This is a genomic window from Sphingobacterium siyangense (genome assembly GCF_023277505.1).
GTDB classification, from domain to species: domain Bacteria; phylum Bacteroidota; class Bacteroidia; order Sphingobacteriales; family Sphingobacteriaceae; genus Sphingobacterium; species Sphingobacterium siyangense.
On record NZ_CP080574.1, the window covers coordinates 749549 to 807219 of the forward strand.

The 57671-nt window shown below is 41.8% G+C and carries 43 protein-coding genes, 2 tRNA genes and 3 rRNA genes (2 of these 48 running past the window's edge); 22 read left to right on the top strand and 26 right to left on the bottom strand.

What is annotated here, in order from left to right; all coding sequences use genetic code 11:
- The 3 genes from hemC to K2F45_RS03105 form a co-directional block, all read right to left on the bottom strand.
- Positions 1 to 1033 carry the 5' portion of a hydroxymethylbilane synthase gene (gene hemC, locus K2F45_RS03095; protein ID WP_075990920.1) on the bottom strand. Its footprint begins 554 nt before the window's first position, so only the first 1033 of its 1587 coding nucleotides appear in the window; its start codon is at positions 1031 to 1033; the stop codon falls past the left edge of the window.
- Positions 1034 to 1391: 358 nt separating this feature from the next.
- On the bottom strand, positions 1392 to 2633 hold the full coding sequence (gene hemA, locus K2F45_RS03100; protein WP_248932992.1) for a glutamyl-tRNA reductase: 1242 nt from the start codon (positions 2631 to 2633) through the stop codon (positions 1392 to 1394).
- Positions 2634 to 2852: 219 nt separating this feature from the next.
- Positions 2853 to 3692: a flagellar basal body-associated FliL family protein gene (locus tag K2F45_RS03105; RefSeq protein ID WP_248932993.1), complete on the bottom strand. Its 840-nt coding sequence runs from the start codon at positions 3690 to 3692 to the stop codon at positions 2853 to 2855.
- 220 nt (positions 3693 to 3912) lie between these two features.
- On the opposite strand from K2F45_RS03105, the gene K2F45_RS03110 reads away from it, so the two are divergent.
- Positions 3913 to 4311 (top strand): hypothetical protein, encoded by a 399-nt coding sequence (locus tag K2F45_RS03110; protein WP_075990923.1) that lies wholly within the window; start codon positions 3913 to 3915, stop codon positions 4309 to 4311.
- A gap of 137 nt (positions 4312 to 4448) precedes the next feature.
- On the opposite strand, the gene K2F45_RS03115 is transcribed toward K2F45_RS03110, so the two are convergent.
- Genes K2F45_RS03115 through rbfA form a run of 4 tightly spaced genes read right to left on the bottom strand, consistent with a single transcriptional unit; the run spans position 4449 to position 7231 of the window.
- Complete coding sequence (locus tag K2F45_RS03115) at positions 4449 to 5099, bottom strand: hypothetical protein (RefSeq protein ID WP_075990924.1); 651 nt, start codon at positions 5097 to 5099, stop codon at positions 4449 to 4451.
- A gap of 2 nt (positions 5100 to 5101) precedes the next feature.
- Positions 5102 to 6190, bottom strand: a complete 1089-nt coding sequence (locus K2F45_RS03120; RefSeq protein WP_075990925.1) for an aminotransferase class V-fold PLP-dependent enzyme — start codon at positions 6188 to 6190, stop codon at positions 5102 to 5104.
- Positions 6183 to 6830 carry a leucyl/phenylalanyl-tRNA--protein transferase gene (gene aat / locus K2F45_RS03125; protein WP_075990926.1) on the bottom strand — a complete coding sequence of 216 codons (648 nt, stop codon included), beginning with the start codon at positions 6828 to 6830 and terminating at the stop codon, positions 6183 to 6185. The genes K2F45_RS03120 and aat overlap by 8 nt, the downstream gene beginning before the upstream one ends.
- A 29-nt stretch (positions 6831 to 6859) precedes the next feature.
- Positions 6860 to 7231, bottom strand: a complete 372-nt coding sequence (gene rbfA, locus K2F45_RS03130) for a 30S ribosome-binding factor RbfA (protein ID WP_075990927.1) — start codon at positions 7229 to 7231, stop codon at positions 6860 to 6862.
- A gap of 672 nt (positions 7232 to 7903) precedes the next feature.
- Between rbfA and argH the strand changes: the two genes are divergently transcribed.
- Positions 7904 to 9235: an argininosuccinate lyase gene (argH, locus tag K2F45_RS03135; protein ID WP_075990928.1), complete on the top strand. Its 1332-nt coding sequence runs from the start codon at positions 7904 to 7906 to the stop codon at positions 9233 to 9235.
- Positions 9236 to 9319: 84 nt separating this feature from the next.
- Here the strand turns inward: argH and K2F45_RS03140 are convergent, their stop codons facing one another.
- Entirely contained in the window at positions 9320 to 10378 is a 1059-nt protein-coding gene (locus tag K2F45_RS03140) for an aldose epimerase family protein (protein WP_075990929.1), read from the bottom strand.
- Between the two features lie 250 nt (positions 10379 to 10628).
- On the opposite strand from K2F45_RS03140, the gene K2F45_RS03145 reads away from it, so the two are divergent.
- Together K2F45_RS03145 and K2F45_RS03150 are read left to right on the top strand one after the other, a co-directional pair.
- On the top strand, positions 10629 to 11987 hold the full coding sequence (locus K2F45_RS03145) for a deoxyguanosinetriphosphate triphosphohydrolase (RefSeq protein ID WP_075990930.1): 1359 nt from the start codon (positions 10629 to 10631) through the stop codon (positions 11985 to 11987).
- Between the two features lie 110 nt (positions 11988 to 12097).
- Positions 12098 to 14209, top strand: coding sequence for a type IA DNA topoisomerase (locus K2F45_RS03150; protein WP_075990931.1), 2112 nt, complete (start codon positions 12098 to 12100; stop codon positions 14207 to 14209).
- Between the two features lie 32 nt (positions 14210 to 14241).
- On the opposite strand, the gene K2F45_RS03155 is transcribed toward K2F45_RS03150, so the two are convergent.
- Genes K2F45_RS03155 through K2F45_RS03170 form a run of 4 tightly spaced genes read right to left on the bottom strand, consistent with a single transcriptional unit; the run spans position 14242 to position 16418 of the window.
- On the bottom strand, positions 14242 to 15132 hold the full coding sequence (locus K2F45_RS03155) for a TIGR01777 family oxidoreductase (protein WP_075990932.1): 891 nt from the start codon (positions 15130 to 15132) through the stop codon (positions 14242 to 14244).
- Positions 15133 to 15159: 27 nt separating this feature from the next.
- A complete protein-coding gene (locus K2F45_RS03160) occupies positions 15160 to 15540 on the bottom strand; it encodes a hypothetical protein (protein ID WP_075990933.1) in 381 nt (126 codons plus the stop codon).
- Positions 15541 to 15544: 4 nt separating this feature from the next.
- Positions 15545 to 15907 (bottom strand): hypothetical protein, encoded by a 363-nt coding sequence (locus K2F45_RS03165; RefSeq protein ID WP_075990934.1) that lies wholly within the window; start codon positions 15905 to 15907, stop codon positions 15545 to 15547.
- 4 nt (positions 15908 to 15911) lie between these two features.
- Positions 15912 to 16418: a GbsR/MarR family transcriptional regulator gene (locus K2F45_RS03170; RefSeq protein ID WP_075990935.1), complete on the bottom strand. Its 507-nt coding sequence runs from the start codon at positions 16416 to 16418 to the stop codon at positions 15912 to 15914.
- Positions 16419 to 16640: 222 nt separating this feature from the next.
- Between K2F45_RS03170 and K2F45_RS03175 the strand changes: the two genes are divergently transcribed.
- The 3 genes from K2F45_RS03175 (at position 16641) to K2F45_RS03185 (ending at position 18990) form a co-directional block, all read left to right on the top strand.
- Complete coding sequence (locus K2F45_RS03175) at positions 16641 to 17624, top strand: hypothetical protein (protein ID WP_248932994.1); 984 nt, start codon at positions 16641 to 16643, stop codon at positions 17622 to 17624.
- Between the two features lie 115 nt (positions 17625 to 17739).
- The gene (locus K2F45_RS03180) at positions 17740 to 18144 is read left to right on the top strand and encodes an energy transducer TonB (RefSeq protein ID WP_075990938.1); all 405 of its coding nucleotides are present in this window, start codon (positions 17740 to 17742) and stop codon (positions 18142 to 18144) included.
- A 78-nt stretch (positions 18145 to 18222) separates the two neighbouring features.
- Entirely contained in the window at positions 18223 to 18990 is a 768-nt protein-coding gene (locus K2F45_RS03185; protein ID WP_216640431.1) for a suppressor of fused domain protein, read from the top strand.
- 61 nt (positions 18991 to 19051) lie between these two features.
- On the opposite strand, the gene lat is transcribed toward K2F45_RS03185, so the two are convergent.
- Positions 19052 to 20341 (bottom strand): L-lysine 6-transaminase, encoded by a 1290-nt coding sequence (gene lat, locus K2F45_RS03190; RefSeq protein WP_075990940.1) that lies wholly within the window; start codon positions 20339 to 20341, stop codon positions 19052 to 19054.
- 19 nt (positions 20342 to 20360) lie between these two features.
- Positions 20361 to 21890 carry an L-piperidine-6-carboxylate dehydrogenase gene (amaB, locus tag K2F45_RS03195; RefSeq protein WP_075990941.1) on the bottom strand — a complete coding sequence of 510 codons (1530 nt, stop codon included), beginning with the start codon at positions 21888 to 21890 and terminating at the stop codon, positions 20361 to 20363.
- A gap of 125 nt (positions 21891 to 22015) precedes the next feature.
- Here amaB and K2F45_RS03200 point away from each other — a divergent pair, with 125 nt between their 5' ends.
- The 8 genes from K2F45_RS03200 (at position 22016) to K2F45_RS03235 (ending at position 32989) form a co-directional block, all read left to right on the top strand.
- Complete coding sequence (locus tag K2F45_RS03200) at positions 22016 to 23188, top strand: acyl-CoA dehydrogenase family protein (protein WP_075990942.1); 1173 nt, start codon at positions 22016 to 22018, stop codon at positions 23186 to 23188.
- 1311 nt (positions 23189 to 24499) lie between these two features.
- A 16S ribosomal RNA gene (locus K2F45_RS03205) occupies positions 24500 to 26028 on the top strand.
- Positions 26029 to 26149: 121 nt separating this feature from the next.
- Positions 26150 to 26223: transfer RNA gene (locus K2F45_RS03210), tRNA-Ile, on the top strand.
- Between the two features lie 11 nt (positions 26224 to 26234).
- Positions 26235 to 26308: transfer RNA gene (locus K2F45_RS03215), tRNA-Ala, on the top strand.
- 227 nt (positions 26309 to 26535) lie between these two features.
- Positions 26536 to 29417, top strand: a 23S ribosomal RNA gene (locus tag K2F45_RS03220).
- A 125-nt stretch (positions 29418 to 29542) separates the two neighbouring features.
- A 5S ribosomal RNA gene (gene rrf, locus K2F45_RS03225) occupies positions 29543 to 29654 on the top strand.
- Together the 16S, 23S and 5S rRNA genes with 2 tRNA genes alongside form the textbook arrangement of a ribosomal RNA operon.
- A gap of 821 nt (positions 29655 to 30475) precedes the next feature.
- Positions 30476 to 31882 (top strand): Gfo/Idh/MocA family protein, encoded by a 1407-nt coding sequence (locus K2F45_RS03230; protein WP_236590176.1) that lies wholly within the window; start codon positions 30476 to 30478, stop codon positions 31880 to 31882.
- Positions 31883 to 32098: 216 nt separating this feature from the next.
- Positions 32099 to 32989, top strand: a complete 891-nt coding sequence (locus tag K2F45_RS03235) for a formylglycine-generating enzyme family protein (RefSeq protein ID WP_237241952.1) — start codon at positions 32099 to 32101, stop codon at positions 32987 to 32989.
- 44 nt (positions 32990 to 33033) lie between these two features.
- Here the strand turns inward: K2F45_RS03235 and carB are convergent, their stop codons facing one another.
- Positions 33034 to 35853 carry a carbamoyl-phosphate synthase large subunit gene (gene carB, locus K2F45_RS03240; RefSeq protein ID WP_075990945.1) on the bottom strand — a complete coding sequence of 940 codons (2820 nt, stop codon included), beginning with the start codon at positions 35851 to 35853 and terminating at the stop codon, positions 33034 to 33036.
- A 261-nt stretch (positions 35854 to 36114) separates the two neighbouring features.
- Positions 36115 to 38349, bottom strand: a complete 2235-nt coding sequence (locus K2F45_RS03245) for a beta-N-acetylhexosaminidase (RefSeq protein WP_248932995.1) — start codon at positions 38347 to 38349, stop codon at positions 36115 to 36117.
- A gap of 173 nt (positions 38350 to 38522) precedes the next feature.
- Between K2F45_RS03245 and lipA the strand changes: the two genes are divergently transcribed.
- Positions 38523 to 39404, top strand: a complete 882-nt coding sequence (gene lipA / locus K2F45_RS03250; RefSeq protein ID WP_075990947.1) for a lipoyl synthase — start codon at positions 38523 to 38525, stop codon at positions 39402 to 39404.
- Between the two features lie 134 nt (positions 39405 to 39538).
- Here the strand turns inward: lipA and K2F45_RS03255 are convergent, their stop codons facing one another.
- The 8 genes from K2F45_RS03255 to upp all read right to left on the bottom strand — a co-directional run bounded on the left by K2F45_RS03255 (position 39539) and on the right by upp (position 48224).
- Positions 39539 to 42199 carry a peptidase associated/transthyretin-like domain-containing protein gene (locus K2F45_RS03255; protein WP_075990948.1) on the bottom strand — a complete coding sequence of 887 codons (2661 nt, stop codon included), beginning with the start codon at positions 42197 to 42199 and terminating at the stop codon, positions 39539 to 39541.
- Positions 42199 to 43104, bottom strand: a complete 906-nt coding sequence (locus tag K2F45_RS03260) for a GLPGLI family protein (protein WP_248932996.1) — start codon at positions 43102 to 43104, stop codon at positions 42199 to 42201. Before K2F45_RS03260 ends, K2F45_RS03255 begins: the two co-directional genes overlap by 1 nt.
- 195 nt (positions 43105 to 43299) lie before the next feature.
- Positions 43300 to 44865: an amidohydrolase gene (locus K2F45_RS03265; protein ID WP_248932998.1), complete on the bottom strand. Its 1566-nt coding sequence runs from the start codon at positions 44863 to 44865 to the stop codon at positions 43300 to 43302.
- Between the two features lie 359 nt (positions 44866 to 45224).
- The gene (locus K2F45_RS03270) at positions 45225 to 45635 is read right to left on the bottom strand and encodes a BrxA/BrxB family bacilliredoxin (protein ID WP_070563263.1); all 411 of its coding nucleotides are present in this window, start codon (positions 45633 to 45635) and stop codon (positions 45225 to 45227) included.
- A 151-nt stretch (positions 45636 to 45786) separates the two neighbouring features.
- The gene (locus tag K2F45_RS03275) at positions 45787 to 46320 is read right to left on the bottom strand and encodes an AAA family ATPase (RefSeq protein ID WP_075994623.1); all 534 of its coding nucleotides are present in this window, start codon (positions 46318 to 46320) and stop codon (positions 45787 to 45789) included.
- A 23-nt stretch (positions 46321 to 46343) separates the two neighbouring features.
- Entirely contained in the window at positions 46344 to 46946 is a 603-nt protein-coding gene (gene pnuC, locus K2F45_RS03280; protein WP_075990952.1) for a nicotinamide riboside transporter PnuC, read from the bottom strand.
- A gap of 52 nt (positions 46947 to 46998) precedes the next feature.
- Positions 46999 to 47472 (bottom strand): ribonuclease H-like YkuK family protein, encoded by a 474-nt coding sequence (locus K2F45_RS03285; RefSeq protein WP_046672303.1) that lies wholly within the window; start codon positions 47470 to 47472, stop codon positions 46999 to 47001.
- Between the two features lie 104 nt (positions 47473 to 47576).
- On the bottom strand, positions 47577 to 48224 hold the full coding sequence (upp, locus tag K2F45_RS03290) for a uracil phosphoribosyltransferase (protein WP_075990953.1): 648 nt from the start codon (positions 48222 to 48224) through the stop codon (positions 47577 to 47579).
- 284 nt (positions 48225 to 48508) lie between these two features.
- On the opposite strand from upp, the gene uvrB reads away from it, so the two are divergent.
- The 5 genes from uvrB to K2F45_RS03315 all read left to right on the top strand — a co-directional run bounded on the left by uvrB (position 48509) and on the right by K2F45_RS03315 (position 54322).
- The gene (uvrB, locus tag K2F45_RS03295; RefSeq protein ID WP_075990954.1) at positions 48509 to 50542 is read left to right on the top strand and encodes an excinuclease ABC subunit UvrB; all 2034 of its coding nucleotides are present in this window, start codon (positions 48509 to 48511) and stop codon (positions 50540 to 50542) included.
- A 131-nt stretch (positions 50543 to 50673) separates the two neighbouring features.
- The gene (locus tag K2F45_RS03300; protein WP_075990955.1) at positions 50674 to 51279 is read left to right on the top strand and encodes a porin family protein; all 606 of its coding nucleotides are present in this window, start codon (positions 50674 to 50676) and stop codon (positions 51277 to 51279) included.
- Between the two features lie 350 nt (positions 51280 to 51629).
- A complete protein-coding gene (gene proB / locus K2F45_RS03305) occupies positions 51630 to 52661 on the top strand; it encodes a glutamate 5-kinase (RefSeq protein WP_046672306.1) in 1032 nt (343 codons plus the stop codon).
- On the top strand, positions 52658 to 53908 hold the full coding sequence (locus K2F45_RS03310) for a glutamate-5-semialdehyde dehydrogenase (protein ID WP_075990956.1): 1251 nt from the start codon (positions 52658 to 52660) through the stop codon (positions 53906 to 53908). The genes proB and K2F45_RS03310 overlap by 4 nt, the downstream gene beginning before the upstream one ends.
- Before the next feature lie 9 nt (positions 53909 to 53917).
- A complete protein-coding gene (locus K2F45_RS03315) occupies positions 53918 to 54322 on the top strand; it encodes a hypothetical protein (protein WP_248932999.1) in 405 nt (134 codons plus the stop codon).
- 73 nt (positions 54323 to 54395) lie between these two features.
- Here K2F45_RS03315 and K2F45_RS03320 read toward each other — a convergent pair whose 3' ends face one another.
- Complete coding sequence (locus tag K2F45_RS03320; RefSeq protein WP_145331039.1) at positions 54396 to 55532, bottom strand: acyl-CoA dehydrogenase; 1137 nt, start codon at positions 55530 to 55532, stop codon at positions 54396 to 54398.
- A 348-nt stretch (positions 55533 to 55880) separates the two neighbouring features.
- Here K2F45_RS03320 and K2F45_RS03325 point away from each other — a divergent pair, with 348 nt between their 5' ends.
- Complete coding sequence (locus K2F45_RS03325) at positions 55881 to 56516, top strand: peroxiredoxin (protein ID WP_248933000.1); 636 nt, start codon at positions 55881 to 55883, stop codon at positions 56514 to 56516.
- Between the two features lie 78 nt (positions 56517 to 56594).
- Here K2F45_RS03325 and K2F45_RS03330 read toward each other — a convergent pair whose 3' ends face one another.
- On the bottom strand, positions 56595 to 57671 hold the 3' portion of the coding sequence (locus K2F45_RS03330; protein WP_075990960.1) for a S1 family peptidase. The gene runs 39 nt beyond the window's last position; the window shows 1077 of its 1116 coding nt (coding positions 40–1116); its start codon lies beyond the right edge, outside the window — the gene reads right to left on this strand; its stop codon occupies positions 56595 to 56597.

Consider the following 57671-nt stretch of genomic DNA (forward strand, 5'->3'; position numbering starts at 1 on the left):
GATCCAGTTTATTGATAATAGGGAATATTTTGATCAAAGAGCGGCCCTCAATAGTAATATTGTGCTTGGCCATTGCTCTTGCGAAATAGGAATTTTCGTCTACCTCCCGGGAGATAAATACAGATTGTGGCAGCTTTCTATCCTTTGCATACTTATTGAAAATGCGCTCCGCTAAACGTGTCGCATCGGTATCTCTAAGGTAAACACGATCAGGGAAATCTTCACTTGTTTCAGCAATAGAGGCCCAAGCTTCGTATTCGTCACCGCTTTTGCGGCAATAACAGCCAAGTGGCGCATGACATCCTGCATCAAATTTATTTAATACCAAACGTTCTACGGAGATTGTTTGTGCTACTTCTTCATTGTTCAAGGGCTGTAAAGCTTCAAAAAGTTCCCTGTCAACCTCACGGATCTGAATAGCAAGTACCCCTTGCGCTGGTGCCGGAATAATTTCAACGGGAGGAATCTCCTCCACATGAAAATCTGTAATATCCATTTCAATACGGCTAATACCTGCTTTTGCAAGTACTATGGCATCATATTGCTCATCACGTAGTTTTTGGATTCTTGTCTGCAAATTACCACGGAGATCGTCAAATTCTAGATCAGGACGTAGTGCCGAGATCTGCGCTTTTCTACGGTTAGATGATGTTCCAACTGTCGCATTGTGCTTTAATGAGAGACGTTTTTTGATATCCACACAATCTTTGTGGATAATCAATAATTCAGCTGGATCTTCGCGCTCAGAAACCGCTGCAATGATCAATCCTGGAGGATTGACCGTAGGTAAATCTTTGTGTGAGTGTACAGCTAAATCAATGGTCCCGCTCAAAAGCTCCTCTTCAAGCTCTTTAGTGAAAAATCCTTTGCCTTCTAATTTATCCAAACGAAGGTGTTGAATAATATCACCCTGTGTTTTAATGACTTTTAATTCTGCTTCAATTCCGATTTCTGCCAATCGATCTTTTACAAAATTTGCCTGCCACATGGCAAGAACGCTTCCCCGGGTACCAATAATTAGTTTTCTATTCACGTTAATTTTACTTTACCTATTAAAACAATCACAACGATGTTCCACCGATAGCTACGTATTCAACTAGCACAGAATGTGTTTTAATTCAATTGAGCCCCGGAAAATGAACAATTTCGGAAAAATGTGTTTAATACCATTTATCAGAGCAAAAATAAATAAATGAAAGGAATATGTTGACACGTTACTGTCATTATATGTCAGGAAATAATTGATAAACCGAAATTTATGGGAAACAGTCAAAGGGTAGCTTCATGGGATGTGAGCAGAGCACATTCAGCGAGCAGAATAACCTTAGTACAAAACCTAGGGTAATAATTAAAAGTAAAAGGAAATCACTGCTCCAAGAGCAAGTTTAATGTTAGTTTTTTTCCGTTTCTGGAGTTTTAACCAAAATTTCTTTCGCCATAACCATTGGAACCTTGATGTATTTCTTTTCCATATAGTTGATGACTTTTTCCAAGACTTCTCTCGCTTCGGGGGTTAGGGCTTGAACCTCTTGGGCAAAAACCTCATTTAGAGCGAATGATTTAATTTCTTTAATCTTTTCAGGAACCTCACGCATAGCAACTTCTACGCGTCGCTGTTTGATTAAAGGTAAAAATTCTTGGATATTGTCCTGGATAATCTTTTCGGCACTCTCCAATTCATTATAACGCTCTTGGATGTTTTTCTCCGCAATAGCTTGTAAGCTGCTCACTTCAATATAATGAATCGGATTATTTTGGAGAACTTCAGCATCGATATCATTCGGAACGGCTAAGTCAATGATGATTTTCTTATCAGTTTCTCCGTTTAACAAGGATTGATAAAGTGTGTTGTCAATAATGGAAGTCGGTGCACCTGTACAGGTAATCAGAATATCAAAACCTCCTTTGTACTGATCAATATCGGCCAAGGGGTAAGCTTCAGCATTTAATTCTTCGGCTAGGGCCTTTGCATTCTCCACTGTGCGGTTGAAAATAACGAACTTAGCTTTTTGGTTCTTCTGGAAATATTTTGCTAAATTCTGATTGGTTTCTCCAGAACCAATGATGACGATTCTAGGGTTTTCAACCAGTTTTAATTCGCGCAATTTGCGATAGGCAAGAGAGACAACTGAAATTGGGTTTCTGGAAATTTTAGTATAAGTGTATACTTCTTTAGCAGTTTTTACGAGACGATCCATCATCAGACGTAGAAAATCTCCAGTAAAACCAGCTTCTCTACAACGATCATATGCCCGACGTACCTGTGCCAAAATTTCTTTTTCACCAACAACAAGACTTTCAAGTGAACATGACATCCGAAGCAGGTGATTTAAAGCATCCATACCCTCGTATTTGTTGACCTGTCCCAAGTAACATTGTAGTCTTTCCTGAGGTACACAGAAGTTTAATTTTCCCATAAAATCAGCAATGAATTCATGGGTCAATTCGTGAGCACCATAAAATACAAACTCTACTCGGTTACAAGTACCAATATAAAAGATCTCTGGAATGTCTAGGCTATGCTTTAGATTGATGAGGCGACTTTCTAAATCCTCATTGCAGATCACTAGATTACCTAGATCTTTTAGTTCGACATGTTTATGAGTAAACGCTAATACTTTAAGATTTTTCAAAGCTCTAATCCCTCGCTTATATTTAACGGTACAAATGTAGCTTAAAAGCTTTGTGCTTGTGTCAAAAATCTGTCAAAGGGATTAATTTAGAAAGATTTTAAATAGCTGTTTTTTCTATTTAATAATCTGTTTTATAATTACTTATGTTATGGCTTGGTGCTAAATGATTTTCGTCACGATAGATCGTGACGAAAATTTTAAGCGATAGAATACGATAAACTATTCTTTAATACCCGTATTTGTGCTTGCAGAGTCGATGGTAACATCTTCCAATTCTTCCACATAAGGTTCTTCTTCAGAAGTAGTAGCTTCTTGAATTTCACTATCACTATATTGATAATAGCTGTCGAAGGTCTTGCTGCTTTTATTGTAAATTAATGCGTACTTGGAGTTTTTGTTCTTGACAATAATTCCATCGGCAGGAGCAGGTACTAACTTCATCTCATCCATAAAAATTTTCTGTCCCTTTTTGAAGCTGTTGATGAGTGGCAGTTCGCTTGAATATTCCTTCCAGAATAAAATATCGCCTTTTGCCGATATGATCCAGATGGCACTACTCTGGTAGTCGTTCTTTTCTACTAGGAAAGCCATTTCTTTATTCCAACTGTCTGCATCGTTGCGATCTGTAAAGTTCCCATAGCAGAAAACAGATTTAGCCCGATCTTTTATCCGAGTAAACTTGTATATAGGTTTATCATCTACGGGCTCTAGGTAGCTATTGCCCATAAATATCTTTGTAATCCCCCTTCTGTAGCGTAATGGAATGTTGTCGTATTCCGGAAGAGTGAAGATAGCATTATTCCAATGTTGATAGTCTTCTAATGAACTCCATCCATCAGCATCTTCCAGGTCTTTGGGATCGGCATTGTCAAATCCGACAACAGCTGTCGCGGTACTATCTACTTGCAAGCCGTCGAAAGCTTGTCGCTGCCTATAATTGTAATATCCGCCACCCGCTAGGATAACCAATAGGACGACGCCAATAATGATATATATCCTTTTCTTTTTATTTGGCTGTGCGGGTTGTTCTGCAGCGATTTCTTCAACTTCTCTTTTCATGTTTATTATTCGGCTTAATGCTAAAAATTATACTCATCTCTTTTAAACAAGTGAAAACAAGATCTAAATGATTGTTGGTCTTTTGATTAGCCTTGTTTTTTATTTGTTCTAAGCGTTAATTGCGCTTAAAAATAGAATAATTTTTCAAAAAGTGAAATACAAGTTATATATGTGTCAATATTCAACTTATATTCGTAGCAGTTTTAAAGGAATTTGAATCATGATTATTATCAAAAAATACGTTGCCATCGTTGGACTAGTCATTTCTTTTTTGTCCAGCATGACGCCGTTCTTAAAAGTGCCTATTAAAGGAAATTGGAATTTATATCAGGTAGATGCCTATTTATTCTTTATTACATTACTTATTCTGGGGGTGACGGCCCTTTTATTTTTTGTTCGTGCAGTTCGAGCTTATCAATGGATGACTCGATTAGCCGCCTGCTGGTACCTGTTGAGTATAACAGCGGTCTGGTTTAAGATCAATAACTATTTCGGTTGGGGATTTGCCGATAAATTGCTTTCTAAATCCTTGCACATGCGCTGGGGCTGGGTTGTCTATTTGATTGGAATCTTACTGTTATTGTTGAGTACCAAGAAGGTTTCTGCGACAACTGAATAAAATAAAGCCGTTTGTCCAAATAAAACTTTCATGACTTCGCAGACACCAACAGCAATCAAAGCGGACTGGAGGTTCTTTCTGGCCAATAAAATCAAGCAGTTTCAGAAAAAAAATAAGCTAGATGAAATTCATCTAGCTTATTTTTTGTTTGGACGATGCGGTACGAAATGACTTTTCAGCTTGTCCAATCCTAAATCCTCTTCAATCTTATCCAGTTCGTAAGACCATATCTTTTCATCCAAAATTTCGTTAAGGACTTTTGGATTAGTAAGATCTACAGGACGAACACGTTGTTCTCTGTTGATTGGTGAGGTCAGTTCCTGCAAACTGCCGCTATGACGTATGATCTGAAAACGGAAGGTAGGCCATTTACCAACATTTGCAAAGTTGCCTGTGTAAAACTGCATAGCGTCATGCGGTGGTATCTTATTACTGAAAATACCTTTCACTTTATTCGCTGTCGCTTCAGATACAGATACCAGGAGTTCAAAGCTCGTTTCATTGATGATGTGTAATTTGGCAAGTCCATCTTTGTGATCTCCCGAGATTGCCAAAAGTATTCCTTTTTCGATAAATCGATGTGGTGTCAGTGGTGTCGCATGCCGGTCAAGTTCATCATCTGCGCGACGCATATTACCGAAGACAAGGGTGATTTTATCCATTGGCACCGGAATCTCAAAACCAGTGTCGTCTGTAACGCCTACAATATCGTTGGGCTGCATGGATGTGATATGCCCTTCAATGGGTTCATCGACAAACCGTACTAAGTCGCCTATTCTAAATTTCATGTTTACTTTACTTTTGTGTCAATAATATATAGTAGCTTCTCAAGGTCCGCGTGATCATTGTATAAATGAAATCCGACACGGATTCCCGAACCTCGGGGAAAGCATTTTATGCCCTCATCCAGGAGTGTTTGATAATTGTCTGGGTTGATCTGAATATTGAAAATATTACTCTGTGGACGTCTATTGATGATGCTGTCCAATAACAGTTTTCTGTCGGCAAGTTCTGTGCGGGCATCTTCGATCAATTTTTGGGTATAGGCCACAGTTTCGGCAAAGCCCCATTCCTCCAATTGAAGAAGAGACTGCTGTAGCGTTCCGTGCGATAGGGTGTCCAAATGCCCTGGTTCAAAACAGAGTTGTACCACAGATTTATTCATCCATTGCTTGTTGAGGAAGCTGTAATTTTTTTGGATATCCGCATAAAGCATCGCTTTGAGTCTTTCGCTTAAGAGCACAAAACCATTACCAAAACCTGCCATAAGCCATTTGTATCCACTTGATAATACGGCGTCAAAGCCAGAAAGTGCGAAATCAAAAAGATCCGTCCCTAAATATTGGGTGCCGTCGCCTACAATCAACAACTCGGGATGCTGATGCTTTAATTCCTGTATGAAGGATAGATCTATTTTTAACCCCGAAATATATTGAACAATGGAAAGGATGAGAACATCTGGTTTGAATGTTGCTATTGTGTCCAATAAATTCGTTTCCAATTGTTCGTCCATCGTGACAAATTGGTGTTCAAAACCACTTAATATCGTCGGAAAATTAACGGAAGGATAATCATTATTCAGTAATAAAACCTTAGCTTGTTTTGGTAAACCTGCCAATAGCGCATTGAAGGCAAAGGAAAAACAACTTGATAAGAAGACATTTTGGGAAGGGCAATTGAAAAATTTACCGAGTGTATCCCGACAGGCATCTAAAGTTGCGCCTTGCTGTTCGCGTAAGGTGCTGTTCGCGTCGAAGAAATCTTGATCTCTTTTAGCGCGCCAGGCCTTTGTTTCACGTGAAAGTAAGCCGGATCCTGGTGTGGTGAGGTAAGTTACCGCTGAAGCGATGTCAAAATGTTTACGATAGGGACTACTCATGTCTTTGGTCTTTTGTTAGTATTGCTAAATAATCTGTCAAGGAGAGGTATTCTCCGCCCATGCTTTCCAAATGATCTGTGTGAAATTGGCAATCAATTAAACAAAGTTCAATTTCTTGGGCGAGATAAATCAGAGCCGCTTTCGAAGCGTTGGCGACTTTTGAAAACATGCTTTCGCCACAAAAGACACCATTGATTAACACACCATAAAGCCCCCCAACCAGTATACTATCTTGCCAAACTTCCACCGAATGTGCATAACCCAGCTCCGCAAGTTTACTATATGCTTCGATCATGTCCTGTGTTATCCAGGTTCCAGTCTGATCTTTTCTATTCATAGTTGCGCAAAGCTGAATGACTTCTTTAAAGCTGCGGTCTATCGATAAGGAAAATGTTTTTTTCCGGAGAACACTCGCCATGCTCTTGCTGATCTTGATCTTGGACGGATCGATCACAAATCGGGGATTTGGGGCATACCAAAGTATCGGGCTATCATCACTGAACCAGGGGAAAATTCCGTTACTATAGGCCAGTAGCAAACGATCTACCGAAAGATCTCCTCCTACGGCGAGTAAACCATCTTCTTCTGCATAGCTTGGGTGTGGAAACTCCAGTCTTTTAGTATCCAGTTCAAATACCATGGTTACTTAACATGCTGCGATAGATGGTATTATTCTGGTTGACGCGGTTCTTTGCCTATCTCTTCAAATAGTTTATCCATGTGTTCAACATATTCGTTGGTATCATCGAGGAAGAACTCCAATTGAGGAACAATCTTTACCTGGTTCTTAATTTTTGCACCCAGTTTATAGCGTATTTCAGATGTTTTGAAACGAATGGCCTTAATATCCTCCTGTGCCGTTTTTGTGTTTAAAAAGCTCACGTAAACGCGGGCAATCGCTAAATCCGGCGTAACACGAACCCGTGTAACCGTAATAAATGCTCCAGGAGCCCATGAATTACCTTCGCGTTGAAATAATGCTGCTAAATCCTGTTGAATCACCCCAGCAAAACGTTGCTGTCTCTTGCTTTCTGTTCCCATCGTATACGTTTTATGTTGAATATTCTCAATTATGTCAAACAAAAATAGCCAAAATTTCAATTAAAAGAGAAATTTGGCTTGACCTCTTGTCGCTTACTTGACAAAAAATATACAATAAACCATCGATTGGTAGCGAACGGATTATAGCTTTGAAAACAATAAAATAAGCAGCACAAGAAAAAAGGCACATCTTGGTTTGACGTGCCTTTAAATTTCGATTCACAATTGGTTAGGTAATTTCTTTCAAGTTTTAAGACTTTGGGGTCTATCATATTTGGTTTGAAATTTCGGTGTATTTAAAGCGGTAAGTATTTACTAACCTTACCATCTTCTATTTTTTCATCTCCCTTACACTACAAACATAGGAATACTTAAAAAACTGACAAAATAACTTTTAAAAATAAAGTGAGTGGTTACTTATAATGTGTGTTTATCGCGATTTAACAAACTTTTAACATTTAATTTTTTTTGTAACGGCCCTTTTTTTTCACGAGATTTTTTGTTTTTCATCAAATTGTCCGAGCAAAATGTATGCAATCTTTGCATTGATATAACCATTTGCAATTGGTATTTTTGTAAAAATTGTATGTGATAGAATTATCAGGAGCTTCAATCAACGCTAAACCGACCAAGGGCTTTTGATAATAACGGGATCAAAAAGAAATTATACGAATGAAAATCTGGCAAAAAAATATAGATGTCGATTCTTTTGTAGAATCGTTTACGGTCGGCAATGACCGCGTAATGGACCTGCAACTTGCTGCTGCGGATGTTTTGGGTTCATTGGCCCATACACGCATGTTGAATAGCATAAATCTGATGACCGATGAGGATCTAGTGCTTGTACAAAAAGAACTGAAAAATATCTATAAAGAAATTTTAGCCGGTGACTTTCGTATTGAGGACTCGGTAGAAGATGTGCATTCACAGGTCGAAATGCTGCTTACACAGCGTATTGGAGAGGCAGGTAAGAAAATTCACTCCGGCAGATCCCGTAATGACCAGGTTTTAGTCGATCTAAAATTATACTTCCGCTCAGAGATTCAGCATATCATCCAGAATACAGAAGCTCTTTTTAATGAATTGATCCAACTCAGCGAGCGATATAAGCATATTCTGATTCCGGGATACACGCACTTGCAGATTGCAATGCCTTCATCTTTTGGATTATGGTTTGGTGCTTACGCAGAAAGCCTTGTTGATGATCTGGAGATGATGCGTGCCGCCTGGAAGGTCTGTAATAAGAATCCTTTAGGATCTGCTGCAGGCTATGGATCATCTTTTCCATTAAATAGAACGATGACGACGCAATTGCTGGGATTTGAAGACCTAAATTACAATGTGGTTTATGCACAGATGGGGAGAGGTAAGACCGAACGTATCTTGGCACAGGGCATGAGTTCCATCGCGGCGACATTGGCCAAATTTGCAATGGACGTATGTCTGTATATTAATCAAAATTTTGGCTTTATCTCCTTTCCGGCACATTTAACGACGGGATCGAGCATCATGCCGCATAAAAAGAATCCAGATGTCTTTGAGTTGATCCGTTCACGCTGTAATAAGATACAGGCATTGCCAAATGAAATTGCGTTGATGACTACCAACCTGCCGTCTGGTTATCATAGAGATCTTCAATTGTTAAAGGAAAATTTATTCCCGGCTTTTAAATCGCTGAATGAATGTCTTGAAATAGCAACTTTCATGTTGGAAAACATTTCCGTTAAAGAGAATATCTTGGACGATCCAAAATACGATTATTTGTTCTCTGTTGAAGTCGTGAACAACGAGGTTCTGAAAGGGGTTCCTTTCCGGGAGGCCTACAGGACTATCGGCATTGATATCGATGAAGGCCGTTTCAAGCCATCAAAAGAGGTAAACCATACGCACGAAGGAAGCATTGGAAATCTATGCAATGATCAGATTCAACGTATGTTCGGAGAGGTCAAAGCAACTTTTGGTTTTGAAAAAGTCGAATCAGCATTGGATGATCTTTTAAAATAAAAAATGTGCTGTGGCCCTACAAAGGAAACAGCACATCAACATAAAACGGCCGGTAAGCACATGCTTACCGGCCGTTTTCTTTTCTTATTTTTTTATAGAGAACTTAAAATGTGTCTCGGAGTCGAACGATTCGCCCGCTTTTAACAGGGTTGAAGGAAATTCCGCCTGATTGGGCGTATCCGGAAAATGCTGTGTTTCCAGACAAAATCCGGCATAAGGCAAATATTTATAACCTCTTTTGCCAAAATCATTTCCCGTCATCCAGTTTGCTGTATAGAGCTGTACACCAGGCTCCGTTGTAAAAACATCCAGCTGAATGCCTGTGTTTTTTGAATAGACTGTTGCACAAGGCTGCGAAATAGGCTGGTTGTTGACATAACAATGGTCATAGCCTTTGGCAGCGATCAATTGTTCGTTATTTGCAGTAATATCTTGAACAATAGGTTTGGGTATGCGGAAGTCGAAGGCGGTGCCCTCCACAGGTACTATTGCATTTGGTATCTGGTTGTCGTCTACAAATAAGACCTCATCTGAGTTGATCTGAAGGATTTGCTGCAATACGTCGCCACTGCCTTCCCCATCCAGATTGAAGTACGTATGATTGGTCAAGTTGACGTGCGTATCGGCATCCGATTGCGCATGATATTTGATAATGATCTCGTTATTTCTGGTCAGGGTATAAGAAACCATAACTTTTAAGTTTCCTGGGAAGCCCTCTTCACCATCTGGGGAAACATAATAAAATTCGACGTGCGATTGATAAGTTACCCTTCTGTCCCAAACCTTATCATGAAAGCCCGAAATACCACCATGAAGACAATTATTGCCATTGTTTTGCGGAAGCGTATAGTGTTTTCCGTCGATTTCAAATTTACCCGCAGCAATGCGATTGGCGAAACGCCCTGCTGTGCATCCATGGTATTTCTCATCAGAATCTAGGTAGGCCTGAATTGAATCGAAGCCCAGTGCTACATCCACTAAATTTCCCTTGTTATCAGGTACCAAAATACTGACAATACGTGCACCGTAATCCGTTAAGAGTACTTGCATGCCGCCTTCGTTTTTTAATAAGAGCAAATGCGTGTTTTTGCCTTCGATTGTACCTTCAAAATGTTTTGGAATAAGTGTTTGATATTTCGTCATGATGGATCCCTATTGGTATTTAGGTTAAAGATACAGAATATAACCTGTATAAAAATGACTTTGATAACAGCTGTTTGTAAAATTTGTCATTTTGAAATGCAATCATGGATACTGTTGCAATAATGACTCCTGAATAGGTGAATAACAGGAGTAAAATATAGCGATATGCGGACAGTCATTCGGATAATTTCCGAAGCTGTATCCTATGATTATAATTGTATTTAAAGGCAAATTTATCTAAGTTTGCGCTATGTCTGAAAAAATGAATTGGAAAGATTTGCTCTCTGCAAAGCGCTGGGGTTACGAAGATCGGAGCGTAGATAGTTACCTTGTGGCCCGGTCGGAATTTCAACGGGATTATGATCGTTTGATCTTTTCATCCCCATTTCGGAGATTACAGAATAAGACGCAGGTTTTTCCACTTCCTGGTGCTGTATTCGTGCACAATAGATTGACACATAGTTTAGAAGTTGCCAGTGTGGGACGCTCTTTGGGGCGTATGTTTTATGCGCAGCTGAAAGAGGAAAATCCAAACCTGGATAATGATTACCCCTTTCTGCAAGAAGTCGGAAATATTATCTCGGCGGCATGTCTTTCACATGACTTGGGCAACCCAGCCTTTGGCCACTCGGGTGAATCCGCCATATCTACGTATTTCACAGATGGAGATGGACGTAAATACCAAGAGCAGGTCACAGCCGAAGAATGGGCAGATCTGACCCACTTTGAAGGAAATGCAAATGCCCTGCGGATTTTGACGCATGCCTTCCAGGGCAAGGATCCCAAAGGTTTTGCATTGACCTATACTTCGCTGGCTTCCATTGTAAAATACCCCTGTTTGGCAATTGATGGCCACCTTAAGAAGAGCCATCACCGCAAGAAATATGGCTTTTTTACAGAAGAACAAAAGGCGTTTGAGAAGGTTGCCAATGAATTGGGACTATTAAAAGATCCCTCTAATCCAAAGGGCTATCTGAGACATCCCCTGGTTTATCTCGTGGAGGCTGCAGATGATATCTGTTACAATATTATTGACTTAGAAGATGCTCATCATCTTAAAATATTGTCCTATCAGGAAGTCGAAGAATTACTATTGCCACTATGTGGTAAAGAAAATCTTCGTGACAGACTCGATGGATTGCTGGATACCCCAAGCCGCGTAGCATTGTTACGTGCCAAAGCGATCAATACCTTGATTAAAGGATGTGTTGATGTCTTTGTACGTGAGCAGGACAAGTTTCTGTCAGGAACTTTCGCATCAGCGTTGATGGATGCCCTAGATGAAGATATTGTTACACAAATGAACAAAATCTCGAAGATTTCCATTGCAAAAATCTATAATGCACCCACAGTTGTACAGATTGAGATTGCTGGCTACCGGGTGATGGATGCCCTATTGAAAGAATTTGTTCCGGCATACCTGAAGAAGAACAAGAATAATTACGATAAAAAGCTAGTTGCGTTAATTCCTGAACAATTTTATACGGACAAACAAGATTCGTATTCGAAAATTCGTTGTGTATTGGATTTTGTTTCAGGTATGACTGATGTTTATGCGATAGAGCTGTATCGTAAAATCAAAGGAATAACGATACCATCCATAGAATAGGGACGTTTAAGGTAAAGGGTTAAAACATCAATATTAAATTGAGACTAGCTGTAATACCCTCGGGCATTACAGCTAGTCTCGGATCGAAAATCTAACATCTCATATCTAAAATGAAGGTTGTAATTGCTGAAAAGCCCTCCGTGGCGCGTGATCTAGCTCGAGTGATGGGGGCGAAGGAAGTCAAAGACGGTTATATCGCCGGCAATGGCTATGCTTTTACGTATGCTTTTGGTCATTTGGTTCAACTCTGTACGCCACAGGCTTACGGATACAATTCGTGGACAATTTCAAACTTGCCGATCATTCCACCAACATTTAAGCTGGAGTCAAAGAAAGTGAAGCGTGATGGCAAGCAGATGGATGATACCGGAGCAGTTAAGCAACTCAACACCATAAAATCCCTTTTAGAACAGGCCGAAGAAATCATTGTGGCTACCGATGCTGGACGGGAAGGGGAATTGATCTTTCGTAATATATACTATTTTTTGGGTTCTAAAGTTCCTTTTAAACGCCTTTGGATATCGAGTCAAACAGATAAGGCCATTAAAGAAGGATTTGCCAATCTGAAAGCAGGTGCGGAATACGATAGCCTATATATGTCTGCCCGCTCACGTTCGGAATCAGATTGGCTCATCGGTATCAATGCGACGCAGGCCATCACCTTGGCGGCGGGAAATAAAGGATTACTTTCTTTGGGCCGTGTACAGACGCCAACTTTGGCCATGATTTGTTCACGCTATCTGGAAAACAAAGATTTTAAACCCCAGGCATTTTATAAAATCCAGGCCGGGTTTGAAAAAGACAATATCAGTTTTAAGGCAACCTCCAATAAGATCGATAAAAAGGATGTTGCCGAGCAAACCATTGCGCGATTGACCGTTGGTTCCAATGCCCGTGTGGCAAAGGTGGAAGCCAAAGAAACAAAAGAACAGCCACCCTTGCTATTTGATTTGACATCGCTGCAACAGGATGCAAATAAAAAATATGGTTATTCGGCAGATCAGACACTGAGTATTGCGCAAACACTTTACGAAAAGAAGGTCATCACTTATCCGCGTACGGGCTCCCGTTACATCGGTGAGGATGTTTTTGAAGAAATTGACGCACTTTTTCAACATTTAGCAGATACCGCAGACGAATCCATCGCGTCGATTGCAAAAAATCTGATCGGTGCAAAATTGAACAAACGTTCTGTCGATGATAAAAAGGTAACAGATCACCATGCCTTGTTGGTGACGGATGAAAAGCCGGGGTCCATGCTCAAAGAGCAACAGAACGTTTACAATATGATTGCCAAGCGTATGGTGGAAAGTTTCTCGGAAGTTTGTATAAAAGATATTACCACCGTGACAATTGATGCGCAGGGAGTTGAACTTATCGCCAAAGGTACTGTGATCAAGCAATACGGTTGGCGTCTTTCCGCGGAGCAGATCGAAGCGCCTGATGAAGATAAAAATAATGACGATCAGGATAATGAAAATGCGCAATTACCGAAGCTGTTAGCCGAGGAATTATTGCAGATTCTGACCCTCGAACTTGCCGAACGTTTTACCAAAGCAAGACCCATACATACCGAAGCTTCGTTATTGAAGGCCATGGAAACCTCGGGAAAGGAAATTGAAGACGATGAGATGCGACAGGCTATGAAGGACTGTGGACTTGGTACACCTGCTACGCGTGCTGCAACCATCGAAACACTTTTTCAACGTGATTATATTAAGCGCGACAAGAAAAAACTGATTCCAACGGAAAAGGGGCTTGCGGTATACAATCTTGTAAAAGATCGTTCCATTGCCAAAGTAACTTTGACCGGTAAATGGGAGCAGAAACTGGAGGAAATGCGGGCCAATAAAGTGTCTTATGATGTTTTTATGAAACATATTAAGGACTATACGGCCAAAATCACAAAAGAATTGTTGACACTGCGGATTTCTCTCGCACAAGAGGAAGTTAAACCTCAACAAAAAGGAAAGATAAAATGTCCGAAATGTGAGAAGGGGTTGATTTTGCTCTACGATAAAGTGGCCCAGTGCGACCATTATGCCCGTGGATGTGATTTTAAGATCTGGCGGACATTAAATGGTATCTTTCTGGACGAAAAAGAGATGAAGAACCTATTGGAGAAAGGAAAAACCTCCGAGTTTAAAGGCGTAAAAAATAACGAGGGCACTATTGTCACTGCGCCACTTGTATTTGAAAATTTCAAGGTTAACGTGGGATAATGGTTTACCCCACGTATTTATCTTTTCGGTTTTTATCCCCGCTGCAAAATATCCTGCAAAGCAGTTGAAATCGTTGGAAACTTGAAGGTAAATCCACTGTTCTCCAACCTTTCAGGTAATACCCAACGGCTTTTTAAAAGCAGCTCTGTCTCCGTACCGATTAAAGCCGCACCTATTTCCAGTAGCCATTTTGGAGATGGTAGGCCAATTTTACGGTTCATTACCTGTCGAAAAGTTGCCATAAAAGTCTTATTCATAATCGGGTTGGGTGCCGCACAATTGACGACACCATACAAATCTTCATGACCTTTTAAGAACAGAATAAGCTGAAATAGATCTTCAATATGAATCCAGCTAAAATATTGCCGGCCATTTCCCTGTATACCCCCTAGTCCGGCACGTACAAGATTTTTAAAAGGAAGGATAACCCCTCCATCCGTGCCCAAAACTATCGCCATCCGAAGTGCCACCTGCCTTGTCTTTTCCGATTTGAAGTCGAAAAAAGTCTTTTCCCATAATGTTGCAACATCGACGGAAAAACCTGTTCCGATCTCCCCCGAACTTTCTGTCATTGGACGATCTTCGGCGTGACGATAGATGGTGGCGGTACTCGCGTTTAGCCATAGCTTTGGTGGATTAGTACAGCCTGCTGTGAGCTCGCCGAGAAGCGTAGTCGTTGCTGTCCGTGAGGAAAATATTTCGGCCTTATTTTTTTCGTTATACCGACAGTTGACAGATTTTCCGGCTAGATTGATTAGCATCGCTGCATTTTCCAGTGAATCGGAAATAGCGGATCGATCGGTCCAAAGGATATTGCCCGGCCGACGGCCAATGATGATCACCTGATAGCCTAATGTACGAAATCTCTCGGAAAGATATTGTCCAACAAAACCTGTTCCTCCAGCGATGACTATTTTATTCATGGCAAGTGTATTTGCAGTCTGTTTTAATTATGCATTGAAGGTTGTATCCATGTTTCTTCGTTGTTTTGCAATCCGTTTGCCTCTAAAGAAGAGAAACATATTAAGAAAGAGCATTACACCAAGATATATGCTAAATCCACCGATTTTATAACTCAGACGCTCAATGAGTTCCTGAATGCTGGGCTTGTACAGGCTGATTTCAAGTATGTAGAGTGCAAATCCCAAATTCATGAGGTAGAATCCGATGCGAAATAGATTATTTGTGGCATGGGCTACCTCCGGCCTGCCGGCAAAGATATCATTCATGTAAACAATGCTATTTTTAAAAAGCACGTAGGCAACATAATAGGTTAATCCTATTGCAATGGGTAAGTAGATAAAGTACCCGATAACTGTTAAATTTCCCATGATATTAATGTTTAATGGTTAATGAATTCTTTCTTTTTGCGAAAAAGTAAATACTGAGCATATTGAAGTAATGTAACCCAACGAGGACAAAAAGTAATCGTCCTGTTTTAAAGGCAATGCTGCAGATCATTTCATCAAATGATTCAATTTGTCGCCAATAACTAAATTGCAGGATTGCATATCCAATGTTGAGTAGGTAATATCCCAGCAGCAATAAATTATTTGTCGTATCGGCCAAGTTGACCTCCTGGCGGAAAAGCGAGAGGATGAAAATCCGGCCATTTTTATGGAATAACCGACCGACCCAAAGAATAATATAACAGGTGAGCAGGCCGTAGATTGCGTACGCTAGGATATTGAAGTTCATGACGCTACATCATTAGTTTGATCAATTTGATTAATAAATCTCCGCCGCTTGTATTGAAAATTTTGTTGGCAATAGTTTCGAGTTGATCCGTCAAATTTTGGATGTCCTTTACCGTTTTATGGAACTCCTTACCTTCTGCAGTCTGGTCCTTTTCGGTATTCTGGCTTATATCCTTTAGAATATCCATTACGGGGTCAAGCTCTTTCTGCTTACGCATCACTGCAATTTTCATCGCCCATTTTAAGACCTCTTTCTCTGCGACGAAATATTCCTTTCGATCACCAGCAATATGTTTTTTGTAGACAATACCATAATCGATCAATTGCCGGATACTCATATTGGCATTCCCGCGGGAGATCACTAACTTTTCCATAATCTCATCTGTAGACATGGGATTGCTTGCAGAAAGGAGTAGGGCATGAACCTGAGCAACAGATTTGTTGATCCCCCATTCAGAACCTAATGCGCCCCAGGTGTCTATGAACTGTTGTTTTGCTTCTTGTAATTCCATCGTGCTTTTATTTTGCCAATACCTCAATTTATTTTTATCGGACTATTGAACCGATCGGCTTTCCCATCCTTTTTGTGATTGCCTATATCAAAGGTATTTAAAGTTTTTGAATTTTCAATAATTTCTGAAAATAAAATAAGTTTAAGAATGCAAGTCACCATATCGTAATAAGAATTTGCTTTTCTTGCGGACTTTTCGATTTGTTTTAACTTTGCCAGCATTATGGCGACAACTTTGTATAATCCATTCAAACAATTTCAGTTTGATTCAGATATTTGTTTTTTAACAGGGAATAAGCTTCAGTCGGAAGAAGAATCCATTCAGGTGTTTCCTGTATGGATGATGAAATCTTTTCAATTGGAAGATAAACCTTTTAAAATGCTGGATGAGAATCTGGTTACTTACAAATCGTTGAAACTACCGTGTTCCATGGCTGCAGCCGAAGCTATTGAGCAAATGGAACGTGCGGTAGAACAGTCGTTTGAACAAGGCTATGAAGCCGTCAAACAGCTGGATCCATTACTATTGTTTCAATGGATGACAAAAATCATCTATGGAGTGGTTTTTAATGAAATTTTTGCGGGAATTCAGCAGCAAAAAGCTTCTGGTGAAGATATGAACTTTTCTCAGGCGCTTGCACAGCGTTTTACGAATCTACATGCGATGTTACAGTCTCTGGTTGTACCGATGGAGTTTGAAAATACATTCCCATTTTCATTGGTTGTTGTACCTGTTGAGAATGCACCGGATACATTTATGTATCGTGATGAAATCAATACCTTGATCTTCTCGATCCGTATGAAGGACTTTGCTGTAGTTGCCTGTCTTCAAGATAATGCGACAAACAATATTTATCACGAAGATATTCTCAAAGTCATTGCGGGCAAAACATTACACCCGATCCAGTTTGAAGAATTGTGTGCACGCTATTTTTATTCAGCCTACTTATTTAACCGTTTGCCAGATTATACCTATCTAAACACCCCGGAAAAAGTCTATGTTGAACCTATGCCATTAGCGGATATGTCGATGAAACCTATCTTTGATCATTGGCAAAATAAGACTTATGGCCAAGTTTTGGAAAATTTTTGGAAACCTTGGGGATTGACTTTATTCGAGATTATTAAAAATCCGGAGCATCCGATCAGTTTTCTTGTTGATGAAACAGGGGCGTTTAATGCAGAGGTTGCTATGCCGCTCAATTAGTCCGGAGGATTTAAAGCAATAAATTATCTTATACAAGCGTTAAATGGTACGATTATGGATAGGATAGGTTATGTATTTAACTGGATTTAAGACTTTTTTTTCAATTCTACTTTTTATGGTATGGTGTACTTCCGCAAGTGCACAAGTGATTGCTAAACGGGATATTCCTGCAGACAGTATTGCACAGAACGTTGATGATTTTCCCTATTTCAAGGGCGGGGTGGTGGCCTGGTCCAGATTTTTGCAAAATAACCTGGATTTGTCGGGAACAATCAGGGCAATGGACAGTGTGGCCTATGCAAAATATGGATCTCGGCAGACGGCAGTTCTGAAATTTATTGTTTGTGAAGATGGAGCGATCTGTAATATTGAAATCGAGAATCCCGATAAAGTGAGTCCCGAGTTTGCAAAGGCTGTGTTGTCTGCCATGCGCAGATCGCCACAATGGATGCCGGGACAGGTCAAAGGAAAACCAGTTAAAACAAGATTTAGACAGCCTGTAGTAGCTGTAATTGAATAAATTTGAATAGAAAATAATCGCTAAAATTTTCACCATTTATAAGATAATATGTCATTTTGGGATAAAGTCAAAAAAATTATGAGCGGCGAAGAGGAAGAATCTCCGTCCGAAAAAAAAGATACAGAAATTACTGCTGGAGGGTCTACGGTCTACCGTTATGAGGATCAATCTGATGATAAGGATCCAAAAAGCTTATTTCCGGAGGTACAATGTGTCTATCTGGATGAAATCGAGGAGCATTTGACCAAATATATTGCCGAACCCGATATGGTGTTCCATGAGATTATCTCCGAACTTGTTCATATCGATGTGCATTGGATTAAACCAAGTGCAAACTATCCATTCCATATATTGGTTACTTCAGGCATGAGTGATTTGGCTATGCATGTTCCAGATGAAGTTGAAAACAAAGAGGCTTATGAACGGGCGGAGCTGATGGTCGTGTTGCCGGCAGATTGGAAGATCGGAGAAGAGGAATTTCAGGATGACAACAATTATTGGCCGGTCTACTTTTTGAAAAGATTAGCGCGGTTTCCCCATGAATATAAAACCTGGTTGGGATATGGGCATACCATTCCCAATGGGATGGAAGCCGAGGATATTGCAAATACAGGTTTCGGTTGTATGTTGCTGCTTCCACCTATGCTAAGTTTTGATGAAGAATTTTTGGAGTTAAAAACCAAAGATGGTAATCTGATCAATTTTTATGCAATGATCCCTGTATATAAAGAAGAGATGGATTACAAACTTGAAGAAGGTACAGATGCACTCTTAGACCTGTTTGATGAGTATGGAATTTCAGAACTGGTCGATATTGACCGTCCCAATGTATGTAGAGATAGATAGTTTATAAAAAAAATAAGCAATGCTATAGGCTACATTGAAGCTTTTTAGCATTGCTTATTTTTTAGGAAATACTCTTTTCTATAATTGCTATCGTTTTATTGATATCCTCATAACTCACATTAAGGTGCGGTCTAAAACGGATACTTTTCTCTCCACAGCCTAACATAATCAGTTTATTTGCATAGGCATTTTTGATAAATTCATTGCGTGCAGCTTCCGATGTGAAATCCAATGCAACGAATAAACCCTCTCCTCGTAAATTGGACAGCTGCGGTTTTTTCACTAGCAGTTCCTGGAGCTTATCTTGTAGATAGTGCCCTTTTTCTGCTGCATTTTGAACGAGATTTTCTTGTTCTATGACTTCAAGAATTAATTTAAAGCGGAGCATATCCATAAAATCACCACCAAATGTTGAATTGATACGACTGGACTCTTTAAAGACATGATGTTCCACCTGATCAAATTTTTCCTTACTCGCCAGTATACCACATACCTGTGCTTTTTTGCCGAAGGCAATGATATCGGGAATTACGTTGTAATGTTGGTAAGCCCACATTTTCCCCGTAATACCCAATCCGGTCTGTACTTCGTCAAAAATCAATAGGATCTGATTTTCATCACAGATTTGACGAAGCTGTACGAAAAATTCCTTTCGAAAATGGTTGTCGCCACCTTCGCCCTGTATCGGTTCAATAATGATACAGGCGATATCGTTGGGGTTGGCGGCAAGGGCTTGGCGTATTTCTAAGACAGCCTTTTCCTCCAAAGTAATGGTCTGCTCAATATGTTCGCTTGTTAAGGGGTAGCTCAACTTCGGATTGGTAATGCGTGGCCAGTTGAACTTTGGAAAATAAAGGTATTTTCTGGGGTCTTGTGTATTTGTTAAGGACAGGGTATAACCGGATCTGCCATGAAAAGCCTGTTTAAAGTGAATGACCTGGCTGGCTTCCTTTTGTATTCCCTGTGCAAAATTAAGCCTTGTTTTCCAGTCAAAGGCAGCTTTTAAAGCATTTTCCACGGCGAGTGTTCCGCCTGATATGAAAAAGGCATAGGAGAGTTCTTTCGGTATGGCTACCCGGTCAAAAGTGTCGACAAAATCAGCAAACTCTTTTGGGTAAATATCAGACATGGCTGGCTTATTGACGGCCATTTTGCCTAAGAAGTCACGTTGTTTGACCAAATGTGGATGATTGTAACCCACGGCCATGGAAGCAAACATACTGAACATATCGAGGTATTCATCCCCATTTTCATCCACGACATAAGAACCATGGGATTTTTCCATATCCATAACCAAAGGAAATCCATCGGCCAATATATGTTTGCTTAATCTTTCATGTACGTTGCTCATAATTTTGTGTGTAAATGGTTTATAAATCAAATTTGATACCTTGTGCCAACGGTAGGTCAGTCGTATAATTGATGGTATTTGTCTGACGGCGCATATAGGCTTTCCAGGCATCTGACCCAGATTCCCGACCTCCGCCAGTCTCTTTTTCGCCTCCAAAAGCACCTCCGATTTCTGCTCCCGATGTGCCGATATTGACGTTGGCGATACCACAATCAGAGCCAGCAGCACTCAGAAATAGCTCGGCTTCCCGTAGGTTGTTCGTCATGACGGCCGAAGACAACCCCTGTGCGACGCTGTTTTGTAGATCTATGGCCGCACTGATATCTCCCTTGTATTTGATTAAGTAAAGAATAGGGGCAAAGGTCTCATGCTGTACGATTTCATAATGATTTTCGACTTCGGCAATAACAGGCTGCACATAACAGCCACTTTCATAGCCTTTGCCTTCAAGTACCTTTCCCTTGATCAGCATTTTTCCCCCCTGTGTTTTAATTTTGTCCAGTGCGTTTAAGTATGATTTTACGGCGGCTTTGTCAATCAATGGTCCTACATGATTTTTCGTGTCCAAAGGGTCACCAATTTTTAATTGACCATAAGCTTTGGTCAGTTGTTTTTTGACATTGTCATAAATGTGCTCATGGATAATAAGTCTTCGGGTGCTTGTGCAGCGTTGTCCGGCTGTACCCACGGCGCCAAATACAGCACCGATGATGGTCATTTTTAAGTCTGCGTCTGGAGTAACGATGATTGCATTGTTTCCACCGAGTTCCAAAAGTGTTTTACCGAGGCGTTGTGCTACGGCGACGGCGACTTCTTTTCCCATGCGCGTGGATCCTGTTGCAGAAATCAAAGCGATGCGGTTGTCTGCCGAAAGCCACTCGCCAACTTCTCTGTCGCCCATGACGAGGTTGGATATTCCCTCGGGCAGCCCGTTGCTGTGTAGGATTTCTGCAAGTAATTTTTGGCAAGCTATGGCACATAGCGGTGTTTTTTCGCTGGGTTTCCAGACGACAGTGTTGCCGCAGACCAGTGCGAGGGCGGTGTTCCATGCCCATACCGCCACCGGAAAGTTAAATGCTGTAATAATACCTACAACGCCCAAAGGATGATATTGGTCGTACATGCGGTGCCCGGGGCGTTCCGAATGGATGGTGTTACCATACAGTTGGCGAGATAGGCCTAACGCGAAGTCGCAGATATCGATCATCTCTTGCACTTCCCCCATGCCTTCTTGGTAAGATTTACCCATTTCATAGGAAACTAATTTTCCGAGAATGGGTTTAAGTTCACGGAGCTTGTCACCCAATTGGCGAACGATATCTCCTCTTTTTGGGGCAGGTAGTAGGCGCCATTGTAAAAAAGCATCTCCGGCTTGCTTAATGACCGCTTCGTAGTCCTGACGATTGCTGCCTTTTATTTTTGCGATGAGCTTTCCATCGACAGGTGAAAAGGATTCGAATTCTTTACCCTCGGAAAACCATTGTTGTCCAGTTGATGATCCTAAATTCTGAGAAGATATTCCAAGTGTTTTAAGCGCTGCTTTTATCATAATGGTTTATTTTATTCGTGAAATAGTTTAAATATATGAAATAAATTTTTTATTGACAAGTTTGTGCTGAATATTGTTCAGTGAAAAATAATCGTTATCTTAGATAAGCTAATGTAGACTATATCATGATCAAACAAATTAATATCGATTATTACCAGGTGGACGATTTATTGTCCGAAGAACATAAACTGATACGGCAGTCTGTCCGTGATTTTGTGAACACAGAGATTAAGCCTTTCATTGAAGACGCGGCGCAGGAGCACCGTGCTATTGCGGGATTGATGCCTAAATTGGGAGCAATTGGAGCTTTAGGGCCTTATATTCCTGCTGAATATGGCGGGGCGGGATTGGATCAGATTTCCTATGGCTTGATTATGCAGGAATTGGAAGCCGGTGATTCGGCAATTCGTTCGGCGGCATCGGTGCAATCCTCTTTGGTGATGTTTCCGATTTATACCTATGGTAGCGAGGAGCAGCGTCGTAAATATTTGCCGCTGTTAGCATCGGGCGAGTTGGTCGGTTCTTTTGGGCTTACTGAGCCTAATCATGGATCTGATCCGGGGGGAATGGAAACGAAATTGACGGCAAAAGGAGATGGTTTTTTATTGAATGGAGCCAAAATGTGGATTACAAATTCGCCTGTCTGCGATATTGCTGTCGTTTGGGCACGAGATGAGGCCGGAAAGGTGCGGGGAGTAATTGTTGAACGTGGAATGGCTGGTTTTGAAACGCCAGAGACCCTGCATAAATGGTCTTTGCGCGCTTCCAAAACAGGTGAATTGGTTTTTCATGATGTTTATATCCCTGCGGAAAATGTGCTTCCTGCTGTAAATTCAATGCGTGGACCGCTTTCCTGTTTGAATTCGGCCCGCTATGGAATTTCATGGGGAGTGATCGGAGCAGCAATAGACTGTTATGAAACTGCGGTTCAATACGCTTTGGAGCGACATCAGTTTGATAAACCAATTGCTGGTTTTCAATTGCAGCAAAAGAAGCTAGCGGAATTTCTGACGGAAATTACCAAGGCGCAGTTGTTGTCGTGGCGTTTAGGGCAGCTCAAAAATGAGGGACGTGCTACTCCACAGCAAATCTCCATGGCAAAGCGGAACAATGTGAATATGGCGCTGCAGATTGCGCGTGAATCCAGGCAGATCCTTGGCGGAATGGGGATAGTGGGTGATTTTCCTATTATGCGGCATATGATGAACCTAGAGTCTGTAGTTACCTATGAAGGGACACATGATATTCATTTATTAATCACGGGACAAGATATTACGGGGCTGAACGCTTTTTCGTAATGTAAACTTTTGTTGCGGAACGGAGCTTTTAGGCTTATGTATCCTATGCTAGTCCGAGTGTTTGTTGTTTTTTGGTTATTCTTTGTTATTTCTAGGGCAGGGGGTCGGATCCAGTTCGACTTGTTTTCGGCTGCGGTGCGACTCATGTTTGACTCTGAAAGAGCCTGGACAGGGTTTAGATAGGTCTTAGGTTCGCCCTGTGAGCAAGGTGTGTCCATCGTGAGCGGGTTCTGTCTCCATGTCGGGGTCGGACGGAACACGGACTCAACACGGACAAAACACGGAGTCAGTGCAAATCTTCCCCGAACATGGCACGAAGCCTGTGGAGAGCGGAACAGGAGGTCCCCCCAGATCCTGCGCGGCAGCCGGAGGCCTACCTCCGAGCAGACCCCTAGTTACCCTCTCGATAAAAATAATTCTGAACTTCTTATTCTTTAGTTTAGCTTTTGTTTATACTTAGCTTAGCATTAAGTTAGGTTTTGATTAGCTTATACCTATACTATACCTAAACTAACCCTAACTAAACCCTAAACTAACCCTAAGTAAACAGGTAAGAAAGTATAGCTATAAAAGGAGGTATTCCTGCCTTACCAATATCTGCTCGTCCATCTGCTTGGCCTTGTACCCCGGTCCCGGCTGCTTATGTTTGCCCCTGCCGCCGGTGCTGAAATCCCTCCGTTAAACCTCGGGGGAGCCCATTTCACGGAGCCGCGTGCTTCCCTGTCCCCATTTCGGGTGCAGGATCAGCTGTTTTTCGCCTCCCTCTGCAGCTTCCGCCGCTAAAATGAAAAAGAATCTCGCACCGTTACAGGTAGTTAGGGGCAAAATGAAATAAATAAGAACAAAAGGCTTGGAAGTCTGCCCGAAAACTCCCTATCTTTGCACCACTCCGCAAGGGAGGGACGGTTGCTTTGAAAGAAGGAACCCTGAAAAAAGAAGGGTTTAAGAGAAGCCTGGCAGGATCAAAAATCCCGCTCAGTTTATTTTAAACGCGGAAATCGAAAAAAGGGAAAAGAAAAAAAACTTCAAAAAGTTTTTGGAAGTTCAGAAAAGATTTCTACCTTTGCAGTCCCAACGGAAACGAAGGGGAAAACAAAAAAGATAAAGAGGGCGCAATGCCCATCGGAATATAGCGGATACGGAAGTTGAAGCGACAAAGTTCTTTAAGAAAACACAATCATGTAAGCGTGACGAGTAGACAAACGAAAGTCATGAACAAATTCAAGTAATTCGTTCAATTCGATCCAAGATCAGAGATATAAAAAAAGAATTCTGATTATTATAAATAGTTGGAATCAAAAACTTCATTTTACAATGGAGAGTTTGATCCTGGCTCAGGATGAACGCTAGCGGCAGGCCTAATACATGCAAGTCGGACGGGATCCATCGGAGAGCTTGCTCGAAGATGGTGAGAGTGGCGCACGGGTGCGTAACGCGTGAGCAACCTACCTCTATCAGGGGGATAGCCTCTCGAAAGAGAGATTAACACCGCATAATATAATTTCCCGGCATCGAGGAATTATTAAATATTTATAGGATAGAGATGGGCTCGCGTGACATTAGCTAGTTGGTAGGGTAACGGCTTACCAAGGCGACGATGTCTAGGGGCTCTGAGAGGAGAATCCCCCACACTGGTACTGAGACACGGACCAGACTCCTACGGGAGGCAGCAGTAAGGAATATTGGTCAATGGGCGGAAGCCTGAACCAGCCATGCCGCGTGCAGGAAGACTGCCCTATGGGTTGTAAACTGCTTTTGTCCAGGAATAAACCTAGATACGTGTATCTAGCTGAATGTACTGGAAGAATAAGGATCGGCTAACTCCGTGCCAGCAGCCGCGGTAATACGGAGGATCCGAGCGTTATCCGGATTTATTGGGTTTAAAGGGTGCGTAGGCGGCCTATTAAGTCAGGGGTGAAATACGGTGGCTCAACCATCGCAGTGCCTTTGATACTGATGGGCTTGAATCCATTTGAAGTGGGCGGAATAAGACAAGTAGCGGTGAAATGCATAGATATGTCTTAGAACTCCGATTGCGAAGGCAGCTCACTAAGCTGGTATTGACGCTGATGCACGAAAGCGTGGGGATCGAACAGGATTAGATACCCTGGTAGTCCACGCCCTAAACGATGATAACTCGATGTTGGCGATAGACAGCCAGCGTCCCAGCGAAAGCGTTAAGTTATCCACCTGGGGAGTACGCCCGCAAGGGTGAAACTCAAAGGAATTGACGGGGGCCCGCACAAGCGGAGGAGCATGTGGTTTAATTCGATGATACGCGAGGAACCTTACCCGGGCTTGAAAGTTAGTGAAGAGTGCAGAGACGCACTCGTCCTTCGGGACACGAAACTAGGTGCTGCATGGCTGTCGTCAGCTCGTGCCGTGAGGTGTTGGGTTAAGTCCCGCAACGAGCGCAACCCCTATGTTTAGTTGCCAGCATTTAAGGTGGGGACTCTAAACAGACTGCCTGTGCAAACAGAGAGGAAGGTGGGGACGACGTCAAGTCATCATGGCCCTTACGTCCGGGGCTACACACGTGCTACAATGGATGGTACAGCGGGCAGCTACATAGCAATATGATGCTAATCTCTAAAAGCCATTCACAGTTCGGATTGGGGTCTGCAACTCGACCCCATGAAGTTGGATTCGCTAGTAATCGCGTATCAGCAATGACGCGGTGAATACGTTCCCGGGCCTTGTACACACCGCCCGTCAAGCCATGAAAGTTGGGGGTACCTAAAGCATGTTACCGAAAGGAGCGTGTTAGGGTAAAACCGATAATTGGGGCTAAGTCGTAACAAGGTAGCCGTACCGGAAGGTGCGGCTGGAATACCTCCTTTCTAGAGTATCGAAGATCGGTGCTCGTCACGTTACATATGATTGCAAGAAGAAAAAACATCAGAAGAAAGTGCCCGCCCCGAAAGGAGCAGGACCGAGAGAAAGAGATGAACAAGATAAGCTAGTCCCGTAGCTCAGTTGGTTAGAGCACTACACTGATAATGTAGGGGTCAGCAGTTCAAATCTGCTCGGGACTACGAAAAAAAGAGGGGAATTAGCTCAGCTGGCTAGAGCACCTGCCTTGCACGCAGGGGGTCAACGGTTCGAATCCGTTATTCTCCACATCACCGGTGAAGTGTATAGCGATATACTTCAGGATACCGGAAAAAGAGTTCTTTGACATATTGAAAGAGAAAAAAAATTACAAGAGAAGACAACAGTATAGAGACAATACGTGTATGTGTTTGAAGTAAGGGAGAGGCCCTCGGTGAATGCCGAACGATCCCGAACCTAGCATACGGGTATATATATCAAAAGCAGCCGCATAGTAGCAAAAGGCTATGCCGGTGAAGAAAGTAAATAAGGGCACACGGGGGATGCCTAGGCTCTCAGAGGCGAAGAAGGACGTGATAAGCTGCGATAAGCTTTGGGGATTGGCAAATGCGACTTGATCCAGAGATTTCCGAATGGGGCAACCTGACTATTTGAAGAATAGTCGTATAAAACGCGAACGCGCTGAACTGAAACATCTAAGTAGGCGTAGGAGAAGAAAATAACAATGATTTCCCAAGTAGTGGCGAGCGAACGGGAAAGAGCCCAAACCGATCATGTTACGGCATGGTCGGGGTTGTAGGACCACGAGATTGTACAGCGCTATGAACTGGAAGCAGGTGGGAAACTGCGCGACAAGGGTGAGAGCCCCGTACAGGTAAAGAATGTTGACATAGTGGTATCCTGAGTACCGCGGGACCGGAGAAATCCTGTGGGAATCCACCAGCACCATCTGGTAAGGCTAAATACTCCTGAGAGACCGATAGTGAACCAGTACCGTGAGGGAAAGGTGAAAAGAACCCCGAACAGGGGAGTGAAAAGAACCTGAAACCGTGTGCTTACAAGCGGTTGGAGCAGGCAGGTCCTGTGACAGCGTGCCTTTTGCATAATGAGCCTACGAGTTACTCTTGTCTGGCAAGGTTAAGTCCTTCAGGGACGCAGCCGAAGCGAAAGCGAGTCTTAATAGGGCGCATAGTCAGATGAGGTAGACGCGAAACCTTGTGATCTACCCTTGGGCAGGTTGAAGTTGCAGTAACATGTAATGGAGGACCGAACCGATAAACGTTGAAAAGTTTCCGGATGACCTGAGGGTAGGGGTGAAAGGCCAATCAAACTGGGAAATAGCTCGTACTCCCCGAAATGTTTTTAGGAACAGCGTCGGCGTAGAGTTTGATAGAGGTAGAGCTACCGATTGGGTGCGGGGGAGTCAAATCCTACCAAATCCAGACGAACTCCGAATGCTATCAAATATAGCCGGCAGTGAGGCTTTGGGTGCTAAGGTCCAAGGCCGAGAGGGAAAGAACCCAGACCATCAGCTAAGGTCCCCAAATTCGTTCTAAGTTGAACTAACGAGGTCCGGTTGCCCAGACAGCTAGGATGTTGGCTTGGAAGCAGCCATTCATTTAAAGAGTGCGTAACAGCTCACTAGTCGAGCGGCCGGGCGTGGATAATAAACGGGCATCAAGAACGGTACCGAAGCTATGGATTTGCATTGAAAGATATGCATCTGGTAGGGGAGCATTCCATCGCCGGGGAAGCAGTTTGGCAATGAACTGTGGAGGTTATGGAAAAGCAAATGTAGGCATAAGTAACGATAAGGCGGGTGAGAAACCCGCCCACCGAAAGACCAAGGTTTCCTGATCAACGTTAATCGGATCAGGGTCAGTCGGGACCTAAGGCGCACCCGAAGGGGGCAAGCCGATGGACAACTGGTTAATATTCCAGTACTCTTCATAACTGCGATGTGGTGACGGAGTAGTGACACTGCCGCGAACTGACGGAATAGTTCGTTGAAAGGCGTAGGTATAGGGACGGTAGGCAAATCCGCCGACCCTGCTGAAACCCAATAGTACAGCAAAGCTCCGGTGGCGCTGATAGAGCAGGTAAACAGACTTCCAAGAAAACCCGCTAAGCTTCAGGTTATGAAGACCCGTACCGCAAACCGACACAGGTGGTCGAGGAGAGAATCCTAAGGTGCTCGAGTGAGTCATGGCTAAGGAACTCGGCAAAATGGCCCTGTAACTTCGGGAGAAGGGGCGCTGTCTCGTAAGAGCAGCCGCAGTGAAAAGGCCCAGGCGACTGTTTAACAAAAACATATGGCTTTGCAAAATCGCAAGATGAAGTATAAGGCCTGACACCTGCCCGGTGCTGGAAGGTTAAGAGGGGATGTCATCGCAAGAGAAGCATTGAATCGAAGCCCCAGTAAACGGCGGCCGTAACTATAACGGTCCTAAGGTAGCGAAATTCCTTGTCGGGTAAGTTCCGACCTGCACGAATGGTGTAACGATCTGGGCGCTGTCTCAGCCATGAGCTCGGTGAAATTGTGGTATCGGTGAAGACGCCGATTACCCGCAACGGGACGGAAAGACCCCATGCACCTTCACTATAGCTTAACATTGAGATTGGGTACAGGATGTGTAGGATAGGCGGGAGATGTTGAAGTGGCTTCGCCAGGAGTCATGGAATCAACCTTGAAATACCGCCCTTTCTGTATTCGGTTTCTAACTCCCTTATGGGGAGGACATTGTTTGGTGGGTAGTTTGACTGGGGTGGTCGCCTCCAAAAAGGTAACGGAGGCTTTCAAAGGTAAGCTCAGTACGCTTGGTAACCGTACGTGGAGTGCAATGGCATAAGCTTGCTTGACTGTGAGACCGACAAGTCGAACAGGGTCGAAAGACGGACATAGTGATCCGGTGGTTCTGTATGGAAGGGCCATCGCTCAAAGGATAAAAGGTACGCTGGGGATAACAGGCTGATCTCCCCCAAGAGCTCATATCGACGGGGAGGTTTGGCACCTCGATGTCGGCTCGTCACATCCTGGGGCTGGAGAAGGTCCCAAGGGTTGGGCTGTTCGCCCATTAAAGTGGCACGCGAGCTGGGTTCAGAACGTCGCGAGACAGTTCGGTCCCTATCTGTTGTGGGCGTTGGAAGTTTGAGTGGATCTGACCTTAGTACGAGAGGACCGGGTTGGACAGACCTCTGGTGAACCTGTTATGCCGCCAGGTGTACGGCAGGGTAGCTACGTCTGGAATAGATAAGCGCTGAAAGCATCTAAGTGCGAAACTAGCCACGAGATGAGACTTCCTTATAGGGTCGTAGAAGATGACTACGTTGATAGGCCATAGGTGTAAAGGTTGAGAGACCAAAGCCAAGTGGTACTAATAGCCCGAAGCTTTCTCAAGCAGACAGACACTGTTGTCTTCCTCTTTAATTTTTGAAACAAACAGAAACGAACCTCTTTCAATAGCTATGTCAGTTGGCATGAATCACATGATAAGAATATCATAGATCATCCAATAAAGATTTTTAGGTGCCTATATCGGCGGTGTCTACCTCTTCCCATTCCGAACAGAGCAGTCAAGCCCGCCAGAGCCGATGGTATTGCCGTAACAGGTGGGAGAGTAGGTCGGTGCCTTTTTTTACACGGAAGCCCTTGCTGGAAACAGTCAAGGGCTTCTTTCGTTTAAGTACTTCCGTATTTCCATGTACAGGCTATTGCATATCCTCCGCCTATCGGTTATCGCAGCACAGGACCGTCGGTGAGCCTGCTCCATCGGAAGCTGTTCCGCAACTATCCTTTACTAGCCTTGTCAAACGCTATTGCTTTTCAGCAGTATCCTATAGCTGCATATCAATTAACCTTGCAGTAGCTACTTGTCATAACGAGTTGTATATGCTATCCGACTGTCCGGAAGTATACAGGTAGTGGTCGCAGATATAGCTATCAGAATTACATGCTATAAAGCTATTTTCCACTATTATTAAGCTTTATGGGAAAATGTCATTAACCACATAAGTTGATCTTCTTATGTACACATCACAATCAGGAACGTAATATAACATTATACCTGCAGCTATACCTCTGTGTAGTTCCAATTGTATAACGATAGCAAATGCAGCTCGATATTCCCTGCTAGAGTAAACGGCTGTGATGACTGTTATCCCCATCAAGGATTTCATTATTGAAAACTTTGTGGCTAGTGAATATCGATTGAAAAACAACGAAGATAAAAAATTAAGCAATCGTTTGTGTAGATTAAGCAAACGATTGCTTTCAAGTTTCATTTTTTATTTAGAAAAAAGTGTTATATTATTGTTATAGAGATTAAGTTCTTACATGAGAACCAAATATAAATCCAATCCAAAAGGATTTTTCTATTGACTGTTTAGTTTGTTTTAAAATAGGTGATTTTTTAGAGGGACCAATTGGTCCCTTTAAATTTATATGAACTTTAAATTATGGATTCTAGAAGAGATTTTCTAAAAAAGGCCGGAATATTGTCATCACTGGCTGTTTCACTTCCTACTTTGGTCAATGCCAATACGGCAGCAGAGTCGTTTAATATGTGTGGCTATGCAGCTCCAAAAATTGATAAAGTCAGAGTAGCAGTGATTGGACTGGGCATGCGCGGTCCTGGTGCTGTTGAACGGTTGTCCTTTATTGAGGGATGCGAAATTGTCGCACTTTGCGACAAACATCCGGATCGGGTTGAGCGCGCAACAAAAATCGTTACATCGAAAGGTCTAACAGCTCCGAAAGCGTATTCAGGTGAAGATGGTTGGAAATCCCTGTTGAAAGAAGAGAAACTCGATCTGGTCTATATTTGTACGCCTTGGGATTATCATACTCCGATGAGTATTGCCGCGATGAAAGCGGGTAATCATGTGGCTTGTGAAGTGCCGATCGCTTTGACGATCAAAGATTGTTGGGAGGTCGTGAAGACATCTGAAGCGACTAAAAAGCATTGTATGATGCTGGAAAATTGCTGTTATGATTTCTTCGAAATGCTGACATTGAATATGGTGCGCCAAGGCTTGTTTGGCGAACTCGTTCATGCCGAGGGTGCTTATATTCACGATTTGCTGGATCTTAATTTTGCAAAGAATGGCTATGATAACATGTGGCGCCTGAGAGAAAATATAAAATTAAATGGAAATCTATATCCTACTCATGGTCTTGGGCCTGTGGCACAATGCTTAAATATCAATAGAGGGGATAAGATGGATCATCTTGTGGCAATGTCTTCCAATGATTTTATGATGGGAGAAAAAGCAAAAGAGCTAGCGGCCAAGGATTCTTTTTTTCAGGAATTTGTCGGAAAGAAATACCGTGGTAATATGAATACAACGCTTATTCGCACCGCAAAAGGAAAAACGATTATGCTGCAGCATGATGTTACTTCTCCTAGACCTTACTCTAGGCTGCATACACTGAGCGGTACGAAAGGATTTGCGCAAAAGTACCCTACGGAGAATATTGCTTTTGGCCATGAATTCATTACAGAACAGAAATTAAAAGAACTGTACGATAAATACACACCAGAATTGGTAAAATATATTGGTGAGCAGGCAAAACAGGTTGGTGGACACGGTGGGATGGATTTTATGATGGACTGGCGTCTGATAGACTGTTTGCGCAACGGATTACCTTTGGACCAGGATGTCTATGATGCTGCTTCATGGAGCTGTATCGTGCCATTGAGTTTTGAATCTGTAGAAAAGAACTGTAAAACAGTTGATGTACCGGATTTCACAAAGGGTGCATGGAAAAATAATACGCCGGTAGAAATCACGTTAAAAGGCGGTGGAAATACGCCTATTCGTGCTAGATCAGCGAAAAAAGAAAATATACAACTGGGCGTATAGCCCTCTTATATAAAATGACTTATTGAAGGGGAACTTTTTATTGTTCCCCTTTTATGTTTATCTTTAATTATGTTATTCAATCTGACTCTAATTACCTGTTTATCGTTTTTTTCCACCAAGGATACACTTTCCTGTTGTGTTGGGGAAAATATACCTACGCGCGCAGGTCTGATAAAATCCCAAATTGCGCAGTTAAAAAGTAAGACTACGGACAAGATGATATTAGTCGAAGGGGGCAAATTTCTGATGGGAAGTTCGAATTTTGAAGATAGTAAGCCTTTACATCAGGTGCAACTGAATTCATTTTATATGGACGAACATGAGGTCACAAATGCACAGTTTGCGCAGTTTGTAAAGGAGACAGGTTATGTAACTGTTGCTGAGCGGGAGCTGGATCCGAAAGATTTTCCAGGGGTAGACCCCAAGATGTTAGTTCCGGGATCGGCTGTATTTTCCAAACCTAAAGAACTCAATTCATTAAACAATTATCTGATGTGGTGGGAGTATGTCCCTGGTGCAAACTGGCAACATCCCGAGGGACCGAATAGCTCGATAAAGGATAAAATGAATCATCCGGTTGTTCAGGTTGCCTATGAAGATGCTGCAGCTTACGCGAAATGGGCAGGAAAACGATTACCTACAGAAGCGGAATGGGAATATGCGGCTAGAGGACGTAACGATGCAAACGATGACTTGTATTATTGGGGCAAGGACTTGAAGCCTAATGGTAAATGGACCGCCAATATTTACCAGGGAAAATTTCCTGTACAAGATTCAAAGGAGGATGGCTTTGAGGGGACTGCGCCTGTAAAATCATTTCAGGCAAATGCATTGGGACTGTACGATATGGAAGGGAATGTGTGGGAATGGTGTGCTGATTTTTATAGACCCGATTATTATCAGCATAGTACAACTGCTAACCCCAAAGGACCACAAGATTCTTATGATCCGCAGGAACCAAATCTTGAAAAACGCGTTCAGCGGGGAGGATCATTTCTTTGCAATGATCAATATTGCGAAAGGTATAAAGCCGGAAGCAGAGGAAAAGGGGAGGTCAACAGTCCTACAAATAATGTTGGGTTCCGCTGTGTAAAAGATATAAAATAGAAAAGGCTTGCATTTGCAAGCCTTTTCTATTTTATTGATATGTCTTATTGTGCATTCAAAAACATTGATTTTTGATTGTACAATTCTCTGAAATAAGGATCTTGAAGATCTTTGATAAAGCGAATTGCTTCACCAGTTGATTTCATCTCAGGGCCTAATTGCTTATCTACTTCAGGGAATTTATTGAAAGAGAATACAGGTTCTTTAATCGCGTATCCTTTCAGTTTACGTTCGATCGTAAAGTCTTTCAATTTATTAACACCCAACATGACTTTAGTTGCAATATTGATGTAAGGAACATCATAAGCTTTAGCGATGAAAGGAACCGTACGTGATGCACGTGGATTAGCCTCGATAACATATACATTTTCACCTTTTACAGCAAACTGAATGTTTAATAGACCTCTTACGTTCAATGCTTTTGCTAATTTAATGGAGTATTCTTCCATTTTATCCTGAACAGCTTGTGATAGGCCAAATGGAGGCAATACAGCTGAAGAGTCTCCTGAGTGGATACCGGCAGGTTCAATATGTTCCATCATACCAATGATGTGTACATCTTCACCATCACAGATTGAATCTGATTCAGCTTCTTCTGCACGATCCAGGAAGTGGTCGATCAGGATATGGTTTCCAGGAAGGTTTTTCAACAAGTTGACAACAGCTTTTTCTAGATCTTCATCGTTGATAACAATGCTCATGCCTTGTCCACCCAATACGTAAGAAGGACGAACCAATACTGGATATCCAACTTCGTTTGCAACTTGTAATGCTTCTTCTGCTGAAGTTGCCACACCGTATCTTGGATATGGAATTTCCAATTCTTTCAGTAGATCGGAGAAACGGCCACGGTCTTCTGCCAAGTCCATATTCTCAAATGAAGTACCGATGATTTTTACGCCAAGTTGCTCTAGACGCTCAGCCATTTTAAGAGCCGTTTGTCCACCCAACTGAACGATAACACCTTCTGGTTTTTCTAATTCGATGATCTCACGTACATGCTCCCAGAATACGGGCTCGAAGTATAATTTGTCAGCCATATTGAAGTCTGTCGATACAGTCTCTGGGTTACAGTTAACCATAATCGCTTCGTAACCAGATTCTTTAGCTGCCAATAAACCGTGTACACAGGAGTAATCGAACTCGATACCCTGACCGATACGGTTAGGACCTGAACCTAAAACGATGATTTTCTTTCTATCTGAAGAGATCGATTCATTTTCTTCTTCGAATGTCGAATAGTAGTATGGTGTTTGTGCAGGGAATTCTGCAGCACAAGTATCGACCATTTTGTAAACACGGTTAATACCTAGCTCCTTACGACGATCGTAAACTTGATCCTCTGTTACATTTCCTAGTAACCATGCGATTTGTACATCTGAATAACCTTTTTGTTTTAAGGTCATGAAGAAATCGCGTGGAATATTATTCAATTGATAACGACGTAATTCTTGCTCAAGGTGTACCAACTCTTGGATCTGTACTAAGAACCATTTGTCGATACGTGTTGCCTTACGGATAGATTCTAAAGGAACACCTAATTCGAAAGCATCTTTGATATGGAATAAACGGTCACCACTTGGATGTTCCAAACTATCCATGATCTCGTCAAGGTTTCTCCATTGACGACCATCGGCACCTAAACCAGCGCGGCCAGTCTCCAATGATTGACATGCTTTCTGTAAAGCTTCGATAAATGTACGGCCGATTGCCATTACTTCACCTACTGCTTTCATCTGTAGACCTAATTCCTTGTTTGCTCCTTTGAATTTATCGAAGTTGAAACGAGGGATCTTAACGATCACATAGTCTAATGTTGGTTCAAAATATGCAGATGTTGTCTTTGTGATCTGATTTTGCAATTCATCCAAGTTGTAACCAATCGCCAATTTAGCTGCAATCTTCGCAATTGGATAACCCGTTGCTTTCGATGCTAAAGCCGAAGAGCGTGATACACGTGGATTGATTTCGATGGCAATAATTTCTTCGTTTTCTGGGTTTACAGAGAACTGAACGTTACAACCACCTGCAAATGTACCAATTGAACGCATCATCAGGATAGCCTGATTACGCATATCTTGGTAACATTTGTCCGATAATGTCATACCTGGAGCTACTGTGATCGAGTCTCCAGTGTGGATACCCATTGGATCAAAGTTTTCAATTGTACAGATGATAATGACATTGTCGTTGGTATCGCGAAGCAATTCTAGTTCGAATTCTTTCCAACCCAATACAGCTTGTTCGACTAAAACCTCGTGTGTTGGTGATGCGTGTAAGCCTCTATTTAAGGCTGCATCAAAATCTTCTTTTCTGTGTACAAATCCACCTCCTGTACCTGCAAGAGTATAAGATGGACGTATAACAAGCGGATAGCCAATTTCTTGTGCCGCTTCTTTACCTTCAAGGAATGAGTTTGCAATTTTGGATGTTGCAACGCCCACACCAATATCAACCATTAATTGACGGAATTCTTCACGGTTTTCAGTTTTTTCAATGGCAGCAACATCAACACCGATAACTTTTACATTGTATTTTTCCCAAAGACCTAGGTTGGAAGCTTCGATACATAAGTTCAAAGCTGTCTGACCACCCATGGTAGGAAGTACAGCGTCAATATTGTGTTTTTGCAATATTTCTTCAATACTTTCGCAAGTTAATGGAAGTAAGTAGACATTGTCTGCAACAACTTTGTCCGTCATGATTGTTGCAGGATTTGAGTTGATGATGGATACTTCAATACCTTCTTCTTTCAATGAAAGGGATGCTTGAGATCCAGAATAATCAAATTCACAAGCTTGACCGATAACGATGGGACCTGATCCGATGATTAAAACCGACTTAATGGAAGTGTTTCTTGGCATTATATCTAGTTCAAAAAATTAAATTTCCTATTGTAAATCTGAGCAAAGACAATCAAAAATAGCTCATGGGGAAGGGTCATTCCGACTGCTTTGTCGGAGTGCAAAGTTACATTTTAAATTTTGAAAATGAAGTATTTATTTTAATAATATTTCAAAATAAAATGACCTTTGTTGGAAAAGTAGTCTTGAAAGCAGTAATAATAGTTGGAAAACGTAAGGAGTAGGTTCTCCAACTATTATCGTGAATTGTCTATTATTCGGTTAATAAACAATAATTTCGTCTGTAAATAAATATCCTTTTTTCGGATTGCTGGCCTTGATTTTTATGTAGCGTGCCTGCTGCGCTTTATCTAGTTTCAGCTCGAAACGTTTAAATGTTAATTTGGATTCTTTATCGGATATATCATTTTTGATTGTTCCTACAGATCTGAAGGTACGGCCATTATCCGAAAGCAGGACTTCTATTTCTCCTGGCATATAAACGCCGGGGCCGATCATCTGCATAAAATTCATGGCTACTTGGTGTATTTCCTCCCTGCGTTCCATATCCACGACAACATCAATCGGACTGGTGAATCCTTGCCATTGACCATCGTGATAGGAAAGACCGCCCATGATTCCGTTTGTTAAGGTAGAATCTTTTTGTGCTGGATATCCCGACCATGCTGTGTTGTACGTTACTTTTTTTCCAATAGCACGATGAATGTCAATATCAAAGGATAGGGTTGGACCGATTTTGATAGAATCTAGAAAATAAGCGGCATTGATATGACCTGTTGAGCTGAGTTCAAATGGTCCAGTATATGGTGTAGACAAGATTGTAGGCTCACTGCTATCAATGGTATATCGGATCTGATCTGTTTTTAGTTGCTCCGTTGTCAGCGTAATTTTATTGTTGTTTTTAGCAGCATTGTATGTTGCTGTATAAGCGACATTAAAGGAAGGACGATAATAATTGACGTTTAGATCTTGTAGTAGCTTATAATGTGATTGTAGTCTTCGCTGAAAGTCTGTCCAGCTTTTCCCATCTTTATTTGTCCAATTGACTTCCGCCAAAGCCAGTGCACGTGGGAACACCATATATTCGAGGTGTTCGGTGGTAGGTACATATTCTGTCCATATATTCGCTTGTGCTCCGAGGATATGCTTGGCTTTGTCCCCTTGTATCGCAGCTGGAATAGGATCATACGAATAAACTTTATCTAATGTCAGGTAACCCCCGATGGCCTCAGGCTGTGTCCGTGGGTCTGTCTGATAAGAATCAAAATAGAGGTGTGAACCTGGAGTCATGATGACATCATGGCCTGCATTTGCGGCCTTTATGCCGCCGTCTTCACCGCGCCAGCTCATGACGGTAGCTCCTTCTGTGAGCCCCCCTTGAAGGATTTCGTCCCAACCGATCAGCTTTCTACCCTTGGATTGCAGGTATAGATCCATTTGTTTGATAGCATAACTCTGCAGTTCGTCAACAGATTTTAATCCTTCTTTTTGCATGAGCGCCTGATCTTTTGGGCAGGTTTCCCAATGCTTCTTCTCAGCTTCATCACCGCCGATATGAATGTACTGGGAAGGGAATATCGTGAGTACTTCATCCAAAACATTTTTTAGAAATTCAAAGGTTTTTTCATTGCCGATACAGAATTCTCCCTGACTATAGGGCTTTCCGGAGCAAGAGAGTTCGGGATATACGGCCAATACTTCTTCCGAATGTCCGGGCATTTCTATCTCAGGAATTACATTGATTCCTTTACGGGCTGCATAGTCGACCAATTCGCGTGCTTCTTCCTGGGTATAGAATCCACCGCTGGCATTTGGCTTACCTTTTTCTACATACTGACGACCATTGTTCCACCAATCTTTCCAGCCCGTATGTGTACGCCAGGCCGCCTTTTGTGTTAACTCCGGATATTTCTTAATCTCCAATCGCCATCCCGCTCCGTCGGTTAAATGCCAATGAAAATTGTTGAATTTGTAGATGGCCATGATGTCGATATACTTTTTGACAAAAGATAGTGGCATAAAATGGCGCGATACATCCAGGTGTAAGCCACGGTAGGCAAATCGTGGCTCATCGACTATAGTCGCATAGGCTATTTTACTTGGATCAGCTTGTAGATAGCCCAATTGAACCAGTGTGTAAATCCCATTGATAACCTGGGGTACATTCCAGGCTCTGAGTAGCAGGCCTTTTTCATCGATTTGGATGGAATAGGCGTTCTTGCTAAGGTTATCTGCATCGACTGCTTTAATAATGCGAAAGCCTTCTTTTGGGCCTTTTTTATTTTTCTTGAGTACTTCGACAGCTAGGCTTTTGATAGCTGGGTGTTCAGTAAGCAGTTGTGTCGCCTCCTGAAATTCATCTGAAACAATAACCTGAAGATGTGTAGGGATAGCGTATGTTCCCGTAGCCAATGTGATTTTCGAAGGTTTGGGTATAATGTCAAAGTTGGTTTGGGCATGTGCAGTAAAGATGGTTGCACCCCCAAGTAACAACATGGATAAAGATCGGCTCAGTCGCATAGTTTTGTTATTAGATTAATGATAATCAACACAAATATCCTAATTTTTGTTTCATAATTCTATAATTGGTGGCAATCGGTCATTTATTATGATATAAAACCAACAAATTGACGGTTAGAAATTACATTTTTAATCCTTAACTTTGTTGTATGATTGAACTTCCAGTTATTCCGGCAACTCCTGCACAACGCAAGCCTGATTGGTTGCGTGTCAAATTGCCTGTTGGTAAAGAATATAGACATGTCAGAAGTCTTGTAGACGAGCATAAATTACATACAATTTGTGAGAGTGGAAATTGCCCGAATATGGGCGAATGTTGGGGCGCTGGAACGGCAACCTTCATGATTTTGGGAAATATCTGTACGCGTTCTTGTTCATTTTGTGCGGTAGCAACCGGTCGTCCTTTGGCAGTTGATTTGGATGAACCCAATCGTGTCGCCAATTCTGTCAAGTTAATGCAGGTAAAACACTGTGTGATCACTTCGGTGGATCGTGATGATCTAAAAGATGGTGGTTCGGTAATATGGGCGGAGACAATCAACGCAATCCGTAGAGAAAGCCCAGAAACAACCCTAGAAACACTTTTGCCAGATTTTAAAGGACAATGGGATAATTTGGACCGCGTGATCGCAGTGCGTCCCGAAGTTGTTTCGCACAACCTCGAAACTGTCCGTCGTTTGACAAGAGAAGTTCGCGTTCAGGCTAAATACGATCGTTCACTCGAGTGCCTACGTCGCATTTCTGAAGCTGGACTCCGTACAAAATCGGGAATTATGCTTGGCCTAGGTGAAACTGAGGAAGATGTTATCGAGGCAATGCAAGATTTATATAACGTCGGGGTACATATTTTGACATTGGGTCAGTATTTACAGCCTACGAAAGCTCACCATCCTGTAATCGAATGGATTACACCTGCACAGTTTGAGAAATATCAGAAAATTGGTTTAGAAATGGGATTCAAGTATGTGGAGTCTGGACCGTTGGTTCGTTCTTCTTATCATGCTGAGAAACATCTATTCGATATGCAATAGAAAATAGTTCTAAAGTTTTTTAACGAAGAATACTTTTTTCGCAAGATATAAAAAGAAGCCTGAGTGATTTTTTGCTCAGGCTTCTTTTTTTAATAGCTCAAGGCAATTGTTTCTTTTCGATGGAGTCTGATGCTTTAAAGGTTAAAAACTGTGCGGAGTAAAATTGTTCTCCCGCGAAGTTCAAATTCATTCTGGGAAATCATATTGGCCGTCATCAGATAAGTACGATAGTTTTTGATATTGGCCAAATTATTCATTTCCAATTCGAAGTCCATTTTCCACTTGTTGACCTTGTAGCGCGTAAAAAAGTCTATGAAGGTATAACTTGCATTCTTCATGTTTGTTTGAAAGGTGGCAAGATTGCGCAGGTTTAGCCGCATAAAGCCATTTTTGAATGGGCTGGTCGGAAAACCTATATTATGCATCATTGTGGTGGTTTTATTTTGGATCGTATTGTCCAGGCCCTGTTGTTTACTCCTGCTCCAATTGAATAGTCCAGAATAGGAAATGTTATAAGATGTAAAGACTTTAGCTTCTATACTGGGTTGAAATAGATAGCTCATACTTCGAATAGGGACTAGGGCATTGTTTAACAATTGATTGTATTTGAAGTGAGAAATGCTTCCTTTTAGTTTGAGGGTACTTGCCAGGGGGAAAATGTATTTATCAAACCCGATCTGAGAAGACCAGCGCTCCTGCAGGTTATCCATATTGACCAAGATATTTTCGGTGATGTTATTTTTTATAACGGAAGATAATATCGTGTTGGAAAGCGATCTTGAATAGCTAATACCAGCATTTGCAAATAATACTTTTAGGGTGCGGGCTAAATTATAATTGAGATTAAATGTATGTTTTTTGGATTCATTTAGCGCTGCATTATTTTGGCTGAGCATTCTATAGTTCCGTAATACCGCACCACGGTATATATCTTCTATGTTACCAATGTCCTGCGCAAATTGATAGTTAAATTGAAGATAGTCTTCTTGAGAAACCTGCCATCTCGCTTTTAAATTAGGATTGATCAGCATGGAATTTTTGGACGTGGACAGCTGATGACTGACGTCTTCATAATGGGTAAATAAATAGGTTACCGGGATGTCGAGCTGGGTTTCAAACCGATTTGTTTTCCAGGAATATTGAGGAGTAATAAATGCTTGGGACCTGCTCCAATACAGATCATTACGGGTATTATCGCCCAATGCTCGAATATGTTGATCATTATCCGCTATTGTAAGGAGCGAGTTGAAGTGTTGGCGATCTGTATTGAAGCCAATTTGATAGTATTGTTTGATTCTGCCTTTATTGAAGCGATAACCTGTACTGATCTCCGTAAAAAAGGAAGGAATTTCAATTTGCTGGCGGCTACTTTTATAGGGAATGCTATCGTTGAGTATTTCTGGAAAAACGCCGGGATAGATCTGTAAAGTCTGTGGTTTATTACCATAATTTAAAGACCAGTTGATTGCAATAATGTCATTGTTTTTAAGTTGGGGTATATAGCTAAACAAGTTGCTGAATCCCTTGATGTGGTGTTTTTGGAACTGCTCGATCTGGCCTGAAGAGTTTGCCAACAATGCTGTTATATCTTTTTTTTCATACTCAAATGACAAGGCATTACTCGCATATTTCTTTTCCGTATTGGTGGATGCCGAAAGTCTGGCTGCGCCAAGCCATCGCGCTGTTTTCAGATGATTTTGCTCATTAAAATAGACGTCGCCATCATCGAGCAGGTATTGTGTGCTTGCGGCATTATTTTGCCTATCGTTGTCGTATAAAACCTGAATATTTGATTTTAGCTGCCAGTGATTCTTGAGGTTGTATAGGTTATTGGTGTTTAGCGAACCTGTATTGTTGAAATAATAGTTGTTTTTAGGAATATTTGGACTGCCTGTTGTGCTCGTCGCCAGGAGGTTGTTGATGGGCGAGCTGCCAAACTTGGCCAGTAAAGAGGACTGATTGGCGCCGATGATATCTCCGGAAAGATCAATGCCTGTATTATTACCGCTGAGGACATTCAACATCTTAACTTTTTTGTTGAATAGGATTGAGTTCAATTCGGGATCATAGAGATTGGGCGTGCCGACGCCAATTTTGGCTTGCCCAGTGAGTTTTAGCTTTGCTTCCTCTTTGATAACGAGATTTATGGCGACGTCGTCTGTAAATCTTTTATTTTTAAGGACTTTATAATGTTCGTGATTGTCGAGTACCTGAATGTCCTTTACCATTTTATGCGGGATTGTCCGTGTACCTACACCATAGCGATTTTCCAATAGATCGTCACCGTCAATGTAAAGTTTAGAAACGGTTTTGTCCTGGTATTTAATAAGACCCGATTCGGTAACTTCCATACCCGGAAGACGTTTGATTACGTCGCCTATATTTCGATCCTCTTCTTTGGCAAAAGACCCGACGTCGTAGGAGATTGTATCATTTGAACGGCTTACTTTAGGTTTGCTCTTTACAATGACATCTTGTAGTAGATTGGTTTTTGGTACGAGGGCGATCCGAAGATTGGATGTCTGCGTGCCAAGTTTGAGTTCAAATTTTTCGTAAGTAAGGTGATTGATCTGCAGGTAGAGGCTTGCATAGTCCTTTGTTAATGTAATTGTAAAACGCCCTTCTTTATCTGTCGGTTTGAAAGCGATAATTTTGTTGTCTGAAAGGATGTTGACACTGGCAAAGGGTACGGGATGCTGCGTCTTATCCACTTGGACCGTTCCACTAATCGTTTGCTGGGCAAAGGTTATTTGCCCAAGCAAAACGAATATAAATAAACATAAAAATACTTTCATTAAGGCGTCAGCTCTATCGGATTGTTGGTAACTTTTGAAGGTTTGTATTTATCGTCTCTTGAAATATTGAAACTCTTTATTTTTGACGGATCCAAAGCACCGGCAGGGGAGCCTCCTCCGGAGCCGGAACTGGATCTAACTGCAACCATACTGCCCGATGAACCTACACTGATGGTTCTGTTTTTTCCCGATTGGGCTTGCATATAAGCTTGTGGATTAGCCTTAAAGGCTTCCTGAATTTTTTTTACCTCTTCTGCAGTACTTACGATGGCGTTTTGCGGCAGGGCCACTGATGTTTTGCCATCCTCAATTTTGTCGAATCCGGCGTAAGCAAAAATCACCTCATTTTTTGTGTCACGGGCATCCAGAATTAGGCCAGGAAGACCATGAAGTTTCCACGGACCATAGGAAAACGGTAGCTCGGTTGTAAACCAGGCGATATAGGTCCGGCCTTTGAATGTTGTTTTTGCGTTCTGGCAATTGTAGCCACCAATTTCTTTGCGGTCACCCAGTATTTCCCAATCTTGAGTAGGATAAGCCTGTGGAATGGCAAAATTGTCACTGGCAACGCTAACCACTTCGGTCATTTTGTTCTGATTGGCGTCTAATAAATAGGAAGAGCTTGATGGTGTCGAGCGAGTAGTAATGTTTAGTGTACCGTCGAAACTGGGGCCCTCCATTTGTTTTTTGACCTCATCTTGCATGCGCTTGGATGAATATGATGTGTAGTAGCTGGCCTGTTGATTCAGGTAAACGACTGTTTCATCGCGTATAAATTGATCCCGTTGGGTGCTATCATTTACATGCTTGAATTCGTAATGTACTTTTGCGATCGCTGGAGTACGCTCTTGTGCAAATAACAGCTGCGTCGCTAAGGATAATAGGAATGGTAATGAATATTTCATAAATGTATGTTTATATCGTAAATATACGAAATATTCGTAATCAGGAAAATTTATTCTAAATTTTCCTTGTAATCCTCTCTAGGGCAGGTTACTGCAGGTGAATAAATGTTGATTTGTTAGCTATCTTTTTTGTTAACTATGTTGTATGGTTAGCGATATAAGTTTAGTAGACATATTTAGGCATATGCGCTATTGTTATCTTTTAAACACAGTCTCACCTGCAATTACTGTCCGTTCTGTTTTTACATTTCGCAGTTGCTCATTCGGAATTTTCAAGATATCCTTTTCGAGGATAACAAAATCGGCATCTTTTCCCACTTCGATACTTCCTCTTTTTTTCTCCTGAAAACAGGAGTATGCAGCCCAGATTGTCATTCCTTTCAAAGCGTCTTCACGGCTTATCGCGTCTTGCATCTGAAATCCGTGGCTAGGATACCCTTTTTTGTCGACGCGGGCTACTGCCGCGTGGAAACCATATAAGGGATTGAAATGTTCGACCGGAAAATCACTCCCCAATGCGAGTTTTCCATATTCTTCCAACAGATGCTTATAAGCGTAAGCGCCTTTCATACGTTCTTCACCGAGTCGATCTTTGGCCCAGTACATATCGGAGGTTGCATGTGTGGGTTGTACAGATGGTATGATTTGATACTTTCGAAACTTATCAAAATCTGCAGGCGATATAATTTGGGCGTGCTCGATTCGCCATCTACGATCGCCATTATTGTGGAGGTATTTGCCATAAATATCCAATATAATACGATTGGCCGAATCGCCTATCGCATGGGTATTTGACTGAAACTTACTTTCGGCAATCTGTTTGATCATTGCTTCGTAATCTTGAGGGCTATGGAGGAGAAAGCCGTGGGTGGGGGCATCATGGTAATGCGCAAGGAGGCATGCACCACGGGATCCCAATGCGCCATCGGCGAGCAGTTTAAATCCTTTGATCTCGAAACGGTCTGTTTCATAGAAACCCTGATCGATAAATGACTTTATATTTTGGGGATTGCCTAGGATCATGGCATAATCTCTAATTTTCAACTGCCCTTCCCGATAGTATTTTTTTAGCAGATCGAGTCTTTCTTTTGATAAACCTGCGTCTACAATGGAGGTAAGGCCAACGGAAAGGAGAGAGTCTTGCGTCCGCTTGAGCATTCTTAAATATTCTTTTTCACTCGGAACCGGAATTGTCTTATTGACAAGATCCATTGCATTGTCGATCAAGAGACCATTGGGAGTATCATTAGTCCCGCCGACTACACCGCCGCGAATGATGGGGATACTCGTTAATTTTGCCCATTCGAGTGCTTTGGAGTTCGCAACCGCCGCATGATAATCTACACGCATGAGGTAGACGGGGATATCCGGGAAAGCTTTATCGAGTAGGTTCTTGGTTGGGAAAGTTTTATCTTTCCAGCGATTTTGGTCCCAGCCACCACCGATCAGCCAAGTTTTGCCTGGGTTTTTTTGTTGGTAGTTTTTGACACGTTGAATAACCTCCTCGAAAGAATCGGCGCCGTTTAGGTCGACTTGATCCATTAGTTCGGCCTCGTCAAATAAATGCGCATGGGCATCGTAGAATCCCGGATAAACGGCCTTCCCCTGTGCGTCAATTTTTTCTATTGCTTTGTACTTTCGCTGTATTTCTTCATCGGAACCAATGGCCATAAACTTACCATCTTTGACAGCAAAAGCATGTGCTGTACTAAAAGCCGAATCTACAGTATATACTTGCGCATGATAAACAATAAGGTCCACTTTCGTTTGCGGTGAACATGATATGATCGTCAAGCAGAACAAAAAAATGATTATTGGGAAGGTTTTCATAACCTAAAAATAGGAAAAAGCTTTTAATAAACTGAAACTAGACTTGGGGCTAGGTCTGCTGGATATGCGGACTTGAGGTTTTGGCTGATCGAATTGCTTTAGCTGATCGAATTGGCTTACGTGAGGCGCTTATGCTGAGTTGCCGCATATTGTTCGGACAGGAGACCATCTGTCAAGTTTTGAAATGGGACGTGCAGGAAAAGTAAGGAAAATACGAATTATCCAATAGACAAAAAAGGCTATCCAAATAACTTGGACAGCCTTTTTAATTCAAAAATCAAAATACGTGATTAACAGTACTCGTCAAATGCTGCAACTAAATTGTCAGCAATCATTTGTGCCGGGCGACCTTCAATCATATGTCTTTCAATCATGTGTACCAATTTCCCGTCTTTAAATAAAGCCATTGCTGGTGAAGATGGAGGGTAAGGCAACATGTAGTTACGTGCAGTGTTTACTGCATCAGTTTCCATACCTGCGAAAACAGTCACCAATTTAGCTGGGTGTTTTTCGTTTTTTACAGCAGCTTTTGCAGCAGGACGTGCATTTGCAGCAGCGCAACCACAAACAGAGTTTACAACCACAAAAACAGTTCCTTCTGATGCGATAGCCTGATCAACTGCTTCAGGTGTTTTTAATTCTTCGAATCCCGCATCAACTAACTCTTGACGCATTGGAGTTACTAAATATTCTGGATACATTATTTCTTAAGTAAAATGTTAATATTCTATTTTAATTGTGTTTATAAAGCTTTCTGTCGCCGGGCAAGTATACTTACTCCGCATAAACAACATGCTATACTTTATTCCTACAAATATAGCTGTAAAAGGCTGCTTCGTCAAGACACTTGTCTCAAATCAATGTCAGAAAATCTTTTACAGCATGAAGTCCATTTTCAAGACGTTGGTCGCCGAGACCCGAAACAAGACGATAATTCGCATTAATGGCGTTCAATTCGCTTTTCCAGATCTCCATGAAATGTTCGCGCTGTTCGGGGAAATCCCGTAGTGGATCGTCCTGCCAGGGTAGATCGATATCCATCAGCAGATAAAGGTCATAAACATGTTGTTGAATTTTATCGGTGACTTCCTGTGGAGTGTGACCGAAAAGATGATCTGACCAAATTTTTACCGTAAGGAAGGTAGTGTCACAGATGAGGAGCTGTCCTTGTGCTAAAGGGACCAGCGCTTCCTCCAAGGCGACCTGTCCATAAAACATATTGACTTCGTCCTGTAAGGTATATTTATTGTTGAGGCTTTGGCAATAATAACGTGAATATTCGGGCACGCATACCGTCTGAAATTCCTTGGCAAGAAATTGTGCCATCGTTGATTTTCCGGTGGACTCGGGGCCAACAACGGCAATTTTTATGAAATCTTTTCCCACATCGATCGTTTTGATAGGCAATATTACGCAAAATTTTTATAGGTTTTCTGCCAATCGCGATAGCCATTCCAAGCTATGAGTGTGAAAACAAGGTAGAGTACTGCGGTCAGCATAAGGTCTTTGTGTATATAGAGCGGGATATAACAAATATCCACAAATACCCATAAGAGCCAGTTTTGAAGTACTTTGCGTGTCATCAGAAATTGAGCAACAAAACTTACGGACGTGCAGAAAGCGTCAATATAAGGAACATCGGAATTTGTCTTGCTGTCGAGGAGATAACCGATTGACAGTGTCAGGACGAGGATTGCCAGGAGGCAAAGGAGCAACTGCCCCTTGCTGGCTTTGACGATGGGTTTCTTTTTTTCTTCTTTTCGTTTTATCCAATAATACCAGCCATAAACAGCAGTAGACAGAAAGTAGAATTGCAGTACAGTATCTCCATATAGTTTGGCATCATAAAACAGAATAGCATAGGACGCCACGCTGATGATACTAATCGGCCAGTTCCATATATTTTGCTTAGCGGCCAAATAGACACAAAGAAAGCCTGTCAGGGTACCTAACCATTCGAGCCAAGAGGTCTGGGCAAATTGACGTGCAATCTGCTGAAAAAATTCATGCATGTGGTGTATTAAAAATTACACCCTAAATATACAAAGTCTGCCTTATAGTCAATTATTGAACCTGTTTATTAGCACAATTGGTACTGGCAAAAGACTCGGGCTTGGCCTTAAAAACAAATCCCATACCCATAATATAGCCCATGGCTTCTTTCAGGGCAACATTTGACTGGAAATTTGGATTGGTGTTGATGTCGGCGTGGACTTCGAGGTCTACTTTGTGTTTTTCGAGGAGGGGGCAGAGTTGATAGGCTATATCGATGGATTTTTGGACTTCGAGTAGCATCCTTTCTTTAATGCTCATTCGGTGGTGCCTTTTGTCCCGTTGGATAAACATAAATCCACCTTTATGTTCCCGGAGAAAGACGATGACTGTTGCGAAGTCGATGATGCCTCTCTTGACTTGGGAATCGGTGCCGATATAAACCTTGAGCTTATTCCCTAGGGCATCTTCTCGTTTAATGACTTCTTCAACAGCATCGAAAATCGTGGAGCGAATGGATTCGCCATTGTATTTTTGCCATCTCATAGCGATATAAATTAGATATAAAAAAATTAAACTTCATCATTGACATAAATTTACTGAATTTCAATGAGCTAAGTGTTAATTTAGTTTTAAATAATTTATCCACATTAATGGTGTTTTACACCATAGGCCAGGTCTCCGGCATCACCGAGCCCAGGTACAATATAGGCTTTTGAGGTCAGTTCGTGGTCGACGTCACCAACCCAGATATGCGCCGTGGGTACAAAAGCCTGAACGTGGTTTAGTCCTTCTTCGGATGCAATGGCTGCAACAATGTGTAATTCGTTGATGTCATATTCGGCCAGGAGATCCTTACAGCATAAAACGAGGCTCTTTCCTGTAGCCAGCATGGGGTCTACAATGATTACTGTACGGTTATCTAAGTTTGGTGTATTGACATATTCCTTATGAATTTCAAACTCGCCGCTCTTTTTTGTATGCCGATAGGCTGCAATGAAGGTGTTATCGGCCTGATCAAAAACATTTAAAAGTCCCTGATGAAAAGGAAGGCCCGCTCTCAGAATTGTAGCGAGTACGGGTTGTTCCATCAAGAGATGGGTTTTGGCCACACCTAGCGGAGTTTCAACTTCAACGGGTTTGTAGGCCATCGTCTTGCTGATTTCATAAGCGAAAATTTCACCTAATCGTTCCAGATTCCGACGAAAGCGCATGCGATCCTGTTGAATAGTGATATCTCTCAGCTCGGCAATAAAATGATTTGCAATGCTATTTTGGGTAGATAGAATAGTGACCATGGCGTGTGTGCTAGTTCAATTAAACTAAAGATAATAAATAATCAATTGAAAGTAATAACATCTATGGTATTATTATAGTTTGCGCTAAAATGGTAAAATTTTTAGTAAATTTGTGTAAGACCATAAGAGGATTTGGCCTGGGCTACAGGTCGAAAAATTCTCTTGTTAGCAGATTGAAACCATCGGATCATAAAGACTGTTTTTGAGCCCACGGCTCAAGCAATTCGTGGTGCAATGTTTGCTGAAAAAGGCCTGAATAGTTTTCTTTAAGAAATAGGAAGTATATGAAATTTGAATTGACATCGGAGTACAAACCCACAGGCGATCAGCCAGAAGCAATTAAGCAGTTGGTAGCAGGGGTAGAGCAGGCAGAGCAATACCAGACGCTTTTGGGGGTAACGGGATCGGGTAAGACCTTTACTGTTGCCAATGTGATTCAGGAAACACAAAAGCCAACATTGATTTTAAGTCACAATAAAACATTGGCGGCCCAGTTGTACGGTGAATTCAAGCAGTTCTTTCCCAATAATTCGGTCAACTATTTTGTGTCTTATTACGATTATTATCAACCCGAAGCTTTTATTGCTTCGACAAATACCTACATTGAGAAGGATTTAGCGATTAACGAAGAAATCGAAAAGTTACGTTTGGCGACTACGTCGTCATTGATGTCGGGTCGGCGTGATATTGTTGTCGTTTCTTCGGTATCCTGTATCTACGGTATGGGAAATCCGGAGGATTTCTCCCGATCTATTTTTCGTTTTGGTGTCGGTATGACTGTCACAAGAAATGCTTTCCTGCATAAATTGGTCGAGATCTTATATTCACGGACGACCGCAGAGTTTAAACGGGGTACCTTTCGTGTTAAAGGTGATACGGTGGATGTGTTTCCGGCATACTTGGATAATGCCATTCGGATTTCATTCTTTGGGGATGAAATTGATGAACTGAGTGAGATCGATCCTATTTCAGGTAAAACGCTCAATAAGATGGAAGATCTTGCTCTTTTTCCGGCAAACCTTTTCGTTACACCGAAGGAAAAATTCAAAGAATCGATCTGGGCTATTCAAGATGAATTGATGCAACGGAAAACGCAACTGGAAGAGGAGGGCTTAATGCTTGAAGCGAAGCGTTTGGAAGAGCGGGTCAATTATGATTTGGAAATGATGCGTGAACTGGGCTATTGCTCGGGAATTGAAAATTATTCCCGCTTTTTCGATGGTAGACAACCGGGGATGCGTCCGTTCTGTTTGCTGGATTATTTTCCGGAGGATTACCTGTTGGTCATTGATGAAAGCCACGTCACCTTACCACAATTGCGTGCGATGTATGGTGGTGACCGGTCGCGAAAAGTTTCCTTGGTGGAACATGGATTTAGGTTACCAGCAGCTTTGGATAACAGACCTTTAAACTTTCCGGAGTTTGAATCCCTGACGAATCAGACGATTTATGTGTCCGCGACTCCGGGCGATTACGAACTGCAGCAGACCGAAGGTGTTGTTGTTGAGCAGGTCATTCGTCCAACAGGACTTTTGGATCCGATTATTGAAGTACGGCCAGCGATCAATCAGGTCGATGATTTCTTGGAAGAGGTCGATAAGACCATCAAAGAAGGAGGGCGTGTTTTGGCTACTACATTGACCAAACGCATGGCCGAAGAGCTTTCCAAATATATGACCAAGCTGAATTTAAAAGTCCGTTATATTCACTCCGAAATTAAAACCTTGGAGCGTGTGGAAATCTTACGGGGTCTTCGCTTGGGCGAATTTGATATTCTGGTCGGGGTGAACTTACTCCGTGAGGGGCTTGATTTGCCTGAAGTTACGCTTGTCGCTATTCTCGATGCGGATAAAGAGGGCTTTCTGCGTTCCGAACGATCTCTTATTCAGACGATTGGTCGGGCTGCCCGGAATGATAAAGGTCGGGTTATTATGTATGCCGATAAAATGACGGATAGTATGCGTGTCACAATAGATGAAACCAATCGTCGCAGAGACAAGCAGATGAAATATAACTTGGAACATGGCATTACACCGCGTACAGTCGGCAAAACAAGGGAGGAGATTCTGGAGCAGACTTCTGTTGCTGATTTTTCGGGTATTGAACCTAAAATTTATGTTGAACCTGATCCGTCGCAAGCCATTGCAGCTGACCCAGTGATGCAATACCTCAGTGAGAAAGATTTGAAGAAGGCGATCGATAACGTAAGGAAGAAAATGGACAAAGCTGCAAAAGAAATGGACTTCTTGGAAGCAGCGAAATATCGTGATGAAATGTTCTCCTTGGAGAAGCTCTATGAAGAGCGATTCCCATCGTAAAGGAAGCTGGTTTGTTAATATGTATTAATTATTGTTAATCAATATTAAGATTTGTTAAACAACGCTAAATAGCGTTTAAATTAAGATTCCGTCGTGCATATTTGTGGCAATTGTAAATAAATTGACCACATATGAAACATTTAATCTGCAGTATAATACTGTTTTCTGTGCTTTCCACAGCGTTCTGCCAAAGTAAAATTTCCTACGGTATAAACGCCGGGTACACAAATGCCGGATCATTGGTATCCAATAAACGAACGCACAGTTATAGCTTCCGAAGCATTTCGGGTGTTACAGCAGGGCTTTTTCTTGAAATACCGCTCGTTGGTGGACTCTCTATTCAGCCTGAAGTAAACTTTACCCAAAATGGTATGGAGGCAAAGCATGCCCTTGAAAATAACTGGACAACATACCGAAGAAATGCGATCGATATTCCTTTAAACATAGCTTATAATATTACGGTTGGAGAAGGTCGGATTTATCTTGCTGCTAGTCCCTATTATGGTATACAGATGTCTGTGAATAATAATGATGGAAAATTTTACGATGCAACGACCAATCCTTCAGACTATGGTTTGGGTTTTAACTTAGGTTACAAATGGAATGGGGGCTATGGTTTCTTTATTGGCTCCAATTATGGGATGAAGGATATGAGCGTCAATGAAAATGTAAAACTCTATAACCGTACGTTCAATGTTGGCTTACGATTTGACCTCCATCAGATACTGAAAAAATAGCAACTAATATAACTTTAACGGGAAGCAGCACTCCATCAACGATATCGCCTCAGAAAGAACCTGTTTTTTTTGAAGCGTTATCATCGGATTTGCTGCTTTTTTGTAAGCTCAAGTTTTATGTTTTCATCTTCAGGGCATTTGTACTAAGCTCAGAGATCTGTATTGACCTCTGAAATCTATGCTAACTATTTTCCTTTCTTTCACATCGGATGTCTCCTGATCCATTGGAATCGACCTTATTTCATGCGATTTTCAATTGAATTATATTGTTCAATTGTTAACATATTTTGCGTAAATCAAATTCTTCTCAGTAAATTAGTGCTCAAATCTAAACTAAAACATACTAAAAAATGAAAAAGCCAATTCTCGTTGTCAAATTTGGATCGGCTTCTATTACCACGAAAGAGGGAGAAGTTGATGAACGTATTGTTTTGGAGATCGCTAGGCAGATTGCTTCCTTACAAAAGAAATACAATATTGTCTTGGTCTCTTCAGGTGCTGTTGCTGCGGGTAAACGTTTTCTGCCCAGTTATACGGGAACGTTATCTGAGCGAAAGGCCGCTGCTGCAATTGGGAACCCCATATTGATTAATACGTATTCAACTTATTTCCGACCGTTTAAAATTTCATTGGCGCAGAGTTTATGTGAGCGACATCATTTTTCCAATCGAGATCAATTTCTACAATTGAAAAATACGTATGAGGAATTGTGGCGGAACAATGTTATTCCAATCGCAAATGAAAATGATGTGGTGAGTAATAAAGAACTGAAGTTTTCAGATAATGATGAGCTGGCAACCTTGATTGCTGTTGGTTTTGGTGCCGAAAAATTGCTGTTTAGTACTTCCGTCCCCGGTGTGTTGGATGCAAACAACAAGATTATACCGCAAATTGAAACCATCGATCGGGATATCTTAGGTTTGGCAAGGAAGGATAAATCCTCAGTAGGATTGGGGGGAATGACCTCGAAATTGAACTTTGCCCGATTGGCTAATCAAATGGGGATCGCTGTTGTCATTTTTAGTATGCAAACCGAAGAGGCGATCCAAAAAGCGGTTAAGCACGAGACTGGTACATTGTGCCTGGCTCAAAGTAAGAAGATCTCTTCCCGCAAGAAATGGCTTGCGAGTGGAAGTTTGATAAAAGGGGAATTGATGGTTGACCGTGGAGCGGAAGAAGCATTATTGAAACATAAAAGTTTGCTAGCTGTAGGGGTAACCCGTATCGTTGAACATTTTGAAAAAGGAGAAGTGTTAAATATCGTCAATCTAGAAGGCTTAACCGTTGCCGTAGCGCGGGCGAAGATGGATTCATCCGCTTTGTCCCAGACCAGTAAAAAAAATGTAGAAATTGCACATGCAAATGATATCGTATTGTTATGAGTGAATCCATCGTAAAACAACTTCAGGCGGCGGCCAAAGCAAAACAAATTTTGCAACAACTGGCTCCTGATACCAAAATAACTATTTTAAATGCCATCGCAGATGGTCTTGTCGCGCATACTGCAGCTATATTACAAGCCAATAAGATTGATTTGGATCGTATGTCTGATGACGACCCCAAAAAGGATCGTCTTTTGCTCAATAGCGATCGTCTAAAAGGCTTGGCTGACAGTGTTAAGCAGATAGCCCAGCTAGCAGACCCAACAGATCAGCTATTACTAAAAAAGATATTGCCGAATGGATTGGAGATCGAGAAAATTACGGTTCCACTCGGTGTCGTTGGGGTAATCTATGAATCGCGACCCAATGTGACGATAGATGTTGCTGCACTATGTATTCAATCGGGTAACGTTTGTCTATTGCGTGGTGGTTCTGATGCTTTATACACCAACGAAGCGCTGTTGAAAGTGATCCATAATATTTTGGAGCTGCATGGTATCGCAACAACTATTGTGCAACTGTTGCCTGTTGAGAGGAAGCATGTTTCGGAATTATTGGAAGCTACCCAATATGTGGATATTATCATACCACGTGGCTCACAGTCATTGATTGATTATGTCAGGGAGCACGCTAAGGTGCCTGTCATTGAAACAGGAGCGGGAGTATGCCATACGTATGTGGACCGTACAGCAGATTTGGATATGGCAGCTAAAATTGTTGCTAATGCTAAAATTTCCAGGCCATCGGTGTGTAATTCTTTAGATACTGTTTTGGTCGATCGCACTATTGCTCCCGAGTTTCTACAGAAATTGAAAACTTATTTTGAAGATGCTCAGGTGGAAGTTTTTGCGGATCCTACAGCTTATGAGGTACTGCAAGGTGAAAATTATTCAAATTTAAAGCGCGCAGAAGAAGATGATTTTGGAAGAGAATTTTTAGATTTGAAGTGTTCAATAAAGACGGTCTCGGGTTTGGACGAAGCTTTGGAGCATATCGCAAAATATTCTTCCAAACATTCGGAGTGTATTGTTTCTTCCAGTGAACTCCATATCGAACAATTTTTGAACACAGTGGATGCTGCTGCGGTATATGCCAATGCATCAACACGTTTTACAGATGGTGGTGAGTTTGGTTTGGGAGCAGAAATCGGTATCTCGACCCAAAAGTTACATGCCCGCGGACCATTTGCATTAGAAAAATTGGTAACAGAGAAATGGATTGTCCGTGGAAATGGACAGATCAGATAAGCATAGATCATGGGATTAAATTTTAAAAAAGATGTATTGATGAATTGGATCGAAGAAATTGGTAAATTTCTTCGCATATGGACAGAAGGTCATGATGCCTTTACGGAGCCGACTGATCCAGCAGTGTTTGAAGATGCTTATGAAAAATTCTTCGAAAAGAGCAGGGCCTATTTTTTAAATCTTTCCGAAAGTGAGCTTTCGGCATATCTCAAAACAGATCTTCAAATACAGCAACTACATCCATTGGCTTTAACCTTGTTGTTTGATGGTTTGAATGCTACAGATGGTAATCAGGAGAATTTACTTCGCAAAGCAAAGTTTATTTTGAATCTGGCGATGGCCGAAACGGCGAGCTTTGCCTTTCAGGATTATCAATATCTTGCTATGATCGATAACAAGTTGAAGAGCCTTTAAAGTTAAAAAACTGTCAGTCATGCAATGCCCAAAAAGGTTAGACACTTTTTGGGGGCATAACATGACTGACAGCTTAGCGCAGAATCTCGCGGGCGATCACCAGACGTTGGATTTCAGAGGTCCCCTCGTAGATTTGTGTGATTTTTGCGTCGCGCATTAACCTTTCGACATGATATTCTTTTACGTAACCATAGCCACCGTGGATCTGTACAGCTTCTACAGTGTGTTTCATGGCGACTTCCGATGCATATAGTTTGGCCATGGCAGCTTCTTTACCGTAAGGAAGTCCCTGGTCTTTCGTCCAAGCGGCTTTATACGTCAAAAGTCGAGCTGCCTCGATATCGACTTCCATATCGGCCAATTTAAACTGTATGGCCTGATGGTCCGAAATTGGCTTTCCAAAAGTCTTTCGCTCTTTTGAGTAAGCCAAAGCGAGATCATAAGCACCGGCAGCAATTCCTAAGGCCTGTGCTGCAATGCCGATACGACCACCATCGAGTGTTTTCATGGCAAACTTAAATCCGAAGCCATCTTCTCCGATGCGGTTTTCCTTAGGAACCCGGACATCGGAAAATAGAAGTGAATGGGTATCAGAACTGCGGATACCCAATTTGTTTTCCTTCGGACCAATGGTAAATCCCGTCAGTCCTTTTTCAACAATTAATACATTGATTCCTTTGTGGCCTTTTTCAGGATGTGTCTGTGCAATGACAAGATAGATATCGGCATGGCCACCGTTGGTGATCCAATTTTTTGTGCCATTTAGTAGATAGTGATCTCCTTTATCTTCGGCGGTTGTGTGCTGCGAGGAGGCGTCCGAGCCGGCTTCGGGTTCTGATAACGCAAAAGCACCAAGTTTCTCGCCCTTCGCTAAAGGAATCAGGTACTTTTGTTTTTGTTCCTCTGTACCAAAAGCATTGAGTCCATATAATACCAGTGAATTGTGGGCGGATACAATAACGGCCGCAGAGGCATCAATTTTGGCAATTTCTTCGAGAACAAGAACATAGGCCAATGTATCCATGCCAGCTCCACCATAAGCTTCGGGGGTCATGATACCCATAAATCCTAATTCGGCCATCTGCTTGACAAAATCTGTTGGAAATTTTGCGGCTTCATCGCGCTCGATTGCCCCAGCCTTTAGCTCCTGGGCGAATTCCCGCGCTGCGTCGCGGATCATTTTATGTTCTTCGCTTAATTCAAAATTCATGGCATTTCAGTTTTTTTGGTTCATCAGTTACCAAGTCGATAACTTATATATCTAATAAGATTTGCTCTCAAAAGGTTTTCTCCCAACTCACAATCGTTTTATGAGATCGGTGTACCACCATACTCAAATATACAAAATATATATTATGCAAGCATAGTAATTTAATAAATTACTTTTTATACTACTTTTGGTAATCATAATAAGTTTTTGGGTAAAATCCTTACTTTCAATTGGATTAGGTTTAGTTTTTTCATTTTAATTTAAAAAATTAAAGAATTACTTGTTTGCTAAATTTAATCTACTATATTTGTAGACTATATAATTTAAACACATTTAAAAAATAAGATTATGAGTTTAAGATTAGGAGATGAAGCGCCAAATTTTAAAGCGCAAACAACCATTGGTGAAATAGACTTTCACGATTATATCAAAGATAGCTGGGTCGTTTTCTTTTCGCACCCATCAGATTATACGCCGGTATGTACAACTGAGTTGGGCCGTACTGCAAAATTGAAATCTGAATTTGACAAGAGAGGTGTGAAGGCCATTGCACTAAGCGTCGATAATGTAAACGATCACTTGAATTGGATTAAGGATATCAATGAAACGCAAAATACCGAAGTGAATTTCCCGGTTATCGCTGATGAAGATCGTCATATATCGGAATTGTACGATATGATCCATCCAAATGCGTCCGCAACAGCGACCGTACGTTCCGTATTTATTATTGGCCCTGACAAAAAGATCAAACTGACGTTGACCTATCCAGCATCAACAGGTCGTAATTTTGATGAAATTTTACGGGTCATTGATTCTTTACAGTTAACAGCCGATTACCAAGTGGCTACACCTGCTGACTGGAAGCATGGTGAAGATGTTATTGTTGTTCCAGCGATAAAGACAGAAGATATTCCTGCTAAATTTCCAAAAGGGTTTAAAGAGATCAAACCGTATTTGAGAACGACACCACAACCTAATCTGTAAGAACTAGGCTTGAATTAAGGGGCAAAAAAAGGCAACGTTGAGAAAACGTTGCCTTTTTTTATAAGTTATAAATGCGTCCTAATAGACTTTAACCATGTAGATATAGTCTTGCATTTTCTTGATTTGTTCTGTTCTTGGTAAGCCTGCCAAGCTATTCTTTTTGTTGATCTTAAGACCAGTAACCAGTGAATCACTTGGGATGTCCGCTAAAGCATTCAAGATTGATTTCGTTTTGATTGCAAAGGCAGCACCATCTATGCCACGTTGTTTTCCGGAAATAATACCAATCACATTACCTCTGCTATCCAATACGGGACCGCCACTGTTACCTGGATTGACAGGCACGGAGATCTGATAAGCAATAGTATCACCGGCATAACCTGTTGATGAACTTAGGTATCCCTGACCATATACTGCTTCGTCACGAGGAAATCCGATCGTATAAATATCTTCGCCAAGATCTGAAGTCGATGTTTTGAATGTGTAAGGTAAGCTTTTAGCTTTCTTAAAGGTCTTATCTGCAATGTATAAAATAGCCAAGTCTTTGCTTGGATCGGTATGTACGATTTGTGCTTTATACGATTCGCCTTTGCTATTTTGCAAATAGATCGAATCTGCTCCACTAATGACATGGTAGTTGGTGACGACATAGCCATCTGTTGTCAGCATAAATCCTGTTGCGCCAAACTGGCTTTCGGTACCTTTTACTGATTTTTTGTCATTGATATCCCTGATTGCAGCGTTGTGAGCGTTGACGTTCTTTTTGACATTGTTCATGTCTCTACGTAGCGCACTGTAATCGGAAGATGCTTTCTCGAGGTTGCTGTAATAACCGCTCAGCCATAATGTGCCAAATACCGCAAATACCGCTACCACTGCAGCCACCAAAGAACTTGCTTTGATACGTTCCCAAAGTGAAATTACCGTTGATTGTTTTATAGGAACCACCTTTGCGGGTTTGTTTTGGGTTTTATGGTATTCTTTTGCTGATTGCGCTAATGCATTTTTGAAATCCAGCCGTTGACTGGTTTCTTTCATATTGGCAACAAATTCGCGGTGTTGTTGTAATTGGGCAGCATAGGAGGGCTGATCAGCACAAAAAGATTCAAATGCAGCTTTTTCTTCCGCCGATAATTCGCCGCGAAGATAGTGATC

Bases quoted from the DNA above. Each gene is read 5' to 3' on its own strand.
- K2F45_RS03105 (WP_248932993.1), bottom strand. From the start codon at position 3,692: ATGAAAAGAGAAGTTGAAGAAATCGCTGCAGAACAACCCGCACAGCCA.
- K2F45_RS03110 (WP_075990923.1), top strand. From the start codon at position 3,913: ATGATTATTATCAAAAAATACGTTGCCATCGTTGGACTAGTCATTTCT.
- K2F45_RS03115 (WP_075990924.1), bottom strand. From the start codon at position 5,099: ATGAAATTTAGAATAGGCGACTTAGTACGGTTTGTCGATGAACCCATT.
- K2F45_RS03120 (WP_075990925.1), bottom strand. From the start codon at position 6,190: ATGAGTAGTCCCTATCGTAAACATTTTGACATCGCTTCAGCGGTAACT.
- aat (WP_075990926.1), bottom strand. From the start codon at position 6,830: ATGGTATTTGAACTGGATACTAAAAGACTGGAGTTTCCACACCCAAGC.
- rbfA (WP_075990927.1), bottom strand. From the start codon at position 7,231: ATGGGAACAGAAAGCAAGAGACAGCAACGTTTTGCTGGGGTGATTCAA.
- argH (WP_075990928.1), top strand. From the start codon at position 7,904: ATGAAAATCTGGCAAAAAAATATAGATGTCGATTCTTTTGTAGAATCG.
- K2F45_RS03140 (WP_075990929.1), bottom strand. From the start codon at position 10,378: ATGACGAAATATCAAACACTTATTCCAAAACATTTTGAAGGTACAATC.
- K2F45_RS03145 (WP_075990930.1), top strand. From the start codon at position 10,629: ATGTCTGAAAAAATGAATTGGAAAGATTTGCTCTCTGCAAAGCGCTGG.
- K2F45_RS03150 (WP_075990931.1), top strand. From the start codon at position 12,098: ATGAAGGTTGTAATTGCTGAAAAGCCCTCCGTGGCGCGTGATCTAGCT.
- K2F45_RS03155 (WP_075990932.1), bottom strand. From the start codon at position 15,132: ATGAATAAAATAGTCATCGCTGGAGGAACAGGTTTTGTTGGACAATAT.
- K2F45_RS03160 (WP_075990933.1), bottom strand. From the start codon at position 15,540: ATGGGAAATTTAACAGTTATCGGGTACTTTATCTACTTACCCATTGCA.
- K2F45_RS03165 (WP_075990934.1), bottom strand. From the start codon at position 15,907: ATGAACTTCAATATCCTAGCGTACGCAATCTACGGCCTGCTCACCTGT.
- K2F45_RS03170 (WP_075990935.1), bottom strand. From the start codon at position 16,418: ATGGAATTACAAGAAGCAAAACAACAGTTCATAGACACCTGGGGCGCA.
- K2F45_RS03175 (WP_248932994.1), top strand. From the start codon at position 16,641: ATGGCGACAACTTTGTATAATCCATTCAAACAATTTCAGTTTGATTCA.
- K2F45_RS03180 (WP_075990938.1), top strand. From the start codon at position 17,740: ATGGTATGGTGTACTTCCGCAAGTGCACAAGTGATTGCTAAACGGGAT.
- K2F45_RS03185 (WP_216640431.1), top strand. From the start codon at position 18,223: ATGAGCGGCGAAGAGGAAGAATCTCCGTCCGAAAAAAAAGATACAGAA.
- lat (WP_075990940.1), bottom strand. From the start codon at position 20,341: ATGAGCAACGTACATGAAAGATTAAGCAAACATATATTGGCCGATGGA.
- amaB (WP_075990941.1), bottom strand. From the start codon at position 21,890: ATGATAAAAGCAGCGCTTAAAACACTTGGAATATCTTCTCAGAATTTA.
- K2F45_RS03200 (WP_075990942.1), top strand. From the start codon at position 22,016: ATGATCAAACAAATTAATATCGATTATTACCAGGTGGACGATTTATTG.
- K2F45_RS03230 (WP_236590176.1), top strand. From the start codon at position 30,476: ATGGATTCTAGAAGAGATTTTCTAAAAAAGGCCGGAATATTGTCATCA.
- K2F45_RS03235 (WP_237241952.1), top strand. From the start codon at position 32,099: ATGATATTAGTCGAAGGGGGCAAATTTCTGATGGGAAGTTCGAATTTT.
- carB (WP_075990945.1), bottom strand. From the start codon at position 35,853: ATGCCAAGAAACACTTCCATTAAGTCGGTTTTAATCATCGGATCAGGT.
- K2F45_RS03245 (WP_248932995.1), bottom strand. From the start codon at position 38,349: ATGTTGTTACTTGGGGGTGCAACCATCTTTACTGCACATGCCCAAACC.
- lipA (WP_075990947.1), top strand. From the start codon at position 38,523: ATGATTGAACTTCCAGTTATTCCGGCAACTCCTGCACAACGCAAGCCT.
- K2F45_RS03255 (WP_075990948.1), bottom strand. From the start codon at position 42,199: ATGAAAGTATTTTTATGTTTATTTATATTCGTTTTGCTTGGGCAAATA.
- K2F45_RS03260 (WP_248932996.1), bottom strand. From the start codon at position 43,104: ATGAAATATTCATTACCATTCCTATTATCCTTAGCGACGCAGCTGTTA.
- K2F45_RS03270 (WP_070563263.1), bottom strand. From the start codon at position 45,635: ATGTATCCAGAATATTTAGTAACTCCAATGCGTCAAGAGTTAGTTGAT.
- pnuC (WP_075990952.1), bottom strand. From the start codon at position 46,946: ATGCATGAATTTTTTCAGCAGATTGCACGTCAATTTGCCCAGACCTCT.
- K2F45_RS03285 (WP_046672303.1), bottom strand. From the start codon at position 47,472: ATGAGATGGCAAAAATACAATGGCGAATCCATTCGCTCCACGATTTTC.
- upp (WP_075990953.1), bottom strand. From the start codon at position 48,224: ATGGTCACTATTCTATCTACCCAAAATAGCATTGCAAATCATTTTATT.
- uvrB (WP_075990954.1), top strand. From the start codon at position 48,509: ATGAAATTTGAATTGACATCGGAGTACAAACCCACAGGCGATCAGCCA.
- K2F45_RS03300 (WP_075990955.1), top strand. From the start codon at position 50,674: ATGAAACATTTAATCTGCAGTATAATACTGTTTTCTGTGCTTTCCACA.
- proB (WP_046672306.1), top strand. From the start codon at position 51,630: ATGAAAAAGCCAATTCTCGTTGTCAAATTTGGATCGGCTTCTATTACC.
- K2F45_RS03310 (WP_075990956.1), top strand. From the start codon at position 52,658: ATGAGTGAATCCATCGTAAAACAACTTCAGGCGGCGGCCAAAGCAAAA.
- K2F45_RS03315 (WP_248932999.1), top strand. From the start codon at position 53,918: ATGGGATTAAATTTTAAAAAAGATGTATTGATGAATTGGATCGAAGAA.
- K2F45_RS03320 (WP_145331039.1), bottom strand. From the start codon at position 55,532: ATGAATTTTGAATTAAGCGAAGAACATAAAATGATCCGCGACGCAGCG.
- K2F45_RS03325 (WP_248933000.1), top strand. From the start codon at position 55,881: ATGAGTTTAAGATTAGGAGATGAAGCGCCAAATTTTAAAGCGCAAACA.